General features: G+C 35.9%; 47 protein-coding genes (1 of these 47 running past the window's edge). 39 read left to right on the top strand and 8 right to left on the bottom strand.

All coding sequences use genetic code 11. The features are described from left to right. Together KEM10_RS12495 and KEM10_RS12490 are read left to right on the top strand one after the other, a co-directional pair. Positions 1–871: the 3' portion of an oligosaccharide flippase family protein gene (locus KEM10_RS12495; RefSeq protein WP_212216347.1), read on the top strand. 689 nt of this gene lie to the left of the window's left edge; 871 of the gene's 1,560 nt are visible here — the last part of the coding sequence; the start codon falls outside the window, past its left edge; it ends in the stop codon at positions 869–871. Beyond that, on the top strand, positions 864–1,955 hold the full coding sequence (locus tag KEM10_RS12490; protein WP_212216346.1) for a glycosyltransferase family 4 protein: 1,092 nt from the start codon (positions 864–866) through the stop codon (positions 1,953–1,955). The genes KEM10_RS12495 and KEM10_RS12490 overlap by 8 nt, the downstream gene beginning before the upstream one ends. 47 nt (positions 1,956–2,002) lie before the next feature. On the opposite strand, the gene KEM10_RS12485 is transcribed toward KEM10_RS12490, so the two are convergent. After that, the gene (locus tag KEM10_RS12485; RefSeq protein ID WP_212216345.1) at positions 2,003–2,983 is read right to left on the bottom strand and encodes a hypothetical protein; all 981 of its coding nucleotides are present in this window, start codon (positions 2,981–2,983) and stop codon (positions 2,003–2,005) included. A 123-nt stretch (positions 2,984–3,106) separates the two neighbouring features. Here KEM10_RS12485 and KEM10_RS12480 point away from each other — a divergent pair, with 123 nt between their 5' ends. From KEM10_RS12480 to KEM10_RS12470, 3 genes are all read left to right on the top strand, one after another. After that, positions 3,107–4,174, top strand: coding sequence for a T9SS type A sorting domain-containing protein (locus tag KEM10_RS12480; RefSeq protein WP_212216344.1), 1,068 nt, complete (start codon positions 3,107–3,109; stop codon positions 4,172–4,174). Positions 4,175–4,388: 214 nt separating this feature from the next. Then, positions 4,389–5,210 (top strand): hypothetical protein, encoded by an 822-nt coding sequence (locus KEM10_RS12475; protein ID WP_212216343.1) that lies wholly within the window; start codon positions 4,389–4,391, stop codon positions 5,208–5,210. Positions 5,211–5,353: 143 nt separating this feature from the next. Continuing rightward, complete coding sequence (locus tag KEM10_RS12470; protein ID WP_212216342.1) at positions 5,354–6,343, top strand: T9SS type A sorting domain-containing protein; 990 nt, start codon at positions 5,354–5,356, stop codon at positions 6,341–6,343. A gap of 201 nt (positions 6,344–6,544) precedes the next feature. Here the strand turns inward: KEM10_RS12470 and KEM10_RS12465 are convergent, their stop codons facing one another. From KEM10_RS12465 to KEM10_RS12435, 7 genes are all read right to left on the bottom strand, one after another. Further along, positions 6,545–7,705 carry a hypothetical protein gene (locus KEM10_RS12465; protein WP_212216341.1) on the bottom strand — a complete coding sequence of 387 codons (1,161 nt, stop codon included), beginning with the start codon at positions 7,703–7,705 and terminating at the stop codon, positions 6,545–6,547. Positions 7,706–9,777: 2,072 nt separating this feature from the next. After that, positions 9,778–10,026, bottom strand: a complete 249-nt coding sequence (locus tag KEM10_RS12460) for a hypothetical protein (protein WP_212216340.1) — start codon at positions 10,024–10,026, stop codon at positions 9,778–9,780. Between the two features lie 428 nt (positions 10,027–10,454). Then, positions 10,455–10,724, bottom strand: a complete 270-nt coding sequence (locus tag KEM10_RS12455) for a hypothetical protein (protein WP_212216339.1) — start codon at positions 10,722–10,724, stop codon at positions 10,455–10,457. A 657-nt stretch (positions 10,725–11,381) separates the two neighbouring features. After that, positions 11,382–12,020, bottom strand: a complete 639-nt coding sequence (locus KEM10_RS12450; protein ID WP_212216338.1) for a DUF6266 family protein — start codon at positions 12,018–12,020, stop codon at positions 11,382–11,384. Positions 12,021–12,025: 5 nt separating this feature from the next. Next, positions 12,026–12,247, bottom strand: coding sequence for a hypothetical protein (locus KEM10_RS12445; RefSeq protein WP_212216337.1), 222 nt, complete (start codon positions 12,245–12,247; stop codon positions 12,026–12,028). A 1,020-nt stretch (positions 12,248–13,267) separates the two neighbouring features. Beyond that, positions 13,268–14,278, bottom strand: a complete 1,011-nt coding sequence (locus tag KEM10_RS12440) for a hypothetical protein (RefSeq protein WP_212216336.1) — start codon at positions 14,276–14,278, stop codon at positions 13,268–13,270. A gap of 2 nt (positions 14,279–14,280) precedes the next feature. Further along, a complete protein-coding gene (locus KEM10_RS12435) occupies positions 14,281–15,573 on the bottom strand; it encodes a phenylacetate--CoA ligase family protein (protein WP_212216335.1) in 1,293 nt (430 codons plus the stop codon). A gap of 447 nt (positions 15,574–16,020) precedes the next feature. On the opposite strand from KEM10_RS12435, the gene KEM10_RS12430 reads away from it, so the two are divergent. From KEM10_RS12430 to KEM10_RS12270, 34 genes are all read left to right on the top strand, one after another. Next, entirely contained in the window at positions 16,021–17,244 is a 1,224-nt protein-coding gene (locus KEM10_RS12430; RefSeq protein WP_212216334.1) for an SGNH/GDSL hydrolase family protein, read from the top strand. After that, entirely contained in the window at positions 17,234–17,635 is a 402-nt protein-coding gene (locus KEM10_RS12425) for an SxtJ family membrane protein (RefSeq protein WP_212216333.1), read from the top strand. The genes KEM10_RS12430 and KEM10_RS12425 overlap by 11 nt, the downstream gene beginning before the upstream one ends. A gap of 18 nt (positions 17,636–17,653) precedes the next feature. Continuing rightward, positions 17,654–17,803, top strand: a complete 150-nt coding sequence (locus KEM10_RS24980) for a DUF5989 family protein (protein WP_394369439.1) — start codon at positions 17,654–17,656, stop codon at positions 17,801–17,803. A 1-nt stretch (position 17,804) separates the two neighbouring features. Next, positions 17,805–19,664, top strand: a complete 1,860-nt coding sequence (locus KEM10_RS12420; RefSeq protein ID WP_212216332.1) for a carbamoyltransferase family protein — start codon at positions 17,805–17,807, stop codon at positions 19,662–19,664. A gap of 20 nt (positions 19,665–19,684) precedes the next feature. Further along, complete coding sequence (locus KEM10_RS12415) at positions 19,685–20,848, top strand: hypothetical protein (RefSeq protein WP_212216331.1); 1,164 nt, start codon at positions 19,685–19,687, stop codon at positions 20,846–20,848. A 5-nt stretch (positions 20,849–20,853) separates the two neighbouring features. Further along, positions 20,854–21,690 carry an ABC transporter permease gene (locus KEM10_RS12410; protein WP_212216444.1) on the top strand — a complete coding sequence of 279 codons (837 nt, stop codon included), beginning with the start codon at positions 20,854–20,856 and terminating at the stop codon, positions 21,688–21,690. Between the two features lie 9 nt (positions 21,691–21,699). Continuing rightward, the gene (locus KEM10_RS12405) at positions 21,700–22,878 is read left to right on the top strand and encodes a DUF2334 domain-containing protein (protein WP_212216330.1); all 1,179 of its coding nucleotides are present in this window, start codon (positions 21,700–21,702) and stop codon (positions 22,876–22,878) included. Beyond that, positions 22,875–24,170 carry an ABC transporter ATP-binding protein gene (locus KEM10_RS12400; protein WP_212216329.1) on the top strand — a complete coding sequence of 432 codons (1,296 nt, stop codon included), beginning with the start codon at positions 22,875–22,877 and terminating at the stop codon, positions 24,168–24,170. The genes KEM10_RS12405 and KEM10_RS12400 overlap by 4 nt, the downstream gene beginning before the upstream one ends. Positions 24,171–24,173: 3 nt before the next feature. Beyond that, a complete protein-coding gene (locus KEM10_RS12395; RefSeq protein WP_212216328.1) occupies positions 24,174–25,376 on the top strand; it encodes a glycosyltransferase in 1,203 nt (400 codons plus the stop codon). Positions 25,377–25,396: 20 nt separating this feature from the next. Further along, positions 25,397–26,548 carry a glycosyltransferase gene (locus KEM10_RS24760; RefSeq protein ID WP_212216327.1) on the top strand — a complete coding sequence of 384 codons (1,152 nt, stop codon included), beginning with the start codon at positions 25,397–25,399 and terminating at the stop codon, positions 26,546–26,548. 13 nt (positions 26,549–26,561) lie between these two features. Next, positions 26,562–27,563, top strand: a complete 1,002-nt coding sequence (locus KEM10_RS12385; protein ID WP_212216326.1) for a glucosamine inositolphosphorylceramide transferase family protein — start codon at positions 26,562–26,564, stop codon at positions 27,561–27,563. A 21-nt stretch (positions 27,564–27,584) separates the two neighbouring features. Then, on the top strand, positions 27,585–29,435 hold the full coding sequence (gene asnB, locus KEM10_RS12380; RefSeq protein WP_212216325.1) for an asparagine synthase (glutamine-hydrolyzing): 1,851 nt from the start codon (positions 27,585–27,587) through the stop codon (positions 29,433–29,435). Further along, positions 29,411–30,541 (top strand): glycosyltransferase, encoded by a 1,131-nt coding sequence (locus KEM10_RS12375; protein ID WP_212216324.1) that lies wholly within the window; start codon positions 29,411–29,413, stop codon positions 30,539–30,541. The genes asnB and KEM10_RS12375 overlap by 25 nt, the downstream gene beginning before the upstream one ends. 496 nt (positions 30,542–31,037) lie before the next feature. Next, the gene (locus tag KEM10_RS12370) at positions 31,038–32,240 is read left to right on the top strand and encodes a sulfatase-like hydrolase/transferase (RefSeq protein ID WP_317196664.1); all 1,203 of its coding nucleotides are present in this window, start codon (positions 31,038–31,040) and stop codon (positions 32,238–32,240) included. A 48-nt stretch (positions 32,241–32,288) separates the two neighbouring features. Then, positions 32,289–33,677, top strand: coding sequence for an asparagine synthase-related protein (locus KEM10_RS12365; RefSeq protein ID WP_212216322.1), 1,389 nt, complete (start codon positions 32,289–32,291; stop codon positions 33,675–33,677). Beyond that, positions 33,674–34,636, top strand: a complete 963-nt coding sequence (locus KEM10_RS12360; RefSeq protein ID WP_212216321.1) for a glycosyltransferase family 2 protein — start codon at positions 33,674–33,676, stop codon at positions 34,634–34,636. The genes KEM10_RS12365 and KEM10_RS12360 overlap by 4 nt, the downstream gene beginning before the upstream one ends. Then, complete coding sequence (locus KEM10_RS12355; RefSeq protein WP_212216320.1) at positions 34,636–35,799, top strand: glycosyltransferase family 4 protein; 1,164 nt, start codon at positions 34,636–34,638, stop codon at positions 35,797–35,799. The genes KEM10_RS12360 and KEM10_RS12355 overlap by 1 nt, the downstream gene beginning before the upstream one ends. Position 35,800: 1 nt before the next feature. Then, positions 35,801–36,886, top strand: coding sequence for an exostosin domain-containing protein (locus tag KEM10_RS12350; RefSeq protein WP_212216319.1), 1,086 nt, complete (start codon positions 35,801–35,803; stop codon positions 36,884–36,886). Then, a complete protein-coding gene (locus KEM10_RS12345) occupies positions 36,883–38,067 on the top strand; it encodes a glycosyltransferase family 4 protein (protein ID WP_212216318.1) in 1,185 nt (394 codons plus the stop codon). Before KEM10_RS12350 ends, KEM10_RS12345 begins: the two co-directional genes overlap by 4 nt. Further along, a complete protein-coding gene (locus tag KEM10_RS12340; protein WP_212216317.1) occupies positions 38,051–39,439 on the top strand; it encodes a glycosyltransferase family A protein in 1,389 nt (462 codons plus the stop codon). Before KEM10_RS12345 ends, KEM10_RS12340 begins: the two co-directional genes overlap by 17 nt. A 193-nt stretch (positions 39,440–39,632) precedes the next feature. Next, positions 39,633–40,775 (top strand): glycosyltransferase family 4 protein, encoded by a 1,143-nt coding sequence (locus tag KEM10_RS12335; protein ID WP_212216316.1) that lies wholly within the window; start codon positions 39,633–39,635, stop codon positions 40,773–40,775. Positions 40,776–40,777: 2 nt separating this feature from the next. After that, a complete protein-coding gene (locus tag KEM10_RS12330; protein WP_212216315.1) occupies positions 40,778–41,902 on the top strand; it encodes a glycosyltransferase in 1,125 nt (374 codons plus the stop codon). A 61-nt stretch (positions 41,903–41,963) separates the two neighbouring features. Then, complete coding sequence (locus KEM10_RS24755; RefSeq protein WP_212216314.1) at positions 41,964–43,280, top strand: O-antigen ligase family protein; 1,317 nt, start codon at positions 41,964–41,966, stop codon at positions 43,278–43,280. A gap of 4 nt (positions 43,281–43,284) precedes the next feature. Further along, positions 43,285–44,310, top strand: coding sequence for a glycosyltransferase family 4 protein (locus tag KEM10_RS12320; RefSeq protein WP_244825805.1), 1,026 nt, complete (start codon positions 43,285–43,287; stop codon positions 44,308–44,310). Further along, the gene (locus KEM10_RS12315) at positions 44,310–45,593 is read left to right on the top strand and encodes a phenylacetate--CoA ligase family protein (RefSeq protein WP_212216313.1); all 1,284 of its coding nucleotides are present in this window, start codon (positions 44,310–44,312) and stop codon (positions 45,591–45,593) included. The genes KEM10_RS12320 and KEM10_RS12315 overlap by 1 nt, the downstream gene beginning before the upstream one ends. A gap of 1 nt (position 45,594) precedes the next feature. Continuing rightward, positions 45,595–46,629, top strand: coding sequence for a glycosyltransferase family 2 protein (locus KEM10_RS12310; RefSeq protein WP_212216312.1), 1,035 nt, complete (start codon positions 45,595–45,597; stop codon positions 46,627–46,629). Between the two features lie 3 nt (positions 46,630–46,632). After that, complete coding sequence (locus KEM10_RS12305; protein ID WP_212216311.1) at positions 46,633–47,220, top strand: sugar transferase; 588 nt, start codon at positions 46,633–46,635, stop codon at positions 47,218–47,220. 234 nt (positions 47,221–47,454) lie between these two features. After that, positions 47,455–48,633 carry a DegT/DnrJ/EryC1/StrS family aminotransferase gene (locus KEM10_RS12300; RefSeq protein ID WP_212216310.1) on the top strand — a complete coding sequence of 393 codons (1,179 nt, stop codon included), beginning with the start codon at positions 47,455–47,457 and terminating at the stop codon, positions 48,631–48,633. 97 nt (positions 48,634–48,730) lie between these two features. Then, positions 48,731–49,810: a GNAT family N-acetyltransferase gene (locus KEM10_RS12295; protein ID WP_212216309.1), complete on the top strand. Its 1,080-nt coding sequence runs from the start codon at positions 48,731–48,733 to the stop codon at positions 49,808–49,810. A gap of 150 nt (positions 49,811–49,960) precedes the next feature. Then, positions 49,961–51,388, top strand: coding sequence for an MBOAT family O-acyltransferase (locus KEM10_RS12290; RefSeq protein ID WP_212216308.1), 1,428 nt, complete (start codon positions 49,961–49,963; stop codon positions 51,386–51,388). 152 nt (positions 51,389–51,540) lie between these two features. Then, the gene (locus KEM10_RS12285; RefSeq protein WP_212216307.1) at positions 51,541–52,479 is read left to right on the top strand and encodes a hypothetical protein; all 939 of its coding nucleotides are present in this window, start codon (positions 51,541–51,543) and stop codon (positions 52,477–52,479) included. Positions 52,480–52,521: 42 nt separating this feature from the next. Beyond that, complete coding sequence (locus KEM10_RS12280; protein ID WP_212216306.1) at positions 52,522–53,352, top strand: polysaccharide deacetylase family protein; 831 nt, start codon at positions 52,522–52,524, stop codon at positions 53,350–53,352. 86 nt (positions 53,353–53,438) lie between these two features. Then, entirely contained in the window at positions 53,439–54,446 is a 1,008-nt protein-coding gene (locus KEM10_RS12275; protein ID WP_212216305.1) for a GNAT family N-acetyltransferase, read from the top strand. A gap of 233 nt (positions 54,447–54,679) precedes the next feature. Continuing rightward, positions 54,680–57,671: hypothetical protein (locus tag KEM10_RS12270; RefSeq protein WP_212216304.1), on the top strand; the 2,992-nt coding region annotated here is incomplete at its 3' end.

Below are 57,671 nucleotides of genomic sequence, written 5' to 3'. Positions count from 1 at the left end.
ATTTACCGAATTAGGAGCAGGGTTGATTGGCAGAACCAGTGATTATTATATTGTAGCAGCTTTTTCAAGTCCTTATTTTATTGGATTATATGGTTTTGCGGTTAAAATTTATGAGTTGTTTTATAAGGTTTTGCCGCTTAAAGAGTTCGAATCTGTATTAAAACCTCTTGTGTTCGATCGGTTTAACTCAACTACTGATCATCATCAATTAAATAGCTTTTATAATTTTAGTATAAAGGTTCTGTTACCTGTATTTATTTTACCATTCGCTTATTTTCTTTGTTTTGGTGAAGAAGTGATATTGCTATTGTTTGGCGCAAAATATTTAGATGCTTATTGGCCAACAGTTATTATTTTAGGTGGATTTATTACAAATGGTTTGTTTTATCCCTTGAGTATTTTTATTCACCTTAAAGAGAAGATGCATATTTTACTGTTTTCTCGATTGGTTGTTGTTTTTAGCTTGTTTGCCGGTATTTATATGATGAAGAGTTATGGTATATCTGGTGTTGCAATCGCAACCATATTCGGCGAATTGATTAAGAATATTTTGATGTTCTTCTTGTTCAGATCGTATGTTAAAATTCATTACGACCGACGGGTTTTTATCTCTAACTTATTCCTGATATTAACCTTAATTGTATTTATTTATCCCTTGCATTTAATATTATCCAGGTGGAGTCTGTTAGTAACTGGATCAATACTTTTTTCTATTATTTATCTGTTGTTTATTATAAATTGTCATGCCTTGAGGGCAAAGGAGCTGGCGTATCTCGAATCAATTATTCAATCAAATCCTAAAATGGCGATATTATATGACAAGTTTTGGCGGTTATTAAATAAATTAGCGATAAGAAAAGTGCATGAGTAAAGATCTACCACATATTGCTGTTTTAGGTTTAAAAGGATTTCCTGCTATTGGAGGTACATCCTCTGTTGGCGAAAACCTGGTACAGCAACTAAATAGCGATTTTCGATTTACTGTTTATGCAACATCTTCGCATTGTTCTGATAAAAATCCATATACCAATGTTCGGATGTTTATTTTTAGAAAATTTCTGCCACATAAACTAAATGTGTTTTATTACAATTTAATGGGGGCCTTGCATGCTTTGCTCTTTTGTAATTACGATTTGATACATACACACCAGATCGATACGGGTTTTATTGTTCCTATACTTCGGTTACGATATAAGGTTGTTTCAACACATCACGGAAGAACCTACAATATGAGTAAGTGGGGCAGAGTAATGAAGTATTTTTTTAAATGTACAGAACTTTTGATGCTTAAATGTGCAAATGTGTCAACTTTTGTGGCAGAAACAGAGAGGCAGGTTGCTGCAAGTAAATTCGGAAAACAGTTTATAACTATCAATAATGGAATTGACCCAAAACAAAAGATTGATGATATAAAAACAGATGATGATTATATAATGTTTGCAGCCGGAAGAATCATTCCGCATAAAGGGTGTCATATTTTTTTGGAAGCATTAAAATTCATTGAATACAAAGGAAAAGTTTTGATTGCCGGAGACCATCATCAGCTAGATGATTACAGAAAGCAGTTAGAAGCTTATCAAAAGGATTTGAATATTACCTTTTTGGGAATGTTACGAAATAAATCTGAATTGTTGGGCTATGTTAAGAACGCAAAACTTTTTGTTTTTCCTTCCTTCTATGAAGCCATGTCAATGATGCTGTTGGAAGTTGCATTAGTGAAAACTCCTTTGATATGCAGTGATATTGAAGAAAATAAAGCTGTCTTTACAAATGACGAGGTAACTTATTTTAAGGTTGGAGACTATCAGGATTTAGCCATAAAAATTGAAACGTTTTTAACAGATTCTCTTCCTTCGAATGAAAAAGCTGATAATGCATATCATAAGCTGATGTTTAATTTTCAATGGAGTAACATTGCTAAGTTATATAGCGATGTTTATCAGGCATTATTGTAGCTCTGTTATTCTTTCATCAATAACCCTTAATCCATAATCAATAGTCCTTAATTCTTTATCATTGGGCCAATATACCTAGTAGCTATAACTATATTATCAGCGTATCGTTTCATAGTTTGAGGAAAATTAGGTGTTGTACGGTGGAGATTTAACTGGACGTACTCAGGCAATAAATCTTCAATATCTCTGAAGCGCATATGGGTAGCCCTTGATTGAAGAATACCGTCAATCCAGAACCGTATTTCACCATCATTTTTACCCGGAGTATTCAAATATAAGCCTACTTCATAGCAATACCATTGATCGAATTTAATATACTGATACGGATCGGCATAGATTGAGAAACGGTAGGGTTTATCGCCTGCTCCCGGATTGCTTATTTTTATTGTACCAACATCTGCATTAGCACTGTTAGGAGCCGGATTGTAACTATACAGATGTCCAAACCAGAGGTAGCCATCATTAGCTTCCGGTTTCTGGGAGGGGCCCCAACCAACAAACTGACAGGAAGCACAATACCAGTTGGTTCCATCACAAGGGGTGTTCGCGCCTGAAGGCCCACTCTCATTGTATATTCCAAAACCTTTTACTCCAACGGCTTCCATTTCTTCACCCGGATGAAAACTTTGATCATAATTTAAATACATTCTTACGAAATAGGCTTTCCTGCCTTCAACATGAGCTTCCTCAGGTATGGGGTATCTGCAGGTAGGACCATATTCTCCCTGATTCCAAGTGTGGAGGGCTCCAAAATTACTTTCAAAAGCAGCTTCGGCAGTTAAATTAACATTATTCTTATATCGGTCCTCTTCCGTATAAATGTTAACCTGTCCATTTTCAAACCCATCGTATTCAAGAACAAATTCATTGTCTTCAATACCTTTATCGTTGGGATAATTCGCCGCTATACCATAATTAATACCTTCTTCTAAACCATCATTAAAATGAGGAGGTATAGGTGTGCTTTGTTCATTTTTTGAGCATGACAACAAAATCAGACTTATAAGAAATAAAGTATATTTATTCATGACTCTTATTTTATCAATCATCATACCCAATTATTTAATGAAAGGTTAAGATTCCTGAATGATAATAAATTGACATTAAAAGTATTGTATTCTACATTAGCTTTAATTTTAATCCTTGGAACTATGAAAAAGCTACTTCTAATTCAGTTTTATTTTCTTCTTTCTTTAAACGTATTTTCTCAGGCAATTATTGTGGATCATAATTGTACCAAACCAGAACAAATACCACAGGACTATTTACATCAGGTAAGAAATAATTTACATATTGCGTATGGACATACATCACATGGTAGTCAGTTAATAACAGGTATGAATGCCATTGAGTCCTCTTGGGGTGATGACTTTGCATTTTCATCAGGTTTGATAAATGATAAGCTGGAAATAAATGAATCGTTGGGGGGAGATGTGGGGTATTATCCGCAATGGGTTAATAATACAACGGTATTTCTTGAGGATGAAACTAACAGTCGTTTTAATGTGATTATGTGGTCGTGGTGTGGGCAATTAAGCTCGTTGTCTGAACAAGAGGTATGGGATCATTATCTAACTCCTATGACTCAGTTAGAGAATGATTATCCTAATGTTCAGTTTATTTATATGACAGGTCATCTTGATGGATCTGGAGTTGACGGAACTCTAAATGTTAATAATGAGATTATTCGCTCGTACTGTGTGGAAAATAATAAGATACTATACGATTTCGCCGACATTGAAAGTTATGATCCTGATGGGAATTATTTCCTTGATAGAAGAGCTGATGATGAATGTAGATATGATACCAATAATGATGGGAGCAGGAATGGAAACTGGGCAATTGAATGGTGTAATGCTAATCCTGATAGTTATTTACTTACCGGTTCCTGTGCTCATTCCGAAGGACTAAATTGTGAATATAAGGGGAGAGCTGCATGGTGGTTGTATTCAAGGTTGGTTGGATGGGAGGGTGAGATCACGTTTATTAAGGAAAAGTACGTATCAGATTGGGCTTACTTTAATTCTCTTACAAATGAATTGTTAGTGAGAAATTCCTTCAGTGGTAGTTTATTCTTTGAATTGTTTAATTTGTCTGGTAGAAAGATTGATCAAGGAACATTCACGAATAGATTATCCTTATCCCATGTACATTCAGGTTTGTATTTTGTACGACTATATGATGGGATTGAAAGTCAGGTTATAAAAATCAGAAAATAGATAATCTCATTAGAATTTTTAATCAATTAGTTTGATAATTAAATCTTGATTTTGTTGACGTTTGTCAAATAAAACTTTCTTCTGATAAACCATATATGGCGGTAATGGTTTGAATATTAGTTACATATTGGTTTTGGGCGTATTTTGAATGGTTTGAATGCTATACGTATAAATTGTATTTTTGAAGAAAACTAACCTGCTAAATTGTAGAGAAATGAGGAAAATATTATCTGTTTTTGCTGTGCTTGCAATAGTTGTGTTTACAGCATGTGAAAAGGAACAAATAGAGGAACCAGGTAATATTCCTGGTATGGGTGATAATGAATCTGCTTTAAGTGTTGATGCCTTTGATTTGCCTGAAGGTATTGAGTTAGTTGGTTCAATGACAGGGGTGGTTGAAACAACCGCAATAGCTGTTGATAAGAATGATTTAAGTTTAAAAACCACTTTTACTAATGAGGCAGTGCAATCATCTGATAACTTTGGTAGTGGTGGACAATTTGTAAAATTGAAATGTCATTTAAGAAATACTACCAATCAAAGAAGAACTGTTTTCTTTCCGCGAGGACTAATTTGTAAAGTGAACCTTGAAGATTATCAAAGTGGTGTTTTACTTCAATGGGCCTGGGTAAGTGTAGCTCCTAATGCGAGTCGCGAATTTGTTTTGCATCTGTATTGTATCAATAAAGGTAAACATGGTTCTGATGCCACATCAAAATATAGTATTTTGGGTATAACCAATTCTAATGTGATGTGGAAGCTTATTAATAGGATAGGTTGGAAGATGGTTAATTGGGAACATTATTATAATGGGACTTCAACAGCTGCTGTTTTGAAACAGAATAGTTTAACATATGAGGAAGTTACTGAAGGACTTCAGGATGCAGTATGGTCAATGACCAATGGTGATGGATTATCTGAAAGTCAAATTGAGTTTATAGAGTCTATTCCTTCTTTAAATCAAGAAGATCTTCCTGCTGACTTAATCAATGGTACAATAGACCCGTTAAAGTATTATCCCGAATATGGAGAATAATATAGACAATGAATAAAGGTTAATCCCTGCCATATGGCGGGGATTTTTTTTGCCTTAAAAAACGAAACATTAAATAATTAATCTTGTATACTATTATTTATAGTGAAAAAAGTATTTTAGCCTTCGCAACTAAAACTGGAAATATGAAAAATTTATACCTGCCTTTTATTCTGTTATTGATTGCCCTTAATAGTTTGGCTCAGGATGGAGCATCGTGTGATAATGCTTTTACTGCCTATACAGGAACGAATACCTTTACCGGAACACAAAATACAGATCAATGGTTTTCTTTTACGGCTAACCAAAATGGTAAGGTGATTATATCCTCGTGTGATCAGACAGCGTCTGATACAGATGTGAGATTGTACGATACCAACGGTATTTGTGGATTTGATTATCCTATTGCATCGAATGATGACTTTTGCGGAACACAATCGAAGATCGTAATTTCAGCTGAGAAGGATAAGGTTTACTTTATTGTCTGGCAAAATAAATCTGATTCACAAGAATCCAATTGGGATTTTACCTGGAATATTGAAGAAACTGCATGGGAGCAGGGTGAAGACTGCAGTATGCCTCTTGATGCAGTGGAAGCAAGTACAAATTTTTCGGATCATTCTAATGCTACTGATCAATGGTTTACATATACACCTGCTGGAGATGGAACGGTTACCATATCTACTTGTGATCTAACGACTGAAAATACCAGTGTTCGTATATTTACAGATTGTGATACCCAGGTATGGGGTGATGATGGATGTGGAGATTCTCAATCTTATAGCCAGTTTGATGTGACGAAGGATCAGGAGTATCTAATAAAATGGGAAGTTGGTAGTACTTTTGGAACTTATAACTGGTCTTTAACATTTGAGGAGACAGCCACGAAAATAAGTACTCCAATAGCCGAACGTATTAAGATTATGAAATTAGCTGATCATATTGAGATTATTATTCCTCAAACAGATGAGATTGAGGTTGGTATCTATAATATGGCAGGTTCTTTAGTAAAGAAACAAAAGTCAGAATCTTCTCAGATGAGTATTAATTGCTCGCTTTTTCCAAAGGGATTGTATATAGTACAGGTTAAAACCAATACAGGAATAGTAACAAAGAAAATTTTAATAGATAAATAGCAAAGGTATTGAAGTGTTATAGGTTGTTAATCTAAAATATAGATAAGATTGCTACACCTCGTTTCGTAACGAGGTGTTTTTTTGAGCATTTCCTAATACGTTTTTATATTTATTAAAAGTGGAAAATACCATTATAATTAACTGGATAGTATTTAGTTAGGGTGAAAGTGTGGGGGCGAGAGATAAATATTGTATATGCACTCATCTGATTTCAGCATTTAATTGCTTGAAGTAGGTGAGTAATGATCCGCAACTTAAATAACCAGCTCCTTTGTCTTTCTCTATGGAAATCGTTTGGTGTAATTTCTTTACATAGGGGTCCATATCATAGTTTCCACCTATAGATAATTTTTTGCTGGCAATTAAATTGTGAAAATACTTCACAAATTCACTGGTACTTCCATGCCAGTTAAATACAGGTTCTGAATATGGTGAACAATGGTTTGTGTGTTGCTTTATTTGGTTCATTATGAGTTTTATCAAGGAGTATGTTTCATTTCCGGATTTTAGATTTGATGGCATAATGGTTTTAATATAGCTAAGGAATAGTTTCCAATAGAGATGTTCTGAAGACCATGCAACTTGTGTTTCCAGATTATGTAAGCCTAAAAAATATTTCTCTATTATCGCTTTTGATTCAGATACGTTTAACATTCCTAATGATAAGGATGTAGATAATAACTGATAGTTATTTGGGCGTATATTACTATTATTGATGGGTGACAAGTAATTTGACAGGATATGTAGATAATAATTTTCTTCAGCCATTGTAAAGGTGGAACACCTGATGAGCCTGTTTACAGAAGTTTTAAGTAAGAAACTATCTTTATCAATATGTTGGTTGATTGTTTCTCCTGCTACAGATATTCTTGAAGGTTTAGTTAAGGCTATTTTTAAATATGGAAATTTATTAAGGTAACCTTGTTTATGAAGAATGGCTTTAATCGGTAATACTGAAGAATAAATTGAACAAGCGTGTTCAGAAGGTAGTTTTAAAGAGTCGAAGTGATGGTTACAAAAATCAAGTGATTCTTGCAGATGTCCACATAAACTTATAAAAAACAGGATATCGTGTATATACCATGGCGTTGATTCTGTTTGTATCTTTTCTATCTCAGGCCAGGGATCATTAAGTATATTTTTAAAATGAGAAATTATATCCAAATGATTATTTATCACTGAGAATGGACTTTTGTTCTCATCTATCTGTGTGAAATAATGGTTAAGCATTACACCAAACATTTCAATCATAGTAAGATCATCATCAACAGGTGGAAGTTCTTGGGGGATAATACTTCCATCCCAGGCTAAATTCTTTCTCTTAAGAATTTCCTGTGTGATTTGGCGTAGATAACAATACATTTGATTAATGTTTGGCTTTAATTAAAATAGAATAATTAAATGAAAATGTCAAATATTAAGTTATTTTATCTAATAAGTTTCAAACTGTAATGTATAACAATGGTTTATAATCAATTAATAGTGTCGTCTCTATTATAAGAAGAATTGATAATCAGATATGATCCGTTATGAAATTATATTTATATGAATTGCCATGGCATTTTTAGCGTACTTTAGTAAGGTAATAACTCCCGTATCCCTCTCCAAGAAAGCTACTCTTTTAATACTTTATTGTTCAATATATACATTGCTAGTACATAACCTTCATTTTTCTTTTAAGTATTGCATTAAGTGCCATCATACTGTTTAGCTCTTCTTCTGATTTTTTTGCCTCAAGCCGGCATGGCTTTTACTTTTTTTCAACAGTCAAAAAAAGTAAACAAAAAAGGCCGCGACTGCATTAGCGCTGATCATTTGCTATTGTAGCTCTTAAGTGCGGCCGGGTGATCTCGGAGGCAAGCTCTGAGCTTCCCGGTCTTACTAAAGAACTACTGCTATCTAATAATCATCCCTAATGAGGCCGAAAAAGAGTGTAGGGACAAGAAGTGAATGATCTATTATTGCTCAGTAAATATATCGGAAAATTTAGTTAACAATAATATGTGTAAAGAGTAGCCTATAATGAGAGGGAACCATACCTGTTAGTTGATAAGGAAGTAGGTTAATAAGGATGTCTGAAGGACATAAATAATAATAGCCGCAGGTTAACCTACGGTAAAATGATATTGAATAGACAACCCAGAATAGGACAACTTTTGGTTTCCATGTATAGTGTGATGGCCTGTCGGAAAGTGGGGGAGTGGGTTGGGTGAAGGGCGAATTGCTAGAAAATAACTAGAAGGGGCTTGCCTTTATGTTTTGAAAAAACATTTTACTTCTAAATTATTTTCAACAATTTGACCGAGTGCGTAGGGTAATTCTTTCCGACTAGACTTTTTGTTTCTTTTGTGGTAATGACAAAAGAAATAAGTTTTGTTTTTTCTTATTCCTTTTTTAGAAAAAGGAACCAAAAATCTTCCGGCTCAAGGAGATTACTGCGTACCGTTGATTCGCTTGTGACTACATGCCTTTTTTTCTCGTACCTCAAAGAAAGCAGTTCTGTCACGCTCACAACTATCCCTAACGAGCCTGAGTTCGAAACTGTGTTTCGATTAAGGAGTTTCTGCGTTTTTAGCTTGAATGATTAACGGTGTATTTGGTTAAATCGACCTCAGCAACGCAGCTTGAGACTCACTAGCAAAAGCGAAGGGTAGAAAAATTTGTTAAAAACAATGTGAATCTTTAAATTTTTCCCGAAGCGTTGTGTAGGGGGTAAGTGAGTGCTGCAGTCGGAGGCTTTTTTGTCAACTTTTTGAGCTGGAGGTAATTGATGTGAAGCGAAAATCGTGAATACCTTTTTTATTATAAATATTTATGAACAAAAAGTTGAAGCCCAAGCGGCTTAAGCAAATTAGTAAATAAAAGGTTCGTATTTATGGATACTAAATCTTGTTCTAAAAAGTTACTATAGTCTTTTGTTTAGTTACATTAAGATGCTAAAATCCCAAAAAAACAAGATAGACGTTTTTATTTAGTTTCAGGCGATGGGTTCGGTTAATAAGAATGTCCGAAGGACATAAACAATAATAGCCGCAGGTGAAACCTGCGGTATATAAACAATGTATCACCAAGCCCGAAGTGGGTTGAACGACATTTTATTGATAAAATATTTAATTCAAATCCTCTAATAAAAGTGCTTTTTAATGAGAAATAAATTCTGGAAGACTTTCTTTGTCTGCCAAACAAAGAAAATTCACCACGAATGCTGCCTTTCTGAAATAGTTTCCCCACAGGCTGTCCTGAACAAGGGCCCTATTTCCCAAAGCCCGCGCCATTCGTGGACACCCACCGCACCTGCAATAGGTGAATTTCAGTTTTAAATGATAAGAAAGTATATCACGAAAGAAACAGGCCTCACCCCATTGGATTCCGTAGATGGAGTACCCGCAGAATGAGTGGAGGAAAAGAGAAATTTGGTTGTGGGCTGTCAATCATTAAATTTCTCCCGGAATGAATTCTTTGCGGGTCATCGAGGAGCCATGGCGGCTTTCTTTGATCCTTTCTGTAGCTGATGACAGAAAGGATGAATAAATAAATTTATTTTCTTTAGCGCTCCAGTAGCTTTTCTTTTTAACACTCAAATCATTGATTTTCTTAACGCATTTTCCTGAAGGCGAATCTTGTTGCTTTTGTGGATTAACAGGAAATAATAGTATGCTGATGTAAAAGTTTAAGAAATTCATTAACCAGGCCTCACCCCATTGGATTCCGCAGATGGGGTACCCGCAGTATGAGTGGAGGAAAAGAGAAATTTGGTTTGGAGCTGTAAATCATTAAATTTCTCCCGCAACGAATTCTAAGCGGGTCATCGAGGAGCCATGGCGGCTTTCTTTGATCCTTTCTGTAGCTGATGACAGAAAGGATGAATAAACAAATTTATTTTCTTTAGCGCTCCAGCAGCTTTTCTTTTTTAACACTCAAATCATTGATTTTCTTAACGCATTTTCCTGAAGGCGAATCTTGTTGCTTTTGTGGATTAAGGGAATTAATAGTATGCTAATGTTCAAGTTTAAGAAATTCATTAACCAGGCAAGTACCATTGGGTTCCGCAGATGGGGTACCCGCAGTATGAGTGGAGGAAAAGAGAAATTTGGTTTGGAGCTGATAATCATTAAATTTCTCCCGCAACGAATTCTAAGCGGGTCATCGAGGGGCCATGGCGGCTTACTTTGATCCTTTCTGTAGCTGATGACAGAAAGGATGGATAAACAAATTTATTTTCTATAGCGCTCAATCCGCGCAGGCTTTTACTTCTTCTCTGCAGCAAGAAGAAGTAAACAAGAAGTGCCGCGCTGACATGAAAATTGCTAAAAATCAAATCAGTTTCGCTAAAAGAAAAGAACTCGCTACGCTCAAGCAGCTTTTCTTTTTTAACACTCATTTCATTGATTTTCTTAACGCATTTTCCTGAAGGCGAATCTTGGTACTTTTGTGTTTTAACAGGAAATAATAGTATGCTGATGTTAAAGTTTAAGCAATTCATTAACATGGCAAGTACCATTTGGTCCCGAAGTATCTGGATCTTTGGTGCTTTTGGTAGCTGATGAAAGAAAGTATGTTAAAATTATTTACTTCTAAAAACTTGTACTTGAAGTGCTTTCTATGTGTTATAGAAGAATGTACCTTCAGGTAAAATGTTTATAATCAAACACCTCATCCCGACCTTCTCCTCCCAGGAGAAGGTGACATTATGAGTAAAAACGTTCTCTCTGACTTGGAAGGGATCAAACCTGCTAGTCGTAAGCGAAAGATTGAGTTTATAAAAATGTCTGAAGGACATAAACAATAATAGCCGCAGGTGAAACCTGCGGTATATAAACATTGTATCACCAACCCTAAGTGGGTTGAACGAAATATCTATAGGTAAATACTTTGTCCCTAATTCTCTTAAATGAAGTATTGATTATGGAGAAATACTTTCTAACCAATATTGCAATGTGCATACTCTTAAAATTTATCTAATTAATTCTTCGTGTTATATGGCAATAGGAATTGCCAGAGAAATACCCCTTCGTTCGGAAACGAAGGGGAGGTAAGACTATGGAACTATTATCGTTCCAACCAAAGTACTTTTACTAACACTTTTTTTATCACCGCTTCCTACAAAGGCCATAAAACAAAATAGTTGTTGACCGGAGGCAACATCAGGCAGGTTGATTGTTCCCGAAGCATTATCTCTGGTGAATGAGTGGATATCAAAAACGGGCCACATATTTTCTGCCAGTACCAAGAGAAGTACCTGATCATCCGCTGATGCATCACCTGTATCGCTATTATTGTCCCAGGTGAAAGCAAGCTGATTATTCTCATAATTTACAACCGGATTCAATGGTGGTTCCATGGTGCCTTTTGACATTCTGAAACGCTCAAAATTGATTCGGTAATCAGGATATTCACCCTCAATAATAGTAGTTAGTAAATCAGAAAGAGCAGCATTGTAAGGACTTTGTTTTCTGATCTGAGTTCTGTATCCAACTTTTATTAAAGGATGAATGGGCTGAAGAAACTGCACTCCCAATGCAAACCGGGCTTGCTGTTTCAGCTGAGCTATACTGGGGACTCCTTTTCTGGGGCCGGCCAAAGAACGTAAATAACGGATTCCTTTCCAGCGACTGCCTACTACTGTGCCTACTTTACCGGAGATGGCACCTAAAATGCCTTTATCATATTTTCCCATGATTACTAATTTTTAGTTTGTGATTTTTTGTTACGCTTAACATTGACTTTCTTTCTGAATAATCGACTTATCAATGCTGTTAAAATGCCAGCCAGCAGGCTGAGGATCGATTTTATCAATGGTTCCAGAGATTCCTCCGGAACCAATTCTGAAACGGAATAATCAGTCAACTCCATAAAACCCAGTGAGCCTATAACAGCCAACGTAAATAATCTTAATGTTTCCATCATTTAACTTTTAAGAATGATTGCAACATGTCGACCTGATGCATAAATGATTATTTGTTTTCTTCTTTGGCCAAAAAGACAACAGCAAGGTAAATGGGTATTTTCTGAAAAAATATAACAGTAATATTACCGTAAGGATGGGTAATGATTAGAAAGTAAGGATTAATGATGAATGGTTAATGATGAATTGATAGAATGTTTGAAGTAATCCGTGGTTATAGGTTCGAAGTCCGGGAGAGGATTAAAGTATAATTGTTGAGGTGTTTAGTTGTTGAATTGCCATATTTTGGAATTAAGGTGTGAAGTAAAGTCCGAAGTCCGAAAAAGTATAGAAATTGTTGACCTGTTTAAAACTATGAGCTATAATCCAGCTGGTAGTTATTTTATTACAATGAGATTATTAAATGTTTTTTCGGTATGTATCTGTTTTTAGGTGATTGCAAGAAAGAAATAATGGTTAATGATTAGTGATGAAAGAATAATGCTGAAGGTTAATGGAAAATAAAATACCATTGCTAGTAGTCTGCGTAAACTTCAATAAGTAAGGTGAATGAGCTGGGTTTTGACGGGAGCTTCTTGAGCCTGTCGAAAGAGCGACATACCTATAGTTTGACCCTCCTTAATCCATTCTCATCAATTTTACAATGCTTATTCGATAATTATTCGTTCCTATATGATCGAAGATCGATCGAATGTTGATCGAACATCAATCGAAAAAGAATTGAAGGAAGTACGAAGGATCTGCGGATGACCATCGAACAGAAAATTTTATTGACCGAAGGTGTTGGAGTATTATGAGTAGTTTATTAGAGTAATAGTAAGCTATTGCCAATAGCTATTATTCAAGAATGCTGGGGTTTGTTGTGAATCAAAAAGACTGGCATAAAAGCTAGAGTATATTCAGGATCTAATATCGGACTTAGGACTGCGGATTTGGGACTTTTATATAGTTACAATAAAACTTCAACAATAGACAAAATAATGATTTTGCCTTTTGCCTTTATTCTTTTGGAATATTTTTTATAAAAACTTGTCTTTAAGTCTGTAAATAAAAGGAATTCCTTTTAGTTTTCTACCCAGGTTGAGGATAGGATTAAGTAACGTATATGGAAATTGAATAAAGTTGGTGGTAAAACCGTTTTGTATTACTTCTTTGGCTCCCAAACCTTTTTTAAAACGAGCAAGAGATAGTCCATCGATACCCGTTGGAATTCCTCCTAAGTTAATAGTATCAATGTTCATTTTCTTGTAATGTTGAATCATATATTGATTAATACCTGAGGGGAAGCCCCTGTGGTATGCAGATTTATCAGCACCTCTTAATAAATTAAATACACCGTTATGATGTCTTAGGTTCAACTCAATGCAATTGGTATTGCCATTGTATTCAGTTATAAAAACATCGATGATTCTGGATTTAAGCAGCTTTTTTATCGAATCTTTAGTGAGATATGGAAGATAATAGGGATTGTAATCTGTTTTCTGTTTTTTTAATCGATAACGATGCGTATGATTTATGAGTTCAAATAATTCGGATGTATTGTTGTAATTCTTTAAACGTAAAAACTTAGGATTGTGTTTTTGGCATTTTTTTACGTTTCTTTTAATCTGATTGCTGTAGTTTAATGTTTCTCGTAATGGTATGATAAATTCTCTTCTTTCCGTTCTATAAAACCATTTTACTTTTAGCTTATGATTGGTCTTTTGGTCATATGAACTTATAATTATTCGATTAAACAGATTCTTTTGACAGAAATGATAAAGTGAAGCGTACATTCTGTTTAAATTGTGTTGAATGTCATTAACACCAATCCCGGCAAAACAGTACAGGATTTTTCCAAATCTGTTTTTGTTGGTTATGCCCGATAATTTTCCGATTGTCTTATCATTGTCAATAAAATCGAAATATATGGGATGAATGGTATCTGATGTAAGACTTTCTATCCAGTCGGGATGCAAAAAAATACTTGAATTAAACTCATCAAAGTTGACATTCCACTCCTTATAGGTATTGTAGCTTTTGATGTTCATTATTATTGCTCTATTTCAGATATAAAACGCCGATATTTGCCAAGTGGGGTACGATCAATTTCAGTAACTTCTTTAATAGTTATTGTAATATCTTCAATCAAAGATCTTTTAGTGAGTTTTATTAAATATTTTTGCTGACTGTCGCTGAGGGGGTGGTGTGTAACCAATAAAAATTGAAAATGGTTCAGTTTCTTTTGGATTACACGATATTCAGAAATGACTTCAGGGAATTTATTGGAGAAGTCCTGAATTACATAAAAGAATACGGTATCTCCGGGTGCATTCTCTCCTTCGGGGAGGTAAATAGTTTCTTCTTGTCTTCCTTGTAACTGTTTTAGATACCTTCTCCCATTTCTTATTTCTATACTACCCATATCTCCCACCTCATAGCGAATAAAAGGAGTTGCTTTATTAAATAAATTGGTGCATATAATTCTACCAACTTCTCCATCAGGGACAATATTATCATTCTCATCGACTATCTCAACCAATATTTGCTCATCGGATATTAACCAGCTATTGGCTTTGCCAAATCCAATAATACCTAATTCGGAAGCACCATATTCATTGTAACAAGGCACTCCAAAAGCTCTTTCAATCAAATTTTCTTCTTCAGGGGTGCACATTTCTGAAGTAACAATACAGGCTGATAAACTAGGATTAAAATCTTTTAATGTAATTCCATTGTAAATAAGGTATTTAGCCAGGCTAATTATTGGATAACTATACCCATAAAGGTATTTCACTTGTTTTTTTTCTATTGTTCCGATCCATTTTTTAATTGAAGTTTCACTTAAATTAAGGATCGGTATACGATATCTGGATGCAGTTCTGTCTTTTAATTGCTCAAACAGTCGGTTGGTGAAATTATTCGATTGTCCGTAGAAGCGTGCCTGCTTATGATTCAATGAGATACCAATAGAAGTGTAACGATCATTTATAATGGACCAGGTTATGGCATGGCAAAAAGAATTAACAGCATATGTGAGTGTCTTTCCAGTGGATCCTGATGTTTGACGAATTAGGTGTTTTTTAAATTTGGATCGGAATCTGGGATGTTTTATTGTATTTAACTTTTCCTTACTTATTATTGGAATTGATTCCCATTCCTCAGGAATAGTTCCAATAAACGATTTGTATATCGGATGTGTTTTATATGAATACTTTAGAATCTTCCATTTTTGTTTATTCTGCCAGTTAATCAAATCAGTTGATGTTTGAATGGAACTTAATAAAGATTGAGCCTTCTTAATGGGTAGTCCTTCTAGTCTTAGTAAGGTCTTAAATTTTATCATTGGCAGTATTGATGTAAAGCTCAAATATAAACTAAAATCTCTAAGCTCTTAAAAGAACTTTCTGCTAATTATTAAAGATTTGATAAATGGGATGTTTTTAAAGTTGTATCGTTTTAATTTATAAGTTTGGATATGATTTGGGGTTAGGAATGAATGAAATTACGCTTGTTATTCTTTGAATTCTTCTTATCAAGGCAAAAATGTTATTGAGCAATAAAAAAGACCTCTTTGTCATAAATTAAAACCATGATTCAAATAGTGTATTACTTTTAGATTGCCTAACATAGAAGTTTATGCTTCTTATTAACTAAATCTACTCATCCTTCCTGTGACTGAGGATGCGAAGCTTTGCAAATAGGTTAAATATCTAAGATGCAGCTGTTCCTCATAAAAGAGTTCAATTTATTTCAATTAACAGAATGATTTAACCATCCAAAAGATTCTAAATTGGAAAAGACAATACTTATACGACTTTTTAAGGTAATTTTATTGGTTCTATTAGGTATAGGGATTGGGTATGTTTTTGCCGGTTTTCTGCAACAGGATGATGTTGTTATGAACCAAACTAGGTTCATTTATAAACTTATGTTTATCTATGGGCCCTTGATTGCCCTGCCCATCATATATGCCTTTTTGATCTATGCTTTTCTGTTTGCCTCAAAAGAGTTTATTAAGTCCACACTTTTTACAGGTATTGTCCTTGTTTTGATATTGATGGTATTATTTCCGGTTTACGAGTTGGTTAAGAATACATTTGGGGTGAAAGAAGATAAATATGCCAAACGCTTTCATCCTTACCTTCAATTAATGCCTCCACAAGTGGATGCTCAAAATTACCAGTCGTCGAATTACAATATATTTTGCCTGGGTGGTTCTACTACCCAATACACAAACAGTGAAGGTATGGGGTGGCCTGCCATGTTAGAGCAAAGTTTAAGGGTAGGTCTTAAAACTGATTCAATAGATGTTTATAATCTGGGAATGCAGTGGTATACAACCCAGCATTCTTTGATAAATTATGAAGTGAACATTAAGCATTACAGACATGATGTGTTAATAGTAATGCATGCAATCAACGATTTATTGCATAACGCTGATTTTAGCTCTTTTAGTAAAGGTGCTTTTCGTGAGGATTATGGACATTTTTATGGCCCGGTGAAAAATGCATTTAAAAAGCCAGGATCGCTGGTTAGATCTATAGCTGGTTCATTTGGTCAGTACTGGTATGCTGAGCCAACGGTTTTTGTAGATCAGAAAGAATACCCGGGACTTGAATCTTTTGAGAGAAATCTTATTAGCCTCATTGAAGTAGCCAATCTTAAAGGTGTTAAGGTTGTATTAATGTCCCAGCCAAACATTCTTCACGCTGATTTATCCGATGAAATCAAAAGTAAGTGTCAGATGATCAATTCAGAGGCAGTTGGGAGTGGCAAAAAATGGACTTACGAAAGTGGTATTACAGGTATGGAAAAGTATAATCAATTGGTTCGAACCCTGGCGAATGAACAAAAGGTTGTTCTGGTTGATTTGGAGTCTGTTGTACCAAAGACATTGGAATACTTTACTGATGAAGTGCATTATACTGATGCTGCCTATCCTTTAATTAAGGCCGAAATAGCAAGGGTGTTAATGGAAGAAAAACTGATTAATTCAACAAACAATGGAAAATAGCAAAGGACTTCTGGTTAAAAAGGTTTCAGCCAAACAAATGGTGGATTCAGGAATGGCATTAGTGCTTTTATTGTTAATCCTAAGTTTTATAACAAAGTCCTCGGTTTTGGTTATTGCAGCTACTGTTGTACTGGTTATAAACATGTCACTACCAAAACTATTATCACCCTTTGCTTATTTGTGGTTGAGTTTATCAAATATACTGGGCTGGCTGGTGTCCAAGGTATTATTATCGGTAGTATACTTTATGCTGGTATTACCAATTTCATTCATTCGACGTCTTCTTCAAAAAGATACTTTACAACTCCGACAATTTAAACAGACTGACAAATCTGTGTTTATAACACGTAACCATCAGTATTTAGCTGATGATTTAAAGAATCCATTTTAACTTAATTTTTGTCAGACCATGGAATTTTTAACAGAATTATGGGCTTTTATTAAGCAACGAAAGAAGTTTTGGTTAATACCTTTAATTGGGGTGCTTTTGCTTTTTGGTGTTCTCATTGTGCTGTCTTCCGGATCAGCTATTGCTCCTTTTATCTACACACTGTTCTAGTATGGGTACATATATTCTTGGTATTTCAGCTTATTATCACGATAGTGCGGCGGCCATCATTCATAATGGTGAAATAATAGCAGCGGCTCATGAAGAACGTTTTACAAGGAAGAAACATGATCCCGGTTTTCCTTCAAAGGCTTGTCAGTATGTAATGGACGAAGCCAATATTGTTGCTGAACAGATCGAAGCAGTTGTGTTTTATGACAAGCCCTTTGTAAAGTTTGAGCGTTTATTGGAAACCTATCATGCTTTTGCACCTAAAGGTTTAAGTAGCTTTGCAACGGCCATTCCAGTGTGGATCAAGGAAAAATTATTCCTTAAGCAAAATATTCGGAAAGAGCTTAAAGAGCTGGGGTTTAAAAAGCCGCAGCTCTTATTTCCTGAGCATCATTTGTCTCATGCAGCCAGTGCATTTTACCCTTCTCCATTTGATGAAGCGGCCATTTTAACGGTTGATGGTGTTGGTGAGTGGGCTACAACTACTATTTGTCATGGTAAAGGAAAGGATATTACAATTATTAAAGAGTTGCATTTTCCCCATTCACTGGGGCTGCTCTACTCTGCATTTACCTATTATACTGGTTTTGTAGTTAATAGTGGAGAATACAAGTTGATGGGATTAGCTCCCTATGGTAATCCTGATTCTGATGAAACCAGACGTATAAAAAAACTGATTCTGGATGAACTGGTCGACTTAAGACCGGATGGGTCATTAATACTTAATATGAAGTACTTTTCATATGCCACAGGATTGAAGATGGTAAATGAAAAGCGTTGGGAAAAACTCTTTGGTTTTAAGGCTCGAAAACCAAGTGAAACACTTACCCAGTCTTATATGAATATGGCGCTGGCCATCCAACAGGTAACTGAGGAGGCTGTAATAGCTATGGCCGAGTCTGCAAAGTCATTAACAGGAGCCACTAAATTAGTGATGGCCGGAGGTGTAGCACTAAATAGTGTTGCCAATGGTAAATTGTTACAAAGTGGATTGTTCGAGGACATCTGGATTCAGCCGGCAGCCGGCGATGCCGGTGGGGCTGTAGGTGCAGCTTTATGTGGCTGGCATTTATGGAAAGGGCATAACCGTGTGTTGAATGGTGCACCGGATGGGATGAAAGGAGCATATCTGGGACCTGATATAACTGATAAAGATATTCAAAAAGCACTGGTTAAATACGAAGCGGTTTATAGTCACTATTCTGATTTTAAGGATCTTTGTAAGATAGTTGCCGAAAAATTGGATGAGGGCAATGTGGTTGGCTGGGTTCAGGGACGTATGGAGTATGGTCCGCGTGCACTTGGTAACAGATCCATCCTTGGTGATGCCAGAAATCCGGAAATGCAAAAGAAAATGAATTTGAAGATTAAATACCGGGAAGGATTCAGACCTTTTGCTCCAAGTGTACTGGAAGAGGATATTCAAAACTATTTTGATATTAAAGTGCCTTCTCCTTATATGTTGATGGTAGTTCCGGTTCAGCCTGAACGGTTGAATACCTTGCCGGAAGATTATAATGAACAAGAATTGATGCAACGCTTGTATTTTCAGAGATCAGATATTCCTGCAGTAACACATGTTGATTATTCAGCCAGACTTCAATCAGTGAATAAGGATACCAATTCCCGTTATTGGGAGTTGATTAATACCTTTAAAGAATTGACAGATTATGGGGTGATTGTTAATACTAGTTTTAACGTGAGGGGGGAACCTATTGTCTGTGATGCTGATGATGCCTATCGTTGTTTTATGCGAACAGAAATGGATTATTTAGTAATAGGCAACTATCTGTTCGAGAAGACAAAACAAAAAGAGTGGGATCAGAAGGACAAGTGGCAGGAGGAGTTTAAATTGGATTAGTCCTACATAATATAGCAACCTTGAAAGTTTTAAAATTTCCTTACCCATACAAAGCCTGGTTTACCCTATGCAATGATCCGGATCATACCACACCAGAACGTTGGAAAATTATTCATCGTTTGGTTTGGCAAGAACTGGGGCTGCCTTTTGGTGACGCCTTGTTTGTAAGTTCTCATAATCAGTATCTGAATGACCAGGTAAACCTTGCAGATCATGGTCAGGCTATTTTACAGCATCCTTATGATATTCTTCATTCATGGGGCGATTTCCGACATGCCGGAAAAAGAGCCTTTGACAGAGAGGATGCTATTAAAGCAATTGAGCTACTAAAAGCCTACGGTTTAGAGCCCAGAGTATGGACCGATCATAGTAACTTTACCGGGAACTTCATGCATAACAGCGAAATGGGAGCTGTTCGATATACTGTGGATGCCTCTGGCTATAGATATGAAAATCAACGATACTCCATGGACTATGCTTATGACCTTGGTATCCGCTATATATGGGATGGTAAACTTAGTTCAGTAATCGGGCAGGGTGGATCACATCATAACTGGGTATTGCGCCAGAAAATGATCAGGTTTGTCAGCAAGATTATTTCAAAACTATTTGCAGAGTACAGTTATTCAATTGATCCTCATGAAGATTTGAATGATTTAACCTACAAACCTCTTACTTTTCCTGACGGGCACACTTTTTATGTGTTCAGACGCTATGGGTTATGGAAATATGCGGATATTGATGGTTTACCAAAGTTAGTGAATAAAGCCACATTGAATCAATTAATTAAAAAGCAAGGAACCTGTATTCTGTACACTCATTTGGGTAAAATGCAAAAGCGACTGGCTAATGGTGAACAATATATTATTCCTGACGCCACTATCAATGCTTTGAATCTTCTTAGAGATAGCTACGAGAAGCAAGAGATAATGCTTTCGCCCGTAAGTACTTTGCTTGATTATTGTGTCATTCGTGATCACATTCAAATCGACAATCAAAACAAGGTCATTCGATTTACGCCGGATGGGATACGTTTTGCAAAACTGAATGGTGAAGATCTGCAAAACAAAAAGTTTAGTTTTATAGGAAACCAAAGTATTAATGATTTCAGTATTGAAACGGGTACAGATTGTAATTATGAGATTATTCAAAATCAATCTGTTCAAACAATAAAATTTATTTGAAAGTAATGGAATATGCCAATGTCATTAAGCCAAAGGACAAAGTTTTTGATTTAAGGCTTAAAGAAATATGGAGTTACAGGGATCTGCTGGTGCTTTTTGTACGAAGGGATTTTGTTTCGGTGTATAAGCAAACGATATTAGGTCCCGCCTGGTTTTTTATTCAACCACTTTTTACTACATTTATCTATACATTTATATTCGGAAATATAGCCGATTTACCGGCTGATGGCATCCCGCATAGTTTGTTTTACCTGGCAGGTATTACAGCCTGGAACTATTTTGCAACGAGTCTGACAACAATTTCTGATACATTTGTTAGTAACTCTAGTTTGTTTGGTAAAGTCTATTTTCCAAGGGCAGTCACACCTTTGTCAATAGTATTTTCAAACTTAATTCAGTTTGGCCTGCAACTATTGCTTTTCCTGCTTATATATGTCTATTATGTAATCATTGGAGTACCTGTTTCGATAAGCCCAACATTGGCATTATTTCCACTATTAGTCATAATGATGGCCTTATTAAGCTTGGGGCTGGGAATGACTATTTCGTCTATGACCACCAAATACCGAGATCTTAAGTTCCTTATCAAATTTGGTATACAATTGGCGATGTATGGGTCATCTGTGATCTACCCACTTTCAGAGATTCCAGAGCAATATAAAATATGGGTAATGATCAACCCAATGGTTGGTATCATCGAGACTTTTAAATATATGTTCTTCTCTGTAGGAACTTTCTCTTGGGGATTGTTATTCTACAGTCTGGTATTTTCTGTTCTTATATTCGTCATTGGTCTGGCTATTTTTAATAAGACTGAGAAGAACTTTATGGATACTGTTTAAGGGTTAAACATGAGATTGAAGGTTCATATACTGATTGTTAGTTTATTGTCTATAGCGTTATTTTCCTTAAAAGCATCGGAATGTAAAGTGAAAATAATCTTCAGATACGACGACTACTCTTCGGATAGCGACACTAAATTGGAAGAGCAACTATTTAAGTTGTTCAAAGAAAATGATATACCTTTAGTTGTTGGAGTTATACCTTTTCATAAATCAGAGGAAGATTTTATGGAGGCGGATTCTAGTAAGGGATTGAGTGATGATAAAACAGAGTTGTTAGATAGGTACATAAAGTATGGTATTGTTGAGGTAGGTTTACATGGATTTTCTCATTTTAATAATAGCATTGATATCAATAATAAATCAGAATTTAAAGGACTGCATTATTCGAAGCAACACCAACTAATTTCTTCCGGGAAAACCTATTTGGATAGCGTTTTTAATATTGATTGCAGAACTTTTATTCCTCCCTGGAATAGTTACGACAGTACAACTGTGAAAGTTTTAAAAGAGCTTGATTTTAAAATAGTCTCTTCAAATATTAATCACGATTTCAGTTTTAATGACGATAGCATTCTATTTATGCCCTACCAATCAGATATTGATGAAGTTGATTCCTATTTAGTTAATGCAGAAAGCTTACAAGCTAACACTCAAAAATACATAGTGGTATTGTTCCACTCTTACGATTTCCAAAGTAATGATTCATGCAGATCCGTAATTCAGATAGAAACCTTAGATAAGTTGTTAAAGCATTTACACAATTTAGAAGGAGTTTCGTTTACTACTTTTAATGAAGTATATGAAACTATATCAGATAATAGTTCATTTTCCAAAAGTCATATATGGCGTAAAAAGTTGAATAAAAAGCTACCATCCTTTTACAATATTGAGAATACTTCTTTACTAATGGAATGGAAGATTTATCGTACTTCAATCTTTCTGAAATTCCTTTCGTGGTATTTATTAATGTTATTTGCAGGAATTCTAAGCGGTATTGTTGTTATTCGTATCCTTAAGTTCAAACTGGTACTCTTCTTCGTCTTATCTGTAATTATTCTTTTAGTTGTTATTAATGTAAATATTTCTGAAACGTATTATAAAATATGGAGTTTGCTTCTTGTATGTATTGGCATGTGGGGCAGTGTGTTGTTTAATATTATGCGTGAAAATTATAAGTTTAGATGAAACCAATAATAAAAATAGAAAATGTCTCTAAGCAATATCGATTGGGTACAATAGGAACAGGCACCCTTTCTCATGATCTAAATCGTTGGTGGTCAAAAATGAGAGGTAAGGGTGATCCTATTCTTAAGATTGGTGAAATAAATGACAGAGCAAATAAGGGTAACTCAGAATATGTATGGGCCCTTCGGAATATTAATTTTGAAGTGATGCCCGGGGAAGTTGTTGGTATCATTGGCAAGAATGGGGCCGGTAAATCAACATTATTAAAGATATTATCAAAGGTAACTGGACCAACAACTGGTAGTATTCAATATGATGGCAGGATCGGTTCTTTGTTAGAAGTTGGTACAGGCTTTCATCCTGAGTTAACAGGTCGTGAGAATATTTTCCTGAATGGTGCAATTTTAGGAATGAGCAAATCAGAAATACGTTCGAAACTGGATGAGATTGTAGATTTCTCAGGTTGTGAGCGCTATATCGATACTCCGGTAAAAAGGTACTCAAGTGGAATGAAGGTACGACTGGGTTTTGCAGTGGCTGCACATTTAGAACCGGAAATTTTGGTTGTTGATGAGGTGTTGGCAGTAGGAGATGCTGAATTTCAGAAAAAAGCCATTGGTAAAATGCAGGATGTATCACGAAATGATGGACGAACAGTCTTGTTTGTAAGTCATAGTATGGGGGCTATTCAGTCTTTATGTAGTCGATCTGTAATACTTGATGCAGGAGGTGTGAAGTTTGATGGGGATGTGAAAGAAGGGATTGAAATTTATCTGAATGATGGTAATAAGGGATTGAATGGTAGTGATCTAAGTACTTATACCGATAGAAAGGGACATTTAAAAGGTAAACTTATTGATCTGAGTGTTGGATACGAGTATCAGAATAAGGTTGTTCTGGATTCCAAGAAAATACCAATAGGTTCGAACTTAATAATCAGGTCAAAAATTGATAATATCAGTGCCGAGGTTCGGAAATTTGATTTTTCAATCATCATAACCGATAGGTATGGAGTGAGGGTGACTTGCGTTAGTAATGAATTTACTAAAAAGGAGCTGATTCTTGAAAAGGGCGTAAATGAGTTTGAATATAAGGTCTTTAATCTAAGTCTTTTGCCTGATATCTATTATTTTAGAATCTGGATGAAGGATCAGTATGGAGTAATGGATGTTATAGATGATGTAATGGAAATTGAGGTGGTAGAATCCAATATTCTTGGATCAACAGCTTTGCCTAATTCAAAACTTCATGGATATGTCTTGTTTCAGCAAGAACAAAACAAAATATCATAACTTATGTCTTTGATTCCTATCGTTGTAATAGCCTATAATCGCCCGCATGCATTAAAAAGAGTGTTACATTCGTTAAGCACAGCTAGCTATCCTGAAGGAGTTAATGTAGAGCTAATAGTAAGTATTGATTATTCGGATAATACAGATTGTTCGGAAGTTGCCAACAGTTTTAAATGGGAATTTGGCAAATATCGCATTATACAACACGATCAAAATCTGGGGTTAAAAAAGCATGTTCTTTCATGCGGAGATATGTCAGAGGGAAAGGACGGAATCATAGTCCTTGAGGATGATTGTTTCGTAAGTCAGGACTTTTACAGTTATGTCGTTCAGACGTATGAATTTTATAAGGCCGAGAAAAGAATATGTGGAATTTCCCTCTATTCATATTCAATAAATGAATTTGTTGAAATGCCATTTATTCCTTTAAAAGGTAACTCGGATGTTTACTTTATGCAGGTACCGAGCTCCTTGGGGCAGTTTTGGAGTCGAGAGTCGTGGTTGAATTTTAAACTTTATCTTAATGAAACCAGTGAAACGATCAGTTCGACAACTCATATGCCTCAAAGGGTAACAAACTGGTCAAGGCAGTCGTGGAAAAAGTATTATTATGATTATATGGTGACGAAGGATCTACTGTTTGTTTATCCATATGTTTCAAGAAGTACCAATTTTGGTGATTTAGGCAGTCATATAAAATTCCCAACGCAATTGTACAATGTTCAGTTATCGTGTGGTGATAATGTGTTAAAACTTACGACACTTGAGTCTAATTCTATAATTTACGATGCCTTTTATGAAATTATGCCAGAAGGCATAAGTACGTTATCAAAAGGATTAAAGGTGAATTTTGTGGTCGATACATATTGCCTTAAGGATGACATGCTAATGGACAAGGAATTTGTTCTTACTACATACAAAACGAACCAATATAGAGAAAAATACGATACAACCTTGCAGCCTTTAATTTGTAATTATATTCATGGTTTGGAAGGTGATGGCTTATATCTTGTTCCTACATCGGTTTATTTGACGTTTAAAGAACGTTATTGTGATAGAACCATTATTAAAAAGCATAACTTTTTAAGTTATCAGGAAGGATTTTATAATGGAAAACATTTTGTGTACGATTCAAAAACTTATCATGTGGGTAATGTTATCCGAAAATTAATAGCGTCGGTCAACCCTTTTACCAGGAAAAATTAACCCAACCTATATAATCAATAGTGAATCAGGTATTTATATTAGGTATAGCTGGATATCCCAATGCCTATACTGCCAAAATTAGTCGATATAAAGCAATAACTCAGAATGTTGCAAGTGAAGGAAATCAAGTTTTTGTTATAAATAGAGAAGTTCGCAATACGGTCGTTTCAGATGGTTCTGATGTTAAAATATATAATGCCAGCAATTTAGATGTAAAAAGTTATACGGTTCATAAATACCTTAGAAAGCTTGTTGGGCTTTTTGAATTTTTTAGATTATTGGCATTAATCAGCAGAAAAGTTCCAAAGGTTTTTATTGTGTATACTTCGTCTCCTGCACGTTTTTTGAGATACCTTTTATTTGCGAAACTCTTAAATGCGAAACTTGTATATGATTATGTAGAAAAAGTGAGTGAGTTTAATGATACGGGTCATTCAAGACAAAGATTAAATTATGCTAAGCTATTTGAGAAGTACTTGATAAGAAAGTCTGACGGGGTTTTTGTAATCAGTGAATTCTTGAAGAATGAGCTTTCTCGCAATGATAAAGAAATAAAACTTTTTAAAATACCTGCTATTTTCGATTTCAAACTAATTGAAAATATACAAGCAAAAATGTTTAATTATAATTACCTGCTGTATTGCGGTACAACAGATTATATATCTGTTGTTAAGTTTGTAATTGAAGCATTTAAAAGCGTCCAATCTGATAGCAATGTCAGACTTATATTGATTTTAAATGGGCAAGATTCTTTAATTGATGATTTAAAAAGAGAATTGGAGGATACAAATCCAGAGCGAATTGAAATACACAGAAAGCTTGAATATAATGACTTATTGGCATATTATAAAGGAGCTTTAGGACTTTTAATTCCATTAAGAAATATTGTTAGAGATATAGCTCGTTTCCCCCATAAAATTTCAGAGTATAGCGCTAGTAAAAGCATTATTATTTCGAATAATGTTGGTGAAGTAGGTTTTTATTTCAAAAATGGAGAAAGTGCTTTGCTTGCGGATAAGTATGATGCGAAGGTATATGGAGAATTGATACAGAAAGTGGTAGACGGAGATATTATGATTGAACATATCAGGGATGAAGGTCATTTAGTTGGTTTAAATAATTTCGATTCAAATAATTTAAATGGCTTGACTCAATTTTTTAATAGTTTATAGTATTAATTATAGAATGTTAATAGTAAGTTCAGTTCTTGTTTTCTTAATTATCCTGGGCATTTTTCATTTTCGTTATCCATTTATTTATAAGCATAGAGGCAAACAAAAATGGTCAGTGGGAATCAGTAGGAGTGATGAAAATACACTAGGTCATATTGTTTCAACACTGGACAGCGAGACCTTAAAGCAAAAGTATGGTTTTGATGGCATTGCTGATCCATGGATGATATCTGCTGAAGATGGTCTTTACCTTTTTGTTGAGGTTCTGAAAGTGTTTAAGGGTGAATTAAGAGTGTTCAAATCGAATAACCTTCTTGATTGGACTCTGCTTGGAGAGCCTATAAATGAGGAATTTCACTTATCATACCCACAGGTCATTGAAAAGAACAATACCTACTACCTACTACCCGAAACAGCAAAAGCTGAAAAAGTAATATTGTATAAGAGTACAAACTGGCCATTGGGATGGGAACAAAGTGAGACCTGGCTGGAAGGAGAGTACCTGGATACCACATATTTTGAATTCAAGGGAAATCATTATCTGATTAATGTAGACCGCAATTCTGTTTGTCACTTGTTTGTATCTTCCGAATTTGAGAATGCCAAATGGCAAGAGCACCCCAAATCACCATTGGGTATAGGTAATCGCTTCCGTCCGGGAGGTCGCCCAATTGTTACTGATCAAGAAGTGATTATACCGGTTCAATGTCGAAGAAAAGGATATGGAACGGCCGTTTATCAATTGATTTTACATAAACTATCGGCAACAGAGTTGAAATTCAGGAAAGGTAAAGCAATGCTGAAGGCCATAGATGGAACTGTATTTAATTCAGGTATTCACCATATGGATTATTTTAACTTCCGGGATAAGGACTATATGGTGTTTGATGGCAGAGGGGGTAAAGGAGCAGTTTATCGAATCATCAACTTTAAGAGATCATTTAAAGAAAATATATACGATTTATTATCCTCAATTCATTATCCGAAGCACTTACCATTTTTGGATAATTGGTAGTGTAAAGATGGGCAACAAACTATGTGTAGAATTATAGGAGAATACAGACTCGCCGAAAATTTAACTGAGCAAAGCCGCTTTGAAGAGTTAACTCAATTGAGTAAAAATGGAGGGCCTGACGATACTGATTTTTACAGGAACGAGCGGGTACAGTTGGGCTTTAACCGTTTGGCTATTCTGGATTTGTCGGTTGCAGGCCGGCAACCAATGTGCAGCAATAGTGGCAGATATATTATTGTTTTTAATGGTGAAGTGTATAACCATTTGGATTTGAGGGCAAAGACTCCTGATTACCAATTCAGAGGAAGTAGCGATACAGAGACCATATTAAGCGCTCTTGAAAAATGGGGGCTACGTAAAACCGTTGAACTGTTGGATGGTATGTTTGGTTTGGCCATTTACGATACATTGGAGGATTGCCTGTATTTGGTAAGGGATTTTGCAGGAATTAAGCCCATATTTTATGGCTATAACAGGAAGGGTCTAGTGTTCGCAAGTCAGTATGATCAGGTAAGTAAGCACCCATGGTTTATAAATGAAGAAATTGATCAGGAAGTGCTGAGTTTATATCTGAAGATGCAGTATGTACCAGCTCCTTTAGGCCTTAAAAAAAACACAGGGCAAGTGTTACCCGGTGAATGTATTAGTATTAATTCAAAGGGGGAGTTGAATAAATGGCGCTATTGGGAATTACCTGACAAGGTTGACAACTCTATACAGCACTGGAATGAGGCAGTTGAATTTGTAAATGAACAGTTGGAATCTACTGTTAGGTCTCAATTAATGGCTGATGTTCCATTGGGGGCTTTTTTGTCAGGGGGTATCGACTCTGCTCTGGTATGTTATAATGCTAGTAAGAATTTAAATGATCAATTGTCGACATATACAATCGGTAGTGATAGTGCAAGGCATGATGAAACGGAGGATGCGAAGACTGTAGCCCAAATGTTAAATACCAAAGGGCATTATGACCGGATGAATGCAAGCTCAGCATCCAATTTAATGGAAGAGGTATTTGGAGTGTTAAGTGAACCCTTTGCTGATTTCTCAATTATACCAACTTATTTGGTTTCAAAGCATGCGCGATCAGGTTTAACAGTGGCATTGTCAGGTGATGGTGGTGATGAACTGTTTTATGGTTACGAGCGTTTTGAATCCATTTCAAAAAACAGGTCTTTAGCCAATTGGCCATACTTAATGCGATATATGGCTTATGGTGGGGATAAACTACTGTTAGGTGGGAAATATTTAAATAGTGGTGTTGTGGTAAATAAACAAGCTATAGCACATATGAACTTGCATGCCCGGTTTGAAGATGAGCAACTTTATGGAACTTTTCCGGAATTTAAGGATACGCATTTTAAAAATGGTTTTGGTGTTTATACTTATTCCAATTCAACCAAACTGGATGACCTGTTGAATAATATGCGTAAAGCTGAGTTTTACGGAATGATGCAAAAAACACTTTTAAAGGTAGATCGGGCCAGTATGGGAGTTGGTCTTGAAGTCAGAGTTCCATTCTTATCAAAAGTTTTTATTGAGGCCAGCTTAAAGGTGAATTCAGTCTTAAGCTATGGGAATGGTAAGCGAAAGCACATACTAAAAACAGTGCTTAAAAAGAATATGCCCAAGTATAATTTTAATACCAGCAAAAGAGGGTTTACAGTGCCCTTAGGGCAATGGATGCGTGAGGATCTCAAAGACTACATGTACGATCACCTGCTTTCCAAAAGTTATCTGGATAGTTTTGGATTGAATAGTGCTGGTATAGAGCATCTTTTAAGTCAACATATCAATAAGGGATTGGATAAGAAATGGCCTTTATTTACTTTATTATCATTATTTAAATGGCAGGAAAAACAAAACGGTTAAGAGTTCTCTTTACAATTCCAAATTTTGATACTGCCGGCAGTGGTAAGGCATTGTTAAAAGTGGCATCAAGGCTAAATCCTTATCGTTTTGATGTTCAAATAGCCTGTATACACAAAAGAGGTAAATTTTTCAAAATGGTTGAAGATTCCGGTTTTCCGATTCACATAATAAATTACTTACATCCTATGTCAAATCGCATTTCGGGTTTAAGGCACTGTATAAAGGTGGCAAGGCAGTTTCGTAAAATAAAACCGGATATCATTCATTCATATAATTACAGTGCGGATTACTCGGAAGCATTAGCTGCACAGTTAGCCGGGTGTAAATGGGTTTATACTAAAAAAAATATGAATTGGGGTGGGGCTTCTGCCAATGGATGGAAGTTAAGGACCTGGTTAGCCAATCATATCGCGTATCAGAATCATGATATGAAGACTGAGTTTTTCCCGGATTCAACAAAGGTATCATATGTGCCACGTGGGGTTGATATGGAGGAGTTTAGTCCTGGCCAACCCAAAGCAAGCATAAGAGATGAGTTTTCATTGAGTGGGCGTGAATTTGTATTTATGTGTGTAGCCAATCTGGTTCCTGTAAAGGGAATTGAAGTGTTGATTGAGGCTTTTGCCAGTTTGAATGATAAGGACAAAGATTTGAAACTAATTATAGTGGGGGATGATCAGAATGACTATGGTCAACAACTTCAGCGAAAGGTTAAAGAAGAGTATAAGCTAGAGAATGTTGTATTTACAGGCAAGCGTTCCGATGTAAAGGATCTGTTGCATCTGTGTGATGTATTTGTATTACCAACATTAAATGAAGGTCGCCGTGAAGGCTCCCCGGTTGCCTTATTAGAGTCAATGGCCAGTGGATGTTTGGTATTGGGATCTGCTATCGCTGGGGTTAAGGATCAATTAAAGGAATTTCCGAATTTACTTTTTGAGGCAGGGAATTCAGAGCAATTGAAAGAACGCATGCAAGCTTTATTTGAACTTAATGAAGCAGATAAAGAGCATTTAAAACAGCAGTTGGTTGAATATGTGAAAGCTCAACTTTTGATCGAGCTTGAGGTACAGCGTCATGAAGCGCTGTACGAGAAGATATCTTAGATAAATTTAACCATTCATTTTTAAACGCATAATTATCAATTCCAGGAGTAAATCATATAAGGAAATAGCAGGGTACTGTATACTGGTACTTCTCATGTGGATACCAAGTGTATGGTTGTATATGTATGATGAATGGATAACAACTTCCGGGAAAATTGTACATTCAATAATTCGTTTGCTATTATCGGTTCTATTTCTCGAGTTTTTTGTTTTAATAAAACGAAAGTCTCATAGAGCATTGGTTTTAATACTGTTTTTCATAAGTTTTTTCGCTGATGTCACGTTCTTATATGCATATAAGGGTTTTCACAGCACATCAAGTATGCTGGCCCTTTTTAATACCACAAAAACGGAGGCACTGCAATATATAACTCTAAATTGGGTATTGTACTTTGTGGTTTTAGTTGTGTTGTTTGTTTTTGGGTATCTCGCTTTGAAACTGAATTTTTCATTGGTCAAAAGTTCGTATAGTTATAAGTTGATCAAGTTAGTAGGTGTGCTTCTCATTTTGTTGGGCACACAGAGTGCATTCACGTATTTTAATAACCCTTTAGAGTTAGGTTTAAAGTCAAGCGTCAAATTAAACGTTCTCAAGCATTATCCGGTTAATTTCTACTATCGTTTGTATGAGAAAGTAAGGTACGATCAGAAAAAGAATCAATATCTGGCTAATGTTAAGAGTTTTAGTTTTGATGCTTCGGTTCAGGACTCGGTAGTAAGGAATAATACGGTTGTTTTTATTATTGGAGAAACCCAACGAGCAGATCTTTATCATCAGGAATTAGCTAAACATACTGATCAACTGCAACATTTCGATCAATTTAATTTTGTGCCGCTTCCCAATTTCTATTCAACAGCTAATTCAACCGCTTATTCGTTTCCATTAATGGTAACAAGAGCGACAGCGAGTAATCCTGAACTTAGTTTTAATGAACCTTCAATAGCTAAATTGTTTTCCGAAGCTGGTTATAAGACATTTTGGCTGGCCAATCAGAATCTCTTCAAAGGGCCTGAGGGGAAAAGTTACAAAGAAGAAGTGGATGTGTTTAAGCCTTTGTGGAAGCAAGGAGGACTTGATACAGTAGTTTGGGAACCATTAAAGGAAATTGTTAAAGACACCGCTTCTTTGAAGTTTCTTTTAATAAATCTCAAAGGTAATCATTATCGATATGAGTATCCGGAAGTGTTTGAGCTGTATCAGCCAAACTTAGAATCTGAAAACGTTTATGCGTTTGATAAAAGTAATGAGCTATATTTCCGTAATAGCTATAACAATAATACAGCCTTTCAATTATCTATACTTGATTCAATTCATAGTATCATAAGTGAGATAAATGGGCCAACTTCTTTGTTTTTTAGTTCTGATCATGGAGAAAGTATGTTTGAACCGCCCCATTATTTTTTTGGACATGGAACTTCAACTTTACCCTTGGAACAGGTTCATTGTTTCTCTTATTTTTGGTTCAACAATTACTATATTAAGCAATTCAAAGGGCAGTATGAGAATATAAATAATAATAGTAGCCAGCCTTATTCTTTTGATTATATTTTTGAGACATTGGCAGATCTTGGGGGGGTGCATTATCAGGGAAAAAATGTTGAATACTCAATGGTTTATAAAGAACCGATGCTGTGTGATACTATAAAGGTTAGGACTGGTGAAAGTATAACAGTCATTGATGTTAGTTCAGTTCATTAAGAAAACAAGGGAAAAGAAACAACCAGCGGGACATTTCAATAAAAAGTGATGATAACAAAACGTACAGCCATAATTCCGGATATACCACAATTTGTCGGCATTAAAGATGAATTAGATTATAAATCGATTTGTTTTTTTGCTGCCACCAACTTCTTCCTCGGTGAAAATACTTATTATAAGAAATTGAAATGCTTATTGCCGGGTACGGAGTATACACTTTCGGACAATAACGAAGTGCTTGAACAGAAAAGGTGGTTCGATTGGCATTATTCTCCCAGAGATATTCGATTGGACGAGGTAGTTGACGAGTTTAGTCATTTATTTAAGACTATAACAGAAGAACAAACTCAGGGTAGAAGGGTAGTTTTGCCATTATCGGGAGGACTGGATAGTCGCACACAGGCAGCTGTTTTAAAAGGGCACCCAAATGTTTCATGTTATTCGTATGAATATCCAAATGGGATAAAGGAAGCCTCATTCGGACAGAAAATAGCTTCAGCCTGTGGATATGATTTTACTCGCATGGTGACTCCTGAAGGCTATTTATGGGAGAAGCTTGATGAGATTACATCATTGATGCAATATGGTGGCGACAGCACAGCGAGCAGGCAAGCCGCCTTTATGGATGATTTTCCACTTATGGGAGATACCCTGTTCCTTGGTCACTGGGGTGATGTATTATTTGACGATATGGGCCTTGATTCAAATCGTAACTATAGTGATGAGGATTATATAGATATAATGATCCACAAACTTAGTAAACGGGGAGGTGTGGAGCTGGCTAACGATTTATGGCAGGCCTTCGGTTTGTCAGGGTCATTTATGGCTTATTTTAATGAGCAGGTTGGTGAACGTCTGGCAGATATCAATATCACTGATCCAAATGCCAAGATACGTGCGTTTAAGTCGCTTTATTGGGCTCCGCGTTGGACAAGCATGGCCATGCCTATCTTTGCTAAAAACATGGAAATCAAGCTGCCATACTATGATGACCGTATGTGTAAATTTATTTGTACAATTCCAGAGAAGCATTTGGCCGGACGACAGGTTCAGATCGAATACCTGAAAAAGGAGGCTCCGGAGTTGGCCCGTATCCCATGGCAAACGTTTGCCCCACTTAATTTGTATACTTATAAGCGTTACAATCATATCAGTAATCTGCCTAATAGAATTATGACCCGTTTGCGCTATGATTATAATCGACTGGTTAAGCCCAAAGGCTTTGTAACACGTAACTGGGAAATCCAGTTTTTAGGAACTTCAAATCAACAACAATTAGCCTATTGGCTTGATAATAATAAAAAGCTCAATAAATTTATTCCGAAGGAGCTTACAAACAAGTACTTCCAAGCTTTTAAAAAGGGTAAATGTGTGGGGAATGCACATCCGATTTCAACCCTATTAACTTTTAGTGCTTTTGTAAACGGAAATTTATGAGCGATATACCTTTGTTGTCTGTTGTAGTGCCTGTGTTTAATGGAGAGTACTACATCGAAAAAACATACAATAATATTCTGCAACAGAATTATTCAAATCTGGAAATAATTTTTGTTGATAATAATTCTGAGGATCTTACGAGTGAAACGGTTGAGAAACTGATTGAAAGTGATCAACGGGTACGGTTATTTTTTGAATCTAAGAAAGGCGCCGGAGCTGCACGAAATACTGGGATTAAGAGTGCCAGAGGTGAGTTTATCTGTTTCCTTGATTGTGATGATGATTTAGTTCCTGATAAATTTCTGAAACAAATTGATTTATTACAGACATTTAAGGACGCTAACTTTATAATTGGAGATACCTTGAAAATGTATGCCGATAGTACTCATAACTATGTGATAAAGCAAAGTTTACCAGAGGGATGTTTAATTGAAGGACGCAAGGTAGCCTTCCAATGGATGGCTAATTTTGGTCAGTTACCTCACCATTGTTCTGGTTTATACAAGACAGATTTTGTTCGCAAAATTGAAGGATACGGTGAAGCTTTGCTTAGTGGCGAAGATGCTTTCTTTCTGGTTAAAGCGGCCATGCATGGAGCTTTCGTTTATCAGTCCGAGGTTTATTATGAATATATGCGTCACCCTGATTCGACAGTAAGCGTATTGAATCAGAAGATGAACCCATCCTATCGGTATCTAGAGCAATATTTAACGTATTATGCCGATTATTTATTCGGAATTGATTTAAAATCAACTGAGGATAACGATGTTAATAAGGTTTTTTTGTTTGCTCTTATGAATTGGGAACAATCCCAAAAGACATTTGAATCAGGAGAAAATGATGTATTAAATGAGTTTTTAACTGGATTTAATCAATTTGGTTTTTTGAATAATTCTAAGTGGAAACTGGCATTTAAATTAAGGTTTTTAGGTAAAAAAATATTGAATAGATTGTTTTAATGATTATCGCCATTTTTTCCGGAGATATTCCGAGCTCTGCTTTTATCGAAAGATTAATACATGATTTATCTAATAAAGATTTTCAAATCTATCTTTTTGGTAAACGGAAAAAGAAAGTCAACTATAATAACAATGTAAAGCAAATATTCTTTCGTCAAAATCGTGTTATTATCGTATTGGCTCTAATCAGTGAACTTATTAAATACTTATTGGGGCCATTTTCTGTTCAAAAATTAAAGCAGCTACACTGCTTCGCCAGAAAAGAAGGGAATTGGGCCTTTTATTATCAATTGTTATTGGTGATAAATAATAAACCGGATGTTTTCCATTTACAGTGGATTAAGGAAGGTCATAAGTGGCTAATATTAAAGGATTTTAACGTAAAAGTGGCGGCCAGTTTCCGGGGGTCGCACATTAATTATTCGCCGGTTGCCGATTTAGCTTTAGCTGATAAATATAGGCAAACATTTCCACTATATGATGGTTTTCATGCAGTCTCACAGCGAATTGCTCAACGTGCTCAGGAATATAATGCTCCGATAGAAAATATAAAGGTTATTTATACGAGTGTTTTAAATTCTGAAGTGACTTCACCTGCAATAAGTGCAAGTGATACTAAATTTCGGATACTATCAGTTGGCCGCTCACATTGGATCAAAGGTTATCAATATGCATTAGAAAGTATAGCAGATATTGTGAGCGATTACAAATTTGTTGAATACTGTATAGTTGGCGCCGATCCACGTGACGAAGAGTTAATATACAATGTGAGTAATCTAGGATTGCAAGACTTTGTAAAGCTTATCGACACAGTTCCGCATCATGAAATGAATAACTATTATCGGAGTGCAAAACTACTGTTATTGCCAAGTCTTGATGAAGGTATAGCCAACGTTGTATTGGAAGCCATGAGTCAGGGGTTACCTGTTGTATGTACAGATTGTGGTGGAATGGGCGAGGTCATAGTTAATGGTGAAAACGGTTTTTTGGTGCCGATAAGGGATTCTAAAGCTATTACGTCTGCCTTTCGGTATTTTATAGAAATGGAAGATAAAGATCGCTTATGGATTGCAGAGCAAGGACGAAAGACTGTCTTACAAAAATTTTCTGTGGAACGACAAATTGAAGAGTTCAAACAGTTTTATACATCATTTTTAAAGTAAGATGAAGGTATTTATTGGAACCCGTAATTTTTTAAGTTTGCAAGAAGAGCGGCTTTTGGTCAATTTTGTAAGGCCATTACTAAACTTAAGAAATCTGAATGAAGATGAACTGGAGCTTAAATATGGCTTTTTTTATAGAGATTTGGTTCCTGTACAGCAGATTGAAGAGGCTGATTTTGCCGTATTGCCAATTGGATTAAACTGGTATTATAAAAACCATCAAATCACAAGTGTTCGTCAACTGTCGGATAAGAGTAAAGAGCTGAAAATTCCTTTATTAATAACAAATGAAGGAGATTTTGGTGTTAAGTCAGTTGATCCTGAAAATATTATAATAAGGCAAAGTGGCTACGAGTCACATAGATTGCCTAACCAACACGCTTCCACGGTGTTTATTTCTGATCCTGTTCAGGGTTTTTTTAACGGAAATATTGAATACAGGCAAAAAGGAGACAAGGCAAAAGTTGGTTTTTGTGGACAAGCCGCTTCAGGTTTAATCAGAGGTGCAAAGGATAGTTTTCGTACAATAGTTCGTAACAGTTTATATTATGCCGGTCTTAGTGTTTACGAACCCCAGGTGATTAGGTCATCAACCCGAAGACGTAGCCATTTATTGGAAAGGTTAAGGACATCTGATTTAGTGGAAGATAATTTTATTATACGTGATAAATACCGGGCAGGTGCAAATACACCTGAAGAGCGGTATCAAACGACATTGGAATTCTATAATAACATTGTCGATTCGGATTATATACTTTGTGTCAGAGGAGGTGGGAACTTTTCGGTGCGAATTTATGAAACACTTGCCATGGGGCGTATTCCTTTGTTTGTGAATACCGACTGTGTTTTGCCTTTCGATCGTGTTATCAACTGGAAGGAGCATGTAGTGTGGGTTGATGAACCTGATATGAATCGTGTTGATCAAATATTGGCTGATTTTCATGCAAATCTTCATCCGGATGATTTTATGCAATTGCAGATTAATAACCGTGAATTATGGGATGAATACCTGTCAGGAAAAGGGTTTCATAAACATTTAGTGAGTGATATCATCCAACCTCTTGTGAAGAAGGGCCAAAGCAAATGAAAATTGGATTAATTCTTTCAAAAGTACCAGGATATAGTGAGACCTTTTTAGTAAATAAAATAAAAGGTCTGCAAGAGGCAGGACATTCAGTTTTACTATTTAGTAATGCCAAGGGTAATAGTAGGGTATTTGCCGGAGCAAAGGTAGTCTCGTCCATTCAGAAAGGAACGGGAGTCAGAGGTAATCTTCATAACCTGAAGGTTTTAATGATATTGATTCGGAGACCGGGTAGGATGTTAGCTTTTCACCGCATACTGGCTGGTGAAGGTTATTCATTGTCGGAGCGAAACAGACTATTACTGATAAATGCGCATATATTACCCTATTATTTGGATTGGCTGCATTTTGGTTTTGCTACTTTAATGTTGGAGAAAGAATTTACAGCCAAAGCTATGAGTGCAAAAATGGGTGTGAGTTTAAGGGGCTATGATATTAATGTGTATCCCTTAAAACATAAGGCATGTTACAAGTTGGCCTGGAGACAAATAAATAAAGTTCATTCTATATCGACCGCCTTGTATAAGTCTGCTATTCAGCAAGGACTTCCTGAAACTGTAAAGTGGACGTTAATTACACCGGCCATTGATTATATTTTTTTTCAAAGAGCTCAAAGAAAAGATTCCAATACAGATGTCATACAATTGCTAACGGTTGGACGTTTGGCGTGGATTAAAGGTTTGGAATATGGCTTGGCTGCTTTAGCTTTATTAAAAAATGAGGGTATCCGCTTCAAGTATACGATTGTGGGTGATGGAGACCTTTATGAACGACTAAAGTTTGCCATATATCAGTATGAACTGGATGATCAAGTGGAGCTGGTTGGTAAAAAAACACCGGAAGAGACCGTAAAATATTATCAATCTTCGGATATTTACCTTCAGCCCAGTTTAGATGAAGGTTTTTGTAATGCCGTAATAGAAGCGCAGGCCTGTGGCTGTTTATGCATAGTGTCCGATACAGGTGGACTAAAAGAAAATATTATTGATAATAAAACCGGTTGGCTGGTTCCCGCACGGGTTCCTGAAGCATTGTTCCGTAAAATAGTTGAAGTGAATGCCTTATCTGATATGCAAAAAGAAATTATTCGTCAACAGGCACGTCAGCATGTTGAGACCAATTTTAACTTGGCTGATCAAGTAACACTATTTACCCGTTTTTTTGAAAATGCAGACTCCATATAAAAAAGCCTATTTATTTTCTTTTCTAAGGTATATCAAACCTACCTGGTATTTCAACCTAAAGTCCGATTTCCCACTAGTTACCTGGATTTCTGAAGAACAATTAGCCTCAGAAGAAAAAGCATTAATTAATACTGAAGAAGTATACTCAAGTGATGAAGCTAGGCAGGCAGATATTGCTTGGCAGGCCTGGCAGAAGGGTTTTTTGAAAAAGGTGAGTGAAGGAGAGAAAGGTCTGCAATTAGGATCTATCAGGGTTCAGGATGAGTATCGTTTTGTTGCTCGCTATTTTAATCGCATATGGTTGTTTTATATACTGTTAGTTCGCTTGGTGGGTTTGAAAAATCCCATCTATGAAATTAGCTCTTTCATAAGAGCCTTAGAAATTAAAAGAATCAATCCATCACAACAAACGCCGGATAAGAGTGATGTAAAAAGTTTTGACAGCGAGCTGCTAAAGAAGAATCTTTTGGTCTCTGTTGTGATTCCCACGCTGAATCGCTATAAATACCTTGAAGATGTAATGAAGGACTTGGAGATGCAAACATACTCCAATTTTGAAGTGTTGGTTTGTGACCAATCTGAACCTTGTCAGGAATCCTATTATGAAGCCTTTAATTTAAATATCCGCTTATTTCCTCAACAGGAAAAAGCCTTATGGCTAGCGCGTAACCGTTGTATAAAGGAAAGTAAAGGTGAATTAATTTTGTTGTTTGATGATGATTCACGAGTAGATTCGGACTGGATTGAGATGCATATTCGTTGTCTGGATTATTTCAAAGCTGACATAAGTGCTGGTATTTCTATTTCAACAGTAGGCGCAAAGGTTCCGTCCAATTACAACTGCTATCGATGGTCCGATCAGCTGGATACGGGTAATGCAATGCTTTATAAAACTGTTTTTGAAAAGACAGGTCTGTTTGATCGTCAGTTTGAGAAGCAGCGAATGGGAGATGGTGAGTTTGGGATGAGGTGTTATCTATCAGGATTCGTAAATATTAATAATCCGGATGCCTGTCGCTTGCACCTTAAGGTGTCTTCCGGAGGTCTCAGACAAATGGGTAGTTGGGATGCATTCAGGCCTAAAAAGCTGTTGTCGCCACGACCGATCCCAAGTGTTCTATATTATGCAAATAAATATTTTGGACGTTTTAATAGTATATTGTGGCTGCTAATTACTGTGCCACCATCCATTATTCCATATAAGTGGAAAGGGAGTAAATTGTTAATGCTAATGGGATTTGTATTTTTGCCCCTGATATTGCCATTTATTTTACTGCAGGTTATCATTAGCTGGCGAATGGCGAGCTTGATGCTTCAGGAAGGTGCCAAAATTGAAAGTTACATAATTGATGTCAATCAAGTGATGGAATAGGCTATAAATCAATATTCAACGCAACTAGGATGGGTTGTACATACCATGTTTATTAGTTTACCATTAAAAGAACCTAGAAGTAGGTTCAATGCCTGTTGTAAATTGTTAAACGATCCAATTGTATATCTTAGAATAGTTCTCTTCTATAGGGGAGTCAGAGGTGTAGAATAACAAACTTTTTTAATAAAATTACTTGAGAAATAAGATACTAATTGTTGTAAGTGAATTTCCACCTGGTCCGGGTGGTATTGGTAATCATGCCTATAGTTTATCGAAATCTTTGGTTGATTCCGGGTATTCGGTAGATGTATTAACAGAGGCAGATTATGTGTCGAAGGAAGACATAACAGCATTTGATGATACAATGCCTGAATTCTTAAAGGTATTCCGAATTGACAGACAAGGTTACATGACATACCTTAACAGGATACGTCGCTTGATAAAATTAGTTAAGGCAGGTGATTATCAGGCAATGATTGTATCAGGCAAATTTTCGCTGTGGTTAGGAGCAATAATCCGTTTGTTTGGATATCAAATTCCAACAATTGCAGTATTACATGGTTCAGAGGTTCAGATAAGCAGCTATATTCCTTATAAAATTGCAAGCCTGTCCATTGCACAGGCCGATGTGCTTATTCCTGTCTCAGAATTCACCTATTCTCTGCTGAATAAAAGTTTGCAAAGCAAGAGGTACAGGATTATTCCAAATGGGATTGATCTGGATGAATTTAATCAGTTGAAAGAAGCGTCAAATGGAACCTTGAAGTGGATTGGCGAACCCTGCTTGCTCACCGTTGGCAATGTTACCCCACGTAAAGGCCAGCATAGGGTCATAAAGGCTCTTCCTGTCATTCTTGAGAAATATCCGAACGCCCATTATCATATAGTTGGCTTGCCATCGCACAAAGAGGAGTTTGAGACTTTAGCCAGAGAACTTGGTGTTGATAGCCATGTCACTTTTCATGGTAGACTTCCCGGGAGAGCTGATTTAGCTTTAGCCTACAGAAGGGCAGACTGTTTTATGATTTTAAGTGAAAATCAGGATGATGGAGATGTTGAGGGGTTTGGAATTGTGATTCTGGAGGCCAATTATTTTGCATTGCCAGCCATTGGAGCCGAAGGTTGTGGCATTGCCGATGCCATCAATGAAGGTTTTAATGGTCATTTGGTTGATGGTAATCAGCCGGAGTTGATTTCTATAGCTTTATCGAAGGTTTTGGAAGAGCCTCAAAAATATGAGAAAGGGTCCGTAGAATGGGCTCAGCAACATGATTGGAAGAAAATAGTAAACAGCTACATTGAAGTGATTAATCAGTTAAAGGCTCAGGATATATAGGTATGAAGTTGGTAATTATATCACATACGGAGCATTATATTAATGATGTTGGGCGAATTGTTGGTTGGGGATCAACAGTAAATGAGATTAATCATTTACTGGATGTGTTTGAAGAAGTTATTCATTGTGCTCCATTTTATAAAAATATCATAGCTCCGGATAGCTCGATGGCCTATCAAAATGAAGATCGTATCAGATATATCCCATTAAAGCCATATGGTGGAGATAGATGGTTTAAGAAGTTTAGCGTCCTTACCACTGCCCCTTATAATCTTTTAAAGGTGTGGCTTACATTAAAGAAGGCAGATGTATTTCAATTCAGGGCTCCTACTGGTATGGGCTTATATATGATTCCTTTTTTAAGGTTGTGCGCAGGTAAAAAAGGGTGGTTTAAGTATGCGGGTAACTGGAAACAACCAAATGCACCATTAGGCTATCGTGTTCAGAAATATTTCCTGACTCATTTTTCGAAGCATAAAGTAACAATCAATGGGGCTTGGCATGATCAGCCATCGCACTGTTTATCATTCGAGAATCCGTGTTTGGAAGAAGCGGACATAAAAGCCGGGCAAGAAGCCTTGAAGACCAAATCATTCGATGAAAAGCTGGATTTTATATTTGTTGGAAGACTGGAGATGGCAAAAGGTGTTGGAAGAATTCTTGAAGCATTCGGATCGATTGAATCTGATAGAATTGGTGTAGTTCATATGATTGGAGATGGTGAGGAAAGAACTAAATTTGAATCAGAAGCTGATAAATTACCATATGACTTTAATTTTTATGGATTTATGTCGCGGGATAAAATTTTTGAGTTGTTACAAAAGGCACATGTCTTTCTACTACCATCCGATTCAGAAGGATTTCCTAAAGTGTTGGCAGAAGCTATTAATTTTGGATGTCTTCCAATTGTCTCAAAAATTTCGTGTTTACCCGATTACGTAAAAAACGAAGAAAGTGGTTTCTTGGTTGACCTAAAAGTAGCGAATGCACTTTCAGGATCAATTAACAAAGTTCTGTCATTAAATGGAAACGAATTATTAAGAATAGCCAGTTTAGCGCAATCCCAGAGTGATCGCTTTACTTTTCATTATTATAATCAACGAATTATCAACGAAGCTGTAAAATAAGAATATTAAATTGAGAGGGAATAAGTTAAGTAGAGATAATAGAAATGTCTTATATCTTTTAGTGAGCCATATAATATTTGGTATAGCCATGGTTTACTTTCCAATGCTATTGGCAGTCTGGTATTGGTGTTTTATTGCATATACTTTTTACCAGGTACTTTTTCGTCGTCAGACCTTTTATTTAGTATTGTTGATAATATATGGTCTCGGTATTGAGGTTATTGGTAGAATGGTAGATTTATATCCGTTTGTGCCTTGGGAGTTATGTAAGTATATAACGGGGCCCTTAGTTTTGGTGGGACTGGTTCTGGAAGGTTTCCGAAAAAGTCAGCCGTTTACAGGTGTTCTAATTATTTTACTTTGTCTCCCTGCTATACTACTGAGTGATAGGGAGTTTGAGAGAATTGTCTTCTCCATGTTTGGTATGCTGAGCACCGGGTTTTTGATAATCTACTTTATGAACCGGATACTGACTTTTAGTCAATTTCTTCAAAGCCTGCGTTTTCTATTATATCCTTTAATCAGCGTACTGATTTATATTACTCTTGATACGCCTTCGTTTTCGGATATCGAATTTCAGTTAGGTGCTAATTTTGATACGACCGGAGGATTTGGATCCAACCAGGTTTCCACAATATTGGGAATAGGAGCTGGTATTATTGCCATGGTATTTTTTAGTGGTAAACGATTATTTGTTTTTCAATGGATAGACATCTTCTTTATTATTTATTTTTTGTTCAGAGGTTTGCTTAGTTTTTCCAGAGGAGGTGTACTGTCTGCCATGTTGGCCTTTGTAGTCTTCTTTCTATTGGTTTCAAGGGCCAAAGAAGTCAAAGAATATGGATTGCGAATACGGAAGATATCCTTAAAGAACCTAGGTTTATTTATTATTGGTGTCACCATCGTCTTTTTTATTGGTGATTATGTGACAAGAGGAGCCTTGTTATTGCGTTATCAGGGAGAAACCTCAGGTTCGTTAAGCGGAGATAAAGAGGTCACCTTAAATACCTTAACAACCGGTCGATTTGAAATAATGGTGTCGGATATTGAAATGTGGTTGGATCATCCCATCTGGGGTGTTGGTGGTGGTGTTTCGGCATCGTATAGAGTCCATTATGGAGTTCATGAAATAGCGGCTCATACCGAATATTCAAGAGTATTAGCAGAACAAGGATTATGGGGGCTGGTTCTGCTGATTGTCATAAATTTTTATATTCCTTGGCGGATCCTTGTAAAACATAATAGAGTTGAAAGTGCCTTTTTACTGGCATTTTTTACCATCGCAGTTTTAACTACTTTCCATGCAGGTATGAGAACTTTTACAACACCACTTTTGATGGGCATGTCGGTTATTAGAATAAAACCGGATCAAATCTGATATTATGAGCAGTAATAAAAGAGTACTTTATATTGGAAATGTTCTCTCGAAGCATGGTTTTTCTGTTACAACCATTGAAACTCTTGGGCCTCAGTTAGAATCTTTGGGATACAAGTTGACCTATTCGTCTGACAAAAAACAGATGCATTGGCGCTTGTTAAGTATGATGTGGGCGGTAGTGCGTAATCGAAAACAAGTATCTAAAGTATTGATTGATACCTATAGCAATAATGCTTTCTGGTATGCCTATTTTGTGGCCTTAGTTTGCAGGTCGGTTAAACTGTCATACATGCCAATACTTCACGGAGGACGATTGCCAATTTGGATTAAAGAACACCTCTGGGCGTCCAAACAGTTATTTGCCAATAGTTTCATTAATATATCTCCATCACATTATAATATGCAAGCTTTTGAGGCCGAAGGGTTTAAAACTTGCTTTATACCAAACAATATTTGTATAGCCGATTATCCATTTACAGAACGCAAGACATGCGTACCAAAGCTTTTATATGTTCGCAGTTTCGATCAGATTTACAATCCTATAATGGCTATCAAAGTTCTGGCCGGACTTCTAGATAAGTATCCTGAAGTTCAGCTTTGTATGGTAGGGCCTGATAAGGATGGGAGTCAAAAAACGTGTGAAGAATTAGCCAAAAAATTAAATGTACATAATGCGCTAAAAATAACCGGACGCTTAAGTAAACAGGAATGGCATAGTTTGTCGCAAGAATATTCAATATTTATAAACACCACAAATATTGATAATCTGCCGGTTAGCGTTATTGAGGCAATGGCATTGGGGCTGCCTGTTGTGTCGACAAATGCTGGAGGATTACCATTTTTAATAGCTGATAAAAGCGATGGAATATTGGTAGAAAAGAATCAACCTCAACAAATGGTTGATGCAATCATTGATATTATAGAATCAGATACTTTAGCCCATAGTATGTCATTAAATGCCAGAAGGAAGGCTGAATCTTTTGACTGGGAAGAAGTGAAAGTACAATGGATGAATATTTTGGATAGCTAATGGATTTTTTTACAGTCTTAAAATTATCGGGATACCCTGTTTCAGAAGCGATTAAGAGGTATCAGGAAATACTGAATGCACAGTCTGAAGGCTATCAGAATAAACAAAAGTGGCAGATTTTTAATGATCAGATTAGAATAAATCCATTTTACAGGGATTTTGTTGGAGTGGATATTCAAGGTAACTGGGAAAGGATACCAATCATACAGAAAAGCCATTTGATGGGAGCTTATCAGGATAAGATTAGCCCTGAAATAATTAGAAATGGGCTGTATGTAAGTAGAACCTCTGGATCAACCGGTACGCCCATGTTATTTGCCCGTCAAAACCATTTTCATGTCATGGTTTGGTTAGCTGCAAATCGTCTTTACAGTCAGTTTGGGTTTGATGTTAATAGTTATCAGGCCCGTTTTTATGGCATACCTTTAAGTGGTTTCAACTTTTATCGTGAAAAGTTGAAAGACTTGATGGCTAAACGCTATCGTTTTGTGGTGTATGATTTAGGTGATAAGGTACTGAAGAAATGGGTGGACGTATTCAATAGAAAGCGATTTGAAGTAATTTATGGTTATACTAATTCAATACTTCAGTTTAGTAATTATTTAAAGGAAAAAGGACTGGTTTTATCTACTTTTTGCCCCAGTTTAAAGGCATGCGTCGTCACTTCTGAAATGTGTTCAGGTGAAGAACAAGCACAACTACATGCCACATTTGGTGTACCTGTTTATAACGAATACGGAGCCTCCGAGGTCTGTGTCATCGGTTTTCGCGACAAAAATGTATGGAAGGTGGCTGATGAGATGGTCTATCTTGAAGTAGTTGACGACAATGGAGCAGTCTTGCAGGACGGGGAAGCCGGACGCCTATTGGTTACCCTGTTGCATAATAATGCGACTCCGATTATCAGGTACGAAATAGGCGACCTGGCCACTATTAAGAGAGAGGGGGAGCATACAATCATTACCTCCTTGCAAGGACGAATGAATGATACAGGTCTTTTACCATCAGGTAAGCGTGTGCCTGGCTTGACGTTTTATTATGCAGTTCATGAGGCTATTGGTAAAGATATACGAATAAAGGAACATCAAGTTGTACAAAAGGATACCCTTTCTTTTCAAGTCAATGTATGTTTAAATGGTGACTTGTCCTCAAATCAGATAAAAGCCATTAAGTCAGCATTTAATCTTTACCTTGAAGAGGGGTTGAAAATAGAAGTGAAGCAAGTTAAGTCTATTGAAAGAACTGCCAAGGGTAAGTTTAAGCATTTTATTTCCGAAATTTAGGATGAAAAGTAAATATTTTGTTTCAGTCATAATGCCTATCAGAAACGAGGCTGAAGGAATTGAACATACATTAAAAACTTTACTAGAACAGGACTATCCTCAGAATAGGATGGAAATTATAATTGCTGATGGGCAATCTGACGATGGCACTATTGAAATTGTTAAAGCTTTTGCCAGTCAGTATCCATTAATTAAATTAATTAACAACGAGCAACGAATAGTCCCAACCGGATTAAATAAGGCTATTAATATTAGTAATGGGGAAGTTATTATTCGTGTGGATGCCCATTCTGTCTACCCTCAAAACTATATTTCGCGATTAGTGGAAGCCTTGGACGAATATCAGGCAGATAATGTTGGCTGTGTGATAGAAACGATCCCATACAATAATACATCATTATCAAAAGCCATAGCCATTGCACTGTCATCACCCTTTGGGGTGGGAAATTCCTCGTTTCGTGTGGGTGTTGAGAAGCCTGTTGAAGTGGATACCGTACCTTTTGGTTGCTTTCGGCGCGATGTGTTTGATCAGGTGGGATTATTTGATGAAGACCTCGTTCGTAATCAGGATGATGAGTTTAATGCCCGCATGCGAAAGAATGGAAAAAAGATCCTTCTGATTCCGGATCTCAAATGTCAGTACACCGCTCGAAAAAACCTTAAGCAATTACGACGCATGCTTTTTCAGTATGGTTTGTTTAAACCTTTGGTCAATTATAAGTTAAAGGAGGTGTCAACACTTCGTCAACTGGTGCCTTTGTTACTAATCATTTATACCGTATTAGGATTTGTTTTGAGTTTTATACATCCTCTTATAGCTGTGCTATATACAATAGGTTTAATGTTTTATCTGATTGCATTGTTAATGGTTAGCTTGGTGCAGGCTTTAAAGCATTCAAAAATTCTTAGTATGTGGTTTTATTTGTTTTTAAGCTATCCTTCAATGCATTATTCATATGGCTGGGGGTACATAGTTGGATTAAGGAAGTTACTTACAGGCTGTAAGAAAAGTGTTGAGTTTACCATTAGCAGATAAAACATGAAGCGAATTTTTGATTTATTGAGTGCCTTAACAGGTCTGTTACTGACATTTCCCATTCTACTAGTGATTTCCCTGATTATAGTGCTGAGTGATGGTTGGCCCATTTTTTTCAAACAACAACGGGTTGGTAAGGGGAATAAACTTTTTATGCTTTATAAGTTCAGGTCAATGACAGTTTTAAAATCTGCTGAAAAAGGTTCTTTTGATGCCGGTAATTCCTCACGGGTTACTTCAATCGGTCGAATTCTGCGAAAAACAAAACTGGATGAACTACCACAATTAATAAATGTACTGAAAGGAGATATGTCAGTTGTGGGGCCACGTCCTGAGGTTGAAAAATGGACACAAGTTTATCCTGAGCGTTGGGCGAAAATTTTATCAGTGCGCCCGGGTATTACAGATAATGCTTCCATTAAATTCAGAGATGAAGAAGCTATATTAAATCAGGCAGTTGATCCAATTGCGTGTTATAGGAACGAGATATTGCCGGTTAAATTAGGTATTTATGAAGAGTATGTCGATTCAAGAAGTTTTTGGGGAGATGTGAAAATTGTGATTTCGACCATTCTGGCCGTGGTTAAATAAGAGTTGAGTGATGTTCCATTTTCCTTACAGTGACCGCAAAAAAAACGTCAAGCCTGCAATGTTGGTGAGGGTTAAGGTATTGATTAGCAATAGGGGATGGTTATTTCTTTTTGGTTATACGAATTTAAAACCAGGTAGAGTGTATTACACCTAACCGTTTAGATAATTACAGCAGTTTTTATTTTAGTCTAATAAGTACATTGATAGCATTTTGATTTTAATACATTGGCATTTATGAAAGTACCGTTTGCAAAAGTCTCGTGTAATGGCAACGAGCTAAAATACATAAGTGAAGTTTTAGAAAGTGGCTGGTTAACAACCGCGGGAAAAACTTTACAATTTGAGCAATTAATAGCTGATAAAGTAGGCGCAAAATATGCCTGTGCGGTTAACAGTTGTACTGCAGCTCTGCATCTGGGCTTAGAAGCTTTGGGTGTAAAGGAAGGGGACAAAGTATTTGTGCCTGATATGACATTTACAGCAAGTGCTGAGGTGGTTAGGTATTTGGGTGCCGATCCTGTCTTTTTGGATGTGGAATATGGCACAGCCTTGCTTACACCTGAGATTCTTAAAGAAGCTATTGCAAACAATCCTGAAATAAAATACCTGATATTGGTTCATTTTGGTGGACATCCGGCTGAAATGACAAATGATGAAGGAGAAGGGATTATAGATATTTGTAAAAAGAATGGAATAAAGATACTGGAGGATGCTGCGCATGCTTTTCCAACCAGATATAAAGGTAAAATGATTGGTAGTTTTGGCGATATTACCTGCTTCAGTTTTTACGCCAATAAAACTATTACAACAGGTGAAGGTGGTATGTTGGTGACGGATAATGAAGACTTGTATAAACGTGTAAAAACGATGCGTTTGCACGGAATTAACCGAGATGTTTGGGATAGATTTACTTCCAACAAGCCATCGTGGGAGTATGATGTGGTAGCGCCTGGATTTAAATATAATATGCCTGACTTAAATGCGGCCATTGGTTTGGCTCAGTTGGAAAAAGCGGAAGAATTTCGTGAATCAAGACTTCAGGCTGTGAAGTATTATTATAACCATTTAAGTGATGTTGAAGGTCTTGATCTGCCAATTTCTAAAGTTCCATTTGAAGATCATTCCTGGCATTTATTTCCAGTTGTACTTAATGAATCATCCTCAATTGGAAGAAACGAATTAATTGAAGCGTTGGCTGCTGATGGCATTGGAACTTCGGTACATTATAAACCGCTACATCATATGACTTACTATAAAGAGAAGTATCAACTAGATGCTGAGGATTATCCGGTGGCAGAAAAGATATGGAAAGGAACTATAACTTTACCACTTTTTCCAGATATGACTAAAGAGGATGTTTCATATGTGACGAAAAAACTAAAGAATTATGTTTATGGAAATATTTCGTTGTAAGGAGATTGTAAAAATATTCTATGATAAAATGTTATGATTAATTTTCATGGTGTGTGCTATAAAATAGAATACAAATTAAAAGATTACCTCATTTTATATGATTTACGAGATTATTAAAACACCTGATCAGTTTATAAGTCTAAGAGAAGATTGGAAACAATTACTTGAAAAATGTGAGGAAATAGGTATTTACCAAACTTTTGAGTTTATATACCAATGGTATTGTTCTGTTGAACCGGAAAGTGAACCTAGAATTATAACTGTATCTCATAATACTAAAATAGTTGGCATTGCTCCGCTTTGTATTCAAAATAAAAAGAGGTATAAATTATTGAAATATAGAGAATTGATGTTTTTGGGATGGGGTGATTATAAATCATTTTTGTATGATCAGTCATTACCCAATATCTCAGCTATTTTTAAAACCTTTTTTCAGGCCATTGAAGCCATGTCGGATGAATGGGATAAGCTGGTACTAAAAAACCTGAGACAGGATAGCTATCTGACCTATTTTCTAAAAAAAACGCCTTATCATGCAAACTTAAGATCATATAATGAGGCACCCTTTATCACGAAAAGGAATTATCAAACGTTTGATGATTACCTGCAAGTTTTTAAGGATAAACGAATAATTGCCAATGAAAAGAGGTTATTGAAAAGTGATCCTTTTATTTTTGTTTGGTTGGAAGATGTAAATTCAATTGAATTAAATGAAGTAATGGATTTACATATTGCTGAAAGAAATCAGCTTAATGCTAAAGAAGATGATGAGGTACGAACGAGTCCTTTTGTGAACAGCAGGAGAAAGCAATTTCATTTGAATTTGCTCAGCCAATCAGAACGTTTAAGCATCGCTGCTTTACGTCGCAAATCAGATCAAAAGATAATAGCCTATGAATTATTATATACGTATAAAGGTATTCTTTATTGCTGGAATATTGGTTACGATCCTGGCTATGCAAATTATGGAGTTCTTCGGATTTTAAATAAACATGTTGTTCGCTATTTTATTGAATCTGGTCAATTTGAAAAGTATGATTATGGCTCCGGTGCTTATCGTTGGAAATATCAAAATACCAATGAATTTTGCCTGCTTTATCGTCTTGAGAAATTCAGTCGGGCAACAAAATTAGACCTTATAAAGTCTAAAGTCGGTTTAGGTGCTAAAGATAGTTAGTATTTAGTTGCTGATATAATATAATTCATAAGTGTTAAATACCTAAAGCCGATTATTTTTCAAAGTTGACGGGTTAATATTATCAAATAGATACTTTTTCACATTATACATGTATGTGTTTTTAAGTTTATATTCTTATCTCATTAATAAATGTCCTTTATAAGTATTGAGTTTGTTCTCTTTTTTATTCCTGTTTTAATTATATTTCTTGTATTAAAGGGTGTTTGGCAGAAGCGTTTTCTGGCTTTTGCTAGTGTAGTGTTTATCGGTTTAATATCCATCAAATTTATGGTGTATGCTTTATTAATCAGCACTATAAATTTTGGCTTAGCTCAGAGGATTGAAAGAAATCGCAAAGGAGAAAAAGTAACAACAGTCTATTATGCAGGACAAATTTTAAACATTGGTGGACTGATCATATACAAGTACTTGGGATTTATTTTTGATAATGTTAATCTTATCTTCAAATTTAATGTGCCGGATGATTTCTTCACTTTGGCTGTACCTCTTGGTATATCTTACTATACATTTCAAAGTATCAGTTACCTTTATTTAGTCTGGAAAGCCGGCGATAAATCTGAAAAGGTCTTTTCAGAATTTATTCTTTACATGCTGTTTTTTCCAAAGTTTCTGGCTGGTCCAATTGAGCGTCATCGAAAGTTCTTACCACAGCTCAAGACTAATAATCTGAGTAAGGGGCGAGAGGTTAAAGAAGGATTGCGTCTGATTTTGTGGGGGGCATTCAAAAAGGTAATGCTTGGTGATACATTAGGTATTGTAATCAATAAGGTTTACGCTGATGTAGAAGGCTTTTCAGCATTACCATTATGGTTGACGTTTTTGATACAACCCATGCAGATATATGGTGATTTCTCAGGCTATACCGATATGGCAATTGGGTTGGCTAAGCTGCTTGGTATTCAGTTGTCTCCCAACTTCAACAGACCGTTTTTTGCCAAGTCAGTTGGGCAATATTGGAAAAGATGGCATATCTCATTATCCTCATGGTGTAACGATTTTATATATAATAGGCTGATGTTAAAGTATCGTCGAAGAGGCAATGTAGCTATTCTGTATGCTCTTTTTGTCACTTTTATGATAATAGGTATCTGGCATGGCGCCAAATGGACGTTTGTTATAATTGGTTTTCTTCAAGTACTGGCATTAACCTACGAGTTTTATTCTAAAAAATGGCGAATGCACTTGTTTAACCGGATACCAACGGAGGTAGGAAATATTGTGAGTTATGCTTTGGTCTACCTATTCTCAGCATTCTTTCACATCTTTTTTTATTCCAATAATTTAAGTGATGCTTTAGCATTTATTTCAGGACTATTTAATTTTAGTCAGATTAGCTTATCCTGGGGATTAAACATTCCACACTTTGATTTTGCATTGGCTTTATTAACCATTGTTTTCGTTTTAAGCTATGAGTACCTGACCGAGAAGGGTAAAGATGTAAGTGCTTGGTTTTTTAGATGGCCGGTAGCATTGCGATGGAGTGTTTATTATTTAAGCATATTTGTGACATTTCATTTTGCTAAAAATGCCTTGTTTTTTATTTATGCAGATTTCTAAACTCAAGTCTTAATTGGTTTATAGTACTTTGGAAACCATAATAATATGGCTCTTTTATTTGTTGTGATACAACTATTAAATCAATCGTTTTCAGGTACGTACTTTACAATTTTCATTTTTACACAATTTACTTAATAGCTGACTGTTAAATAATGAAAAACATAAACAAACGACTCATTTATTTTACCTGTATACTACTCGTATTATTAATGGGATCCTTCTATATAAATGCATATTACTACAAGATTAAAGCTTACAACATACCAACATCAACCAAAACCTTAATTACAGGAAGTTCATTGGTGGCCAATGGTGTCGACCCTCAATATATTCCAAATTCTGTAAATATAGCTTTGGCAGCAGAGCCCTTGTGTTTAAGCTACTTTAAGCTAAAGGATATATTAAACCGTGAACATGAAGGTTTAAATACAGTTGTTGTTTCTTATTCTTTACCTGATATTAGTTACGATTGGGATAATGTTTTTATCCAGAGTAAAAAAGTCAGCGGCGAAATGCTAAAACGTATCTTTAGTCTTGAAAACGGACCGGGACCTTTGGAATTAGGGTCAATATTTCCTTTGGATTGGTTTATAGCTTCCGAGACTTATTTACGGTATCGGGTGTTTCCAAATCTAAGTGATTGGAGTGTTTACTGGTCAAAGAATAAGCATCCGGGATATATTGGATCTTATCTTCCGGCTGATAGCTATTTTAGGAAAGATACGGTAGTCTATGAAAAATTTCTTCGAAACCATTTTCCATTGCCTGCTATTACTTATCAGCCGGTAGTCGGAAAAATGAATAGTTATATAGATTCTATTCAAAATTTAATTAATGATCATCAATTGAGTTTAGTTACGTTAGGTTTTCCAATTGTAGATACATTTAATCTAGCTATTCCAGAGCTATATAAGAGCGCATTCGACAATCAGTTGAATAAGTTGAATGCGCAAAATTCAGGTCAATGGCAGCATTTTCAATTTGAAATTCGAGATAGATCATTATTTAGCGATTATTTACATTTAAATAAGGAAGGGGCAATACAATTTTCTGAACGATTGTCCAAAGTGATTTATAATGATTTTGAATAAATGAAACAGAAAACGGAATGAGTTAAATTCACAATTAATTATATGTCAAAAATAAAGGTACATCTTATTTGGGATTTTGATGCGGCAATAGGTCAGGTTAATGCAACTTATCCTTATCGATTTAGTTTTCAACCCATTCGTGATGAATTGAAGAATGTTCAATATATATTGGATAAAGCTGATGAATTTAATTTTCGTTTTAGCTTTGCTGTTACAGGATTTTCAGCAGAATCAACCGTTTATCCATTTGAAATTAAAGATATAATCAAAGATATCTACTCTAAAGGGCACGAAATAGCTTCACATTCATGGCGACATGAGTGGATGCCTATTATGATGCCACAACAAATCATTAAATCCATTCAACGAAGTAAGTTTATTCTCGAAGATTGTATTGGTGTTCCTGGGGTAGTTGTTGGTTTTGTTCCACCGCATAACCGACCAATGACATGGGTTCAGAAAGGAGCCTATAGTTTGGGTGACAGAGGGCTGTATCCCTTTTTTAAAGGAGGTAACATTGACTACCTTGTTTCTGTACTTAAGGATAGTGGTTACAGTTGGGGGCGTTTTGTGTATACAAAACCTGTCGAACGTGTATTTAAGCAGGATGTGTATACCTCTTTAAAGCGGGGTGTTGAGTCTGTTCGGGGCTTTAGTATTGTACCCTTGCATTATAATGGATTTGATGCTAAGGCAATTAAGGTTATCGAGCAAGGTGTTCAATTAAAGAAAGATGTTTTTATTTGCGGTCATCCTTCAGGTCTCTCAAGAAATGGGGAAGAGGCGATTCGTCATTTCGATACATTTGTAGAGTTTTTATCTGCTAAAAGTGATTTAATTGATGTCGTCCCGGTAAATAGTCGATATAGTTAGGAGTGCAATGTCTCAAAGTGCTGAATTATGTATTTCGCGCAATTACGTTAACCGGTGTATAGTAGGCACCATTTACTTTTTTAATTATGGAAGAAGTTAAAATAGTTCAATACTCACCAAGCTGGGAGAAGGAACATATTGAATTTGCCCGGCAATATTGGACAAAGAAAAGAAGGTTCAGCCCAGAGTATATTTATTGGAAATTCAGAGGACAGCCGGAACAAGAGTTGCAAGGATTTATACTGGCTATTCACAATGATAAGGTAGTTGGTCAAATTGGAATGATTCCATGTAATATTAGTATCAGAGGTAAAGTGATTGAAGCCCAGTGGATTTGTGATTTAATGGTCGACAAGGCCATGCGAGGTAGTAATGTTGCGCAACTACTTTATAACCATGTGGAGTCAAATGGAAGAATCATTTTGGGGAGCGACCCATCTCCGGCAGCACGTAAGTCGTTAAATAAGAATGGGTATTGTTTTGTGACCGGTCCGCATGTTTTCTTATTCCCAATCTCGATTGGAGGCACTTTATCCATCAAACAAGATTTTTTTAAGGCTTTTAAATTTATTATAAATCCCGTTTACTATTGGTTAGGTATAAAAAGAAGGAGTAGTGTTAAAGCATTTATGAATGTTAGCTCTAGTGAGGAGATAGCCAATCATTTATTAGTAAAAATGAATGCTTTGAACCAAGATAATTTTGTGATTCATGATTCGGAATTTGTTTCCTGGCGATGCGGCTCTTTTGGGACTTATTATCAGGGGATACAGTTCTATAAGAGTCAGTCGAATCGGTCGTTTATCATGTTCTATGAAGCATCATCTTGTTTATATGTGGTTGATTTATTTTATGAAACACTAAAAGAATTGGAAGAAATTGTTTATTTCGCAGCATATAAGGCTAGAAGTAAAAAGCTGGATTATTTAAAGTTAATGGTCAATACCGAAAAGGAATTTAAAGATTTAAAAAAATACTTTGTTATTCGCATGGGTACGCGGACAGAAATTGTAATGAAGCAAGACCAAGTGAGTAACTTTGAATCATTAAATTACTTTTACTACACCTTAATGGATTCGGATGAGAATATTTAAATTCAATAATTTAAGTAACTTATAATTTATTAAGTGCGCCTGTTTTTTTAGTGGAAGTTTGTTTTATCTATATTGGTATCAAGGTTTTATACTTAAAGAGGAGTCGAAAAAGTAATTCGGATCACTTTGTAATTTAAAAATATTTTAAAAAAAGTGACGAATGAATAAAATTAATTGATAATGTAACCGTTTTTGAATACTAGCGTATTTATCTTCAAATTAGGACGGTATTTATGAGAAGATTTGGATTATTAGTATTAGGGCTTATTTATCTCACATTAAGTCATAGAGTATTAGGACAGGAGTCATGGTTTGTAGCAGTGGAAGGGAAATCTTCGGGAACCGGTAAAATTAATGACCCAATAGACTTAGTTTCAGCATTGGCTTCAGGATCAACTCCAATGAAAGCAGGTGATACCCTGTTTATACGTGGTGGAGTATATGAAGGTGTCAATTTTGGTGTGGAGTTTAATGGAACGGAGCAAAAAGTTTGCGTTGTAAAGCCATATAATAATGAAAAAGTTATAATCAAAGGAGTTCCATCAGATGAAAAATCTGGACTTGCTGTTTTTAGAAATAATGGGAAGTTTGTTCATGTTTATGACTTAATTATCACTTGTGCACCACAAGTTAGAATTAGTAGAGAGCAAGCCTCCTCACCTACCGATATACCAACTATAGCTGGAACAGTAATTACTGATGAAGGAGGAAAGATGATAAATTGTATCATACACAATGCATCCTCAACGGCACTAAATTCTCCAACTACAGCTGTAAATGCCGAATATTATGGTAATATTGCTTTTAACAATGGTTGGCAAGAGATATCTAATGAAGGAACACGATACTTTGGTCATGGACATAGTTTGTATTTTCAGAATGCATCGGGCAGTAGAAAACTAATTGAAAGCAATATTCTATTCAAAACATATGGTTATGGTGTACAGTTCTATAGTGCTGGAGGGTCGGCTACTGAAGGAAGTGACATTTTAGAGAATATCATTTTTATGAGTGGAACTTTAACAAATGAAGATGGCATTAATGGAAAATATAATTTTCTGATTGATTCAGATCGTGAAACAGTTTTGGAAAATAACCATTCATATCATAAAGATGTAGGTACTCATTTTTTTGTGGGTTACAATTCTGACGGTATTTCGGTTGAAATTAATGGGAATTATTTAATGAACGGAAACAAAGGGATGTTTTATAACCGTTTTCAAAATATTAAAGCCCGAAATAATACTGTTGTAATGCCCAATAGAATGACCACAGGTTATGGTTATTCTATTGCAGCCCTTAATGATCCTGTATCTTTACCTACTGGTAACTACGATATTGATTATAGTACGTATTACTCTGATGGAGCACACTTTGAAGGAATTGGTGATTTCTCAAAGTGGCAGGAGCTTAAAAAAGTTGATAATAATGGAATATACACAAGTGTAACTGATTTTAAATCAGTGCCTAATAAGGTAAAGGTAATTCCTAATAGATACGAAGCTAAAAGAGCACATATTGTTATCTATAACCATCAATTGTTATCAACGGTAGCAGTCGATGTGTCGAATATTTTATCTAACGGTGACCCTTACTGGTTATATGATGTTGAAGATATGCGTCAGCCTATTCAGCAGGGCACTTATACCGGAGGTTCTCTTCAGATTGCAACCAATCAATCAACAGTATTTCCAGTAATTGGTACAGAAGTTTATACTGAGGCAGCTCACTCAGGTGATGATTTTGGAGCCTTTTTATTGATTGGTCGTGAAGTAAATGTACCCGTAGATGGTATGTGTAATATAAGTATTGACTCGGTTGAGCCCGAATCTTGTTATGAAGAATTACGGGTTAATTATACATTGGAAGGAGAATGTAACGAAGATGTAAGAGCAGTTATTCTGAATGAAGAAAACATGGAGGTAATTTCGGTTGGTAATTACCAAAGTGGAGCTGCTATTAATGTGCCACAGTTATGTTTGGAATGTGAAGAAGGTAATTACCAGGTGAGGTTGGAGTCAGATGGAGCTCAGGCTTCAGAATCTTTCGTGTATAAGCCCCTTTCAATCAGGGATTGTGATCCTGTACCAACAACCGATAAATTTGCTGTACACTATTATTCGCCAGTAGAGGATGAAATAAAGTTGCAGTTAAAAACAAAGGCGGATGGACAAGTTGTTATGGATTCTTTGCTACAGGCTAAAAAAGAAGAGAATACAGACAGTATAGATATAAGAGGATTGGAAGTTGGGCTTTATGAGCTTATTTTACAATACGGTGAAAGAATTACAAGCGATACCATTGAAAAGATTGAAGCACCTTTGGAATTGGAAATTATCAATTGTACTCCAGAAGAGACCTATAATTTTTATGAGTTAACCTACGTGTCACCTCAAAAGGTAGAAGTTGAGTTAAGCATTGTGAATGAACAAGGGAGTGATACTTTGTATACAGAGGTCTTAAGAGGGGCAATAGGAGAAACAATTACTTATGAAGGAAATTTAACTGGTTTTGATCCAAATCAATATCGTTTAATTCTTACAGATAGAATTACATCCGATGAGTGCCTAGTTAGTAAATTACGTCCACTGGAAATAATAGAGTTCACTCCTGAAGAAACAGAAGATATTGTTGGCATAACTTATTATAGTCCAAGTGTAGGAAATGTTGATATAATAGTTAAGGATGCTGATGGATTAGTGGAAGGAACATTTACTGATGCATCGGTTATAGGTGAAGAAAATAGAGTAGATATTAGTTTAGGAAGTTATGATGAAGGAATTTATACGGTTGTATTTCAGGAAAAAGATACAGAGGACTCCTGTAAGGTTATAAAGCTTAAAACTGAACCTATACGTATATTGGCTTATTCGCCAAATCCAACAGAAGATATAGTCTCTATCTCCTATTATTGTCCAAAAGTAACGAATGTGGATATAGTTATAAAAAATGCAAATGGTATTATTCTGGATGAATATACCGAAGCCGCCGTTGAAGGAGATGCCAATCGTATAGATGTTAGTTTGGGTAGTTATGAAGCAGGTAATTATGCTATTATATTAAGTGAAGAAAATAGTAGTGATAGCTGTATTGTAATGAAGAATGATAGACTTCCAATAAGTATATTGGATTATTCACCTAATCCGACAGAAGATATAGTAGCAATTACCTATTATAGTCCAATTGTAACAGAGGTTAGTATAACAGTAGCAAATGCAAATGGAG

This window comes from Carboxylicivirga linearis, assembly GCF_018271995.1.
GTDB classification, from domain to species: domain Bacteria; phylum Bacteroidota; class Bacteroidia; order Bacteroidales; family Marinilabiliaceae; genus Carboxylicivirga; species Carboxylicivirga linearis.
Note: the sequence above shows the minus strand (reverse complement) of the source record. Positions and strands in the feature narration are given on the sequence as shown.

Bases quoted from the DNA above. Each gene is read 5' to 3' on its own strand.
- KEM10_RS12405 (WP_212216330.1), top strand. From the start codon at position 21,700: ATGAGATTGAAGGTTCATATACTGATTGTTAGTTTATTGTCTATAGCG.
- KEM10_RS12395 (WP_212216328.1), top strand. From the start codon at position 24,174: ATGTCTTTGATTCCTATCGTTGTAATAGCCTATAATCGCCCGCATGCA.
- KEM10_RS12445 (WP_212216337.1), bottom strand. From the start codon at position 12,247: ATGGAAACATTAAGATTATTTACGTTGGCTGTTATAGGCTCACTGGGT.
- KEM10_RS12315 (WP_212216313.1), top strand. From the start codon at position 44,310: ATGGATTTTTTTACAGTCTTAAAATTATCGGGATACCCTGTTTCAGAA.
- KEM10_RS12375 (WP_212216324.1), top strand. From the start codon at position 29,411: ATGGCAGGAAAAACAAAACGGTTAAGAGTTCTCTTTACAATTCCAAAT.
- KEM10_RS12490 (WP_212216346.1), top strand. From the start codon at position 864: ATGAGTAAAGATCTACCACATATTGCTGTTTTAGGTTTAAAAGGATTT.
- KEM10_RS24980 (WP_394369439.1), top strand. From the start codon at position 17,654: ATGGAATTTTTAACAGAATTATGGGCTTTTATTAAGCAACGAAAGAAG.
- KEM10_RS12470 (WP_212216342.1), top strand. From the start codon at position 5,354: ATGAAAAATTTATACCTGCCTTTTATTCTGTTATTGATTGCCCTTAAT.
- KEM10_RS12365 (WP_212216322.1), top strand. From the start codon at position 32,289: ATGATAACAAAACGTACAGCCATAATTCCGGATATACCACAATTTGTC.
- KEM10_RS12385 (WP_212216326.1), top strand. From the start codon at position 26,562: ATGTTAATAGTAAGTTCAGTTCTTGTTTTCTTAATTATCCTGGGCATT.
- KEM10_RS12295 (WP_212216309.1), top strand. From the start codon at position 48,731: ATGATTTACGAGATTATTAAAACACCTGATCAGTTTATAAGTCTAAGA.
- KEM10_RS12475 (WP_212216343.1), top strand. From the start codon at position 4,389: ATGAGGAAAATATTATCTGTTTTTGCTGTGCTTGCAATAGTTGTGTTT.
- KEM10_RS12355 (WP_212216320.1), top strand. From the start codon at position 34,636: ATGATTATCGCCATTTTTTCCGGAGATATTCCGAGCTCTGCTTTTATC.
- KEM10_RS12400 (WP_212216329.1), top strand. From the start codon at position 22,875: ATGAAACCAATAATAAAAATAGAAAATGTCTCTAAGCAATATCGATTG.
- KEM10_RS12345 (WP_212216318.1), top strand. From the start codon at position 36,883: ATGAAAATTGGATTAATTCTTTCAAAAGTACCAGGATATAGTGAGACC.
- KEM10_RS12455 (WP_212216339.1), bottom strand. From the start codon at position 10,724: ATGAGTGTTAAAAAAGAAAAGCTGCTTGAGCGTAGCGAGTTCTTTTCT.
- KEM10_RS12460 (WP_212216340.1), bottom strand. From the start codon at position 10,026: ATGAATTTCTTAAACTTTTACATCAGCATACTATTATTTCCTGTTAAT.
- KEM10_RS12425 (WP_212216333.1), top strand. From the start codon at position 17,234: ATGGAAAATAGCAAAGGACTTCTGGTTAAAAAGGTTTCAGCCAAACAA.
- KEM10_RS12280 (WP_212216306.1), top strand. From the start codon at position 52,522: ATGTCAAAAATAAAGGTACATCTTATTTGGGATTTTGATGCGGCAATA.
- KEM10_RS12340 (WP_212216317.1), top strand. From the start codon at position 38,051: ATGCAGACTCCATATAAAAAAGCCTATTTATTTTCTTTTCTAAGGTAT.
- KEM10_RS12410 (WP_212216444.1), top strand. From the start codon at position 20,854: ATGGAATATGCCAATGTCATTAAGCCAAAGGACAAAGTTTTTGATTTA.
- KEM10_RS12310 (WP_212216312.1), top strand. From the start codon at position 45,595: ATGAAAAGTAAATATTTTGTTTCAGTCATAATGCCTATCAGAAACGAG.
- KEM10_RS12320 (WP_244825805.1), top strand. From the start codon at position 43,285: ATGAGCAGTAATAAAAGAGTACTTTATATTGGAAATGTTCTCTCGAAG.
- KEM10_RS12285 (WP_212216307.1), top strand. From the start codon at position 51,541: ATGAAAAACATAAACAAACGACTCATTTATTTTACCTGTATACTACTC.
- KEM10_RS12305 (WP_212216311.1), top strand. From the start codon at position 46,633: ATGAAGCGAATTTTTGATTTATTGAGTGCCTTAACAGGTCTGTTACTG.
- KEM10_RS12330 (WP_212216315.1), top strand. From the start codon at position 40,778: ATGAAGTTGGTAATTATATCACATACGGAGCATTATATTAATGATGTT.
- KEM10_RS12360 (WP_212216321.1), top strand. From the start codon at position 33,674: ATGAGCGATATACCTTTGTTGTCTGTTGTAGTGCCTGTGTTTAATGGA.
- KEM10_RS12435 (WP_212216335.1), bottom strand. From the start codon at position 15,573: ATGATAAAATTTAAGACCTTACTAAGACTAGAAGGACTACCCATTAAG.
- KEM10_RS12420 (WP_212216332.1), top strand. From the start codon at position 17,805: ATGGGTACATATATTCTTGGTATTTCAGCTTATTATCACGATAGTGCG.
- KEM10_RS12465 (WP_212216341.1), bottom strand. From the start codon at position 7,705: ATGTATTGTTATCTACGCCAAATCACACAGGAAATTCTTAAGAGAAAG.
- KEM10_RS12440 (WP_212216336.1), bottom strand. From the start codon at position 14,278: ATGAACATCAAAAGCTACAATACCTATAAGGAGTGGAATGTCAACTTT.
- KEM10_RS12290 (WP_212216308.1), top strand. From the start codon at position 49,961: ATGTCCTTTATAAGTATTGAGTTTGTTCTCTTTTTTATTCCTGTTTTA.
- KEM10_RS12450 (WP_212216338.1), bottom strand. From the start codon at position 12,020: ATGGGAAAATATGATAAAGGCATTTTAGGTGCCATCTCCGGTAAAGTA.
- KEM10_RS12300 (WP_212216310.1), top strand. From the start codon at position 47,455: ATGAAAGTACCGTTTGCAAAAGTCTCGTGTAATGGCAACGAGCTAAAA.
- KEM10_RS12275 (WP_212216305.1), top strand. From the start codon at position 53,439: ATGGAAGAAGTTAAAATAGTTCAATACTCACCAAGCTGGGAGAAGGAA.
- asnB (WP_212216325.1), top strand. From the start codon at position 27,585: ATGTGTAGAATTATAGGAGAATACAGACTCGCCGAAAATTTAACTGAG.
- KEM10_RS12485 (WP_212216345.1), bottom strand. From the start codon at position 2,983: ATGAATAAATATACTTTATTTCTTATAAGTCTGATTTTGTTGTCATGC.
- KEM10_RS12480 (WP_212216344.1), top strand. From the start codon at position 3,107: ATGAAAAAGCTACTTCTAATTCAGTTTTATTTTCTTCTTTCTTTAAAC.
- KEM10_RS12350 (WP_212216319.1), top strand. From the start codon at position 35,801: ATGAAGGTATTTATTGGAACCCGTAATTTTTTAAGTTTGCAAGAAGAG.